45 protein-coding genes and 3 pseudogenes (1 of these 48 cut by a window edge) are annotated in these 48413 nt (G+C 56.6%); 25 read left to right on the top strand and 23 right to left on the bottom strand.

Going from position 1 to position 48413, the window contains the following annotated elements:
- The 3 genes in view from APH36_RS19615 to APH36_RS19625 are tightly spaced (at most 58 nt apart) and all read left to right on the top strand, a layout consistent with a single transcriptional unit that may run on beyond the window.
- Nucleotides 1-454: the end of a sugar kinase gene (locus APH36_RS19615; protein WP_060499918.1), read on the top strand. The gene continues 497 nt to the left of window position 1, outside the view; only the last 454 of its 951 coding nucleotides appear in the window; its start codon lies off the left edge, out of view; the stop codon is at nucleotides 452-454.
- A 58-nt stretch (nucleotides 455-512) separates the two neighbouring features.
- Nucleotides 513-1805 carry an MFS transporter gene (locus APH36_RS19620; protein WP_060499919.1) on the top strand — a complete coding sequence of 431 codons (1293 nt, stop codon included), beginning with the start codon at nucleotides 513-515 and terminating at the stop codon, nucleotides 1803-1805.
- A gap of 10 nt (nucleotides 1806-1815) precedes the next feature.
- Nucleotides 1816-2790, top strand: coding sequence for a D-glycerate dehydrogenase (locus APH36_RS19625; RefSeq protein ID WP_060499920.1), 975 nt, complete (start codon nucleotides 1816-1818; stop codon nucleotides 2788-2790).
- A gap of 49 nt (nucleotides 2791-2839) precedes the next feature.
- On the opposite strand, the gene APH36_RS19630 is transcribed toward APH36_RS19625, so the two are convergent.
- Nucleotides 2840-3805 (bottom strand): endonuclease, encoded by a 966-nt coding sequence (locus tag APH36_RS19630; protein WP_060499921.1) that lies wholly within the window; start codon nucleotides 3803-3805, stop codon nucleotides 2840-2842.
- A 203-nt stretch (nucleotides 3806-4008) separates the two neighbouring features.
- Nucleotides 4009-5193 (bottom strand): MFS transporter, encoded by a 1185-nt coding sequence (locus APH36_RS19635; protein ID WP_060499922.1) that lies wholly within the window; start codon nucleotides 5191-5193, stop codon nucleotides 4009-4011.
- A 254-nt stretch (nucleotides 5194-5447) separates the two neighbouring features.
- Here APH36_RS19635 and APH36_RS33065 point away from each other — a divergent pair.
- A pseudogene (locus APH36_RS33065) lies at nucleotides 5448-5564 on the top strand (alpha/beta hydrolase); the annotation flags it as partial.
- A 15-nt stretch (nucleotides 5565-5579) separates the two neighbouring features.
- Here the strand turns inward: APH36_RS33065 and APH36_RS19640 are convergent.
- Nucleotides 5580-6461, bottom strand: coding sequence for a LysR family transcriptional regulator (locus tag APH36_RS19640; protein WP_016714070.1), 882 nt, complete (start codon nucleotides 6459-6461; stop codon nucleotides 5580-5582).
- 170 nt (nucleotides 6462-6631) lie between these two features.
- Here APH36_RS19640 and APH36_RS19645 point away from each other — a divergent pair, with 170 nt between their 5' ends.
- Nucleotides 6632-8275, top strand: coding sequence for an acetolactate synthase large subunit (locus APH36_RS19645; protein ID WP_060499923.1), 1644 nt, complete (start codon nucleotides 6632-6634; stop codon nucleotides 8273-8275).
- Between the two features lie 87 nt (nucleotides 8276-8362).
- Here the strand turns inward: APH36_RS19645 and APH36_RS19650 are convergent, their stop codons facing one another.
- The gene (locus APH36_RS19650) at nucleotides 8363-10903 is read right to left on the bottom strand and encodes an HWE histidine kinase domain-containing protein (RefSeq protein ID WP_060499924.1); all 2541 of its coding nucleotides are present in this window, start codon (nucleotides 10901-10903) and stop codon (nucleotides 8363-8365) included.
- Nucleotides 10904-11164: 261 nt separating this feature from the next.
- Between APH36_RS19650 and APH36_RS19655 the strand changes: the two genes are divergently transcribed.
- Nucleotides 11165-11782: a dTMP kinase gene (locus tag APH36_RS19655; protein WP_060499925.1), complete on the top strand. Its 618-nt coding sequence runs from the start codon at nucleotides 11165-11167 to the stop codon at nucleotides 11780-11782.
- A gap of 66 nt (nucleotides 11783-11848) precedes the next feature.
- On the opposite strand, the gene APH36_RS19660 is transcribed toward APH36_RS19655, so the two are convergent.
- Complete coding sequence (locus APH36_RS19660) at nucleotides 11849-12289, bottom strand: Lrp/AsnC family transcriptional regulator (protein ID WP_016714074.1); 441 nt, start codon at nucleotides 12287-12289, stop codon at nucleotides 11849-11851.
- Between the two features lie 142 nt (nucleotides 12290-12431).
- Here APH36_RS19660 and APH36_RS19665 point away from each other — a divergent pair, with 142 nt between their 5' ends.
- On the top strand, nucleotides 12432-15479 hold the full coding sequence (locus APH36_RS19665) for an aminotransferase class III-fold pyridoxal phosphate-dependent enzyme (RefSeq protein ID WP_060499926.1): 3048 nt from the start codon (nucleotides 12432-12434) through the stop codon (nucleotides 15477-15479).
- A gap of 50 nt (nucleotides 15480-15529) precedes the next feature.
- Here APH36_RS19665 and APH36_RS19670 read toward each other — a convergent pair whose 3' ends face one another.
- The gene (locus tag APH36_RS19670; RefSeq protein ID WP_060499927.1) at nucleotides 15530-15970 is read right to left on the bottom strand and encodes an Lrp/AsnC family transcriptional regulator; all 441 of its coding nucleotides are present in this window, start codon (nucleotides 15968-15970) and stop codon (nucleotides 15530-15532) included.
- 282 nt (nucleotides 15971-16252) lie between these two features.
- Here APH36_RS19670 and APH36_RS19675 point away from each other — a divergent pair, with 282 nt between their 5' ends.
- From APH36_RS19675 to APH36_RS19705, 6 genes are all read left to right on the top strand, one after another.
- Nucleotides 16253-17041, top strand: a complete 789-nt coding sequence (locus APH36_RS19675; protein WP_060499928.1) for an ABC transporter substrate-binding protein — start codon at nucleotides 16253-16255, stop codon at nucleotides 17039-17041.
- Between the two features lie 65 nt (nucleotides 17042-17106).
- Entirely contained in the window at nucleotides 17107-17754 is a 648-nt protein-coding gene (locus tag APH36_RS19680) for an amino acid ABC transporter permease (RefSeq protein WP_060499942.1), read from the top strand.
- 10 nt (nucleotides 17755-17764) lie between these two features.
- Nucleotides 17765-18424 carry an amino acid ABC transporter permease gene (locus APH36_RS19685; protein ID WP_060499929.1) on the top strand — a complete coding sequence of 220 codons (660 nt, stop codon included), beginning with the start codon at nucleotides 17765-17767 and terminating at the stop codon, nucleotides 18422-18424.
- 11 nt (nucleotides 18425-18435) lie between these two features.
- Complete coding sequence (locus tag APH36_RS19690) at nucleotides 18436-19185, top strand: amino acid ABC transporter ATP-binding protein (protein ID WP_082426424.1); 750 nt, start codon at nucleotides 18436-18438, stop codon at nucleotides 19183-19185.
- A gap of 1815 nt (nucleotides 19186-21000) precedes the next feature.
- On the top strand, nucleotides 21001-22260 hold the full coding sequence (locus APH36_RS19700; RefSeq protein ID WP_041506453.1) for an integrase: 1260 nt from the start codon (nucleotides 21001-21003) through the stop codon (nucleotides 22258-22260).
- Nucleotides 22261-22290: 30 nt separating this feature from the next.
- On the top strand, nucleotides 22291-23514 hold the full coding sequence (locus tag APH36_RS19705) for a hypothetical protein (protein WP_060499931.1): 1224 nt from the start codon (nucleotides 22291-22293) through the stop codon (nucleotides 23512-23514).
- Nucleotides 23515-23995: 481 nt separating this feature from the next.
- On the opposite strand, the gene APH36_RS19715 is transcribed toward APH36_RS19705, so the two are convergent.
- On the bottom strand, nucleotides 23996-24568 hold the full coding sequence (locus tag APH36_RS19715) for a hypothetical protein (RefSeq protein WP_060499932.1): 573 nt from the start codon (nucleotides 24566-24568) through the stop codon (nucleotides 23996-23998).
- Nucleotides 24569-24825: 257 nt separating this feature from the next.
- On the opposite strand from APH36_RS19715, the gene APH36_RS19720 reads away from it, so the two are divergent.
- Nucleotides 24826-25431 (top strand): DUF262 domain-containing protein, encoded by a 606-nt coding sequence (locus APH36_RS19720; RefSeq protein WP_029887770.1) that lies wholly within the window; start codon nucleotides 24826-24828, stop codon nucleotides 25429-25431.
- A gap of 654 nt (nucleotides 25432-26085) precedes the next feature.
- Here APH36_RS19720 and APH36_RS19730 read toward each other — a convergent pair.
- The 3 genes from APH36_RS19730 to APH36_RS19740 form a co-directional block, all read right to left on the bottom strand.
- Nucleotides 26086-30444: a hypothetical protein gene (locus APH36_RS19730; RefSeq protein WP_060499934.1), complete on the bottom strand. Its 4359-nt coding sequence runs from the start codon at nucleotides 30442-30444 to the stop codon at nucleotides 26086-26088.
- Nucleotides 30445-30934: 490 nt separating this feature from the next.
- The gene (locus APH36_RS32740; protein ID WP_060499935.1) at nucleotides 30935-31153 is read right to left on the bottom strand and encodes a hypothetical protein; all 219 of its coding nucleotides are present in this window, start codon (nucleotides 31151-31153) and stop codon (nucleotides 30935-30937) included.
- Nucleotides 31154-31158: 5 nt separating this feature from the next.
- The gene (locus tag APH36_RS19740) at nucleotides 31159-31461 is read right to left on the bottom strand and encodes a hypothetical protein (RefSeq protein ID WP_041505971.1); all 303 of its coding nucleotides are present in this window, start codon (nucleotides 31459-31461) and stop codon (nucleotides 31159-31161) included.
- A gap of 82 nt (nucleotides 31462-31543) precedes the next feature.
- Here APH36_RS19740 and APH36_RS19745 point away from each other — a divergent pair, with 82 nt between their 5' ends.
- A complete protein-coding gene (locus tag APH36_RS19745) occupies nucleotides 31544-31945 on the top strand; it encodes a helix-turn-helix domain-containing protein (protein ID WP_082426422.1) in 402 nt (133 codons plus the stop codon).
- Between the two features lie 195 nt (nucleotides 31946-32140).
- Here APH36_RS19745 and APH36_RS32745 read toward each other — a convergent pair whose 3' ends face one another.
- Nucleotides 32141-32350, bottom strand: coding sequence for a hypothetical protein (locus APH36_RS32745; RefSeq protein ID WP_029887776.1), 210 nt, complete (start codon nucleotides 32348-32350; stop codon nucleotides 32141-32143).
- Between the two features lie 592 nt (nucleotides 32351-32942).
- Here APH36_RS32745 and APH36_RS19760 point away from each other — a divergent pair.
- Nucleotides 32943-33386, top strand: a complete 444-nt coding sequence (locus APH36_RS19760) for a 3'-5' exoribonuclease (RefSeq protein ID WP_041505969.1) — start codon at nucleotides 32943-32945, stop codon at nucleotides 33384-33386.
- A 296-nt stretch (nucleotides 33387-33682) separates the two neighbouring features.
- Nucleotides 33683-34630: a hypothetical protein gene (locus APH36_RS31735; RefSeq protein ID WP_144188280.1), complete on the top strand. Its 948-nt coding sequence runs from the start codon at nucleotides 33683-33685 to the stop codon at nucleotides 34628-34630.
- Between the two features lie 1423 nt (nucleotides 34631-36053).
- Here the strand turns inward: APH36_RS31735 and APH36_RS32125 are convergent.
- The 3 genes and pseudogenes from APH36_RS32125 to APH36_RS19770 all read right to left on the bottom strand — a co-directional run bounded on the left by APH36_RS32125 (nucleotide 36054) and on the right by APH36_RS19770 (nucleotide 37148).
- A pseudogene (locus tag APH36_RS32125) lies at nucleotides 36054-36265 on the bottom strand (hypothetical protein).
- Nucleotides 36266-36327: 62 nt separating this feature from the next.
- Nucleotides 36328-36558 carry a hypothetical protein gene (locus APH36_RS19765; protein ID WP_060499936.1) on the bottom strand — a complete coding sequence of 77 codons (231 nt, stop codon included), beginning with the start codon at nucleotides 36556-36558 and terminating at the stop codon, nucleotides 36328-36330.
- A gap of 221 nt (nucleotides 36559-36779) precedes the next feature.
- The gene (locus APH36_RS19770; RefSeq protein WP_041505967.1) at nucleotides 36780-37148 is read right to left on the bottom strand and encodes a histone-like nucleoid-structuring protein, MvaT/MvaU family; all 369 of its coding nucleotides are present in this window, start codon (nucleotides 37146-37148) and stop codon (nucleotides 36780-36782) included.
- 293 nt (nucleotides 37149-37441) lie between these two features.
- Between APH36_RS19770 and APH36_RS19775 the strand changes: the two genes are divergently transcribed.
- Nucleotides 37442-38134 carry a DUF421 domain-containing protein gene (locus APH36_RS19775; RefSeq protein ID WP_041505966.1) on the top strand — a complete coding sequence of 231 codons (693 nt, stop codon included), beginning with the start codon at nucleotides 37442-37444 and terminating at the stop codon, nucleotides 38132-38134.
- Nucleotides 38135-38192: 58 nt separating this feature from the next.
- Here the strand turns inward: APH36_RS19775 and APH36_RS32750 are convergent, their stop codons facing one another.
- Nucleotides 38193-38552, bottom strand: a complete 360-nt coding sequence (locus APH36_RS32750; protein ID WP_223809589.1) for a hypothetical protein — start codon at nucleotides 38550-38552, stop codon at nucleotides 38193-38195.
- Nucleotides 38553-38814: 262 nt separating this feature from the next.
- Here APH36_RS32750 and APH36_RS19785 point away from each other — a divergent pair, with 262 nt between their 5' ends.
- Nucleotides 38815-39609 carry an OBAP family protein gene (locus tag APH36_RS19785; protein ID WP_041505965.1) on the top strand — a complete coding sequence of 265 codons (795 nt, stop codon included), beginning with the start codon at nucleotides 38815-38817 and terminating at the stop codon, nucleotides 39607-39609.
- A 178-nt stretch (nucleotides 39610-39787) separates the two neighbouring features.
- Here the strand turns inward: APH36_RS19785 and APH36_RS19790 are convergent, their stop codons facing one another.
- Both APH36_RS19790 and APH36_RS19795 read right to left on the bottom strand, forming a co-directional pair.
- Nucleotides 39788-39934: a hypothetical protein gene (locus tag APH36_RS19790; RefSeq protein ID WP_177337117.1), complete on the bottom strand. Its 147-nt coding sequence runs from the start codon at nucleotides 39932-39934 to the stop codon at nucleotides 39788-39790.
- 143 nt (nucleotides 39935-40077) lie between these two features.
- A complete protein-coding gene (locus tag APH36_RS19795; RefSeq protein WP_029886728.1) occupies nucleotides 40078-40986 on the bottom strand; it encodes an alpha/beta fold hydrolase in 909 nt (302 codons plus the stop codon).
- A gap of 340 nt (nucleotides 40987-41326) precedes the next feature.
- Between APH36_RS19795 and APH36_RS19800 the strand changes: the two genes are divergently transcribed.
- Complete coding sequence (locus APH36_RS19800; RefSeq protein ID WP_029886729.1) at nucleotides 41327-41890, top strand: isochorismatase family protein; 564 nt, start codon at nucleotides 41327-41329, stop codon at nucleotides 41888-41890.
- 43 nt (nucleotides 41891-41933) lie between these two features.
- On the opposite strand, the gene APH36_RS31010 is transcribed toward APH36_RS19800, so the two are convergent.
- The 4 genes from APH36_RS31010 to APH36_RS19815 form a co-directional block, all read right to left on the bottom strand.
- A complete protein-coding gene (locus tag APH36_RS31010; RefSeq protein WP_080709236.1) occupies nucleotides 41934-42128 on the bottom strand; it encodes a LysR family transcriptional regulator in 195 nt (64 codons plus the stop codon).
- A 183-nt stretch (nucleotides 42129-42311) separates the two neighbouring features.
- Nucleotides 42312-42812, bottom strand: coding sequence for a ferritin-like domain-containing protein (locus APH36_RS19805; protein WP_009681418.1), 501 nt, complete (start codon nucleotides 42810-42812; stop codon nucleotides 42312-42314).
- A 24-nt stretch (nucleotides 42813-42836) separates the two neighbouring features.
- Nucleotides 42837-43067: a hypothetical protein gene (locus APH36_RS19810; protein WP_029886730.1), complete on the bottom strand. Its 231-nt coding sequence runs from the start codon at nucleotides 43065-43067 to the stop codon at nucleotides 42837-42839.
- 15 nt (nucleotides 43068-43082) lie between these two features.
- On the bottom strand, nucleotides 43083-43961 hold the full coding sequence (locus tag APH36_RS19815) for a manganese catalase family protein (RefSeq protein ID WP_029886731.1): 879 nt from the start codon (nucleotides 43959-43961) through the stop codon (nucleotides 43083-43085).
- Nucleotides 43962-44223: 262 nt separating this feature from the next.
- Between APH36_RS19815 and APH36_RS19820 the strand changes: the two genes are divergently transcribed.
- Both APH36_RS19820 and APH36_RS31015 read left to right on the top strand, forming a co-directional pair.
- Nucleotides 44224-44733 carry a ferritin-like domain-containing protein gene (locus tag APH36_RS19820; RefSeq protein ID WP_041505962.1) on the top strand — a complete coding sequence of 170 codons (510 nt, stop codon included), beginning with the start codon at nucleotides 44224-44226 and terminating at the stop codon, nucleotides 44731-44733.
- A gap of 61 nt (nucleotides 44734-44794) precedes the next feature.
- Nucleotides 44795-45016: a DUF2061 domain-containing protein gene (locus APH36_RS31015; protein ID WP_052484802.1), complete on the top strand. Its 222-nt coding sequence runs from the start codon at nucleotides 44795-44797 to the stop codon at nucleotides 45014-45016.
- On the opposite strand, the gene APH36_RS32755 is transcribed toward APH36_RS31015, so the two are convergent.
- Both APH36_RS32755 and APH36_RS32760 read right to left on the bottom strand, forming a co-directional pair.
- Nucleotides 45013-45300, bottom strand: coding sequence for a hypothetical protein (locus APH36_RS32755; RefSeq protein ID WP_029886733.1), 288 nt, complete (start codon nucleotides 45298-45300; stop codon nucleotides 45013-45015). The genes APH36_RS31015 and APH36_RS32755 overlap by 4 nt on opposite strands.
- A 103-nt stretch (nucleotides 45301-45403) precedes the next feature.
- Nucleotides 45404-45844, bottom strand: a pseudogene (locus APH36_RS32760) (DNA polymerase ligase N-terminal domain-containing protein); the annotation flags it as partial.
- 206 nt (nucleotides 45845-46050) lie between these two features.
- Here APH36_RS32760 and APH36_RS19830 point away from each other — a divergent pair.
- The 3 genes from APH36_RS19830 to APH36_RS19840 all read left to right on the top strand — a co-directional run.
- Nucleotides 46051-47253 carry a zinc-dependent alcohol dehydrogenase gene (locus tag APH36_RS19830; protein WP_009681423.1) on the top strand — a complete coding sequence of 401 codons (1203 nt, stop codon included), beginning with the start codon at nucleotides 46051-46053 and terminating at the stop codon, nucleotides 47251-47253.
- A gap of 13 nt (nucleotides 47254-47266) precedes the next feature.
- The gene (locus tag APH36_RS19835) at nucleotides 47267-47500 is read left to right on the top strand and encodes a PLD nuclease N-terminal domain-containing protein (protein WP_060499937.1); all 234 of its coding nucleotides are present in this window, start codon (nucleotides 47267-47269) and stop codon (nucleotides 47498-47500) included.
- 32 nt (nucleotides 47501-47532) lie between these two features.
- Nucleotides 47533-48413, top strand: an 881-nt coding sequence (locus tag APH36_RS19840) for an SDR family oxidoreductase (RefSeq protein WP_060499938.1), incomplete at its 3' end; no start/stop codon positions are given.

Raw genomic sequence — 48413 nt, forward strand, 5'->3', positions numbered from 1 at the left:
CCCCAACCTGCGCCCCTCGTTATGGCCTGATCAAAACACCATGGTGCGCGAAATCAATGCCCTGGCGGTCAAGGCCGACTGGGTTTTACCGGGCCTGGAAGAGGGCCGGTTGCTGACCGGCCGGCACACCCCGGCAGATATCGCCGCGTTCTACCTCGACCAAGGGGTTGAGTTGGTGGTGGTCAAGCTGGGCGACGCCGGTGCCTACTTGCGCAGTGCCAAAGGGGAAGGCCAGGTAGCAGCCGTGCCCGTCAGCCGTGTCGTGGACACCGTCGGCGCCGGTGATGCCTTTGCCGTCGGCGTGCTCAGCGCGCTGCTGGAGGGCCGCGCAGTGGCCGAGGCGGTGGCGCGCGGCAACTGGTGCGGCAGCCGTGCCGTGCAGTCACGAGGCGACATGGAAGGGCTGCCGCTGCGCCACGAGCTGGAGGCCTTCGACCTGCGCAGAAGCGCGTGACCTCTTAACCCCGAATCACCTGTTGCAACAAAAACAACAAGCTCAGGAGAAACAAACCATGCAAAGCCAAAGCCTGGCACCTCGCCGCTGGTGGTACATCATCCCGATTGTGTTCGTCACTTACAGCCTGGCGTATCTGGACCGCGCCAATTACGGTTTCGCTGCCGCGTCCGGCATGGCCGAAGACCTGCACATCACCCCGGTGCTGTCTTCGCTGCTGGGCGCACTGTTCTTCCTCGGTTACTTCTTCTTCCAGGTACCTGGCGCCATCTACGCCGAAAAGCGCAGTGTGAAGAAGCTGATTTTCGTCTGCCTGATCCTCTGGGGTGGCCTTGCCACACTCACGGGCATGGTCAGCAACGTCTACATGCTGATTGGCATCCGCTTCCTGCTCGGGGTGGTGGAGGCCGCCGTCATGCCGGCGATGCTGGTGTACCTGTGCCATTGGTTCACCCGTGCCGAGCGTTCGCGTGCCAATACCTTCCTGATGCTGGGCAACCCGGTGACCATTCTGTGGATGTCGGTGGTGTCGGGTTACCTCATCAAGCATTACGACTGGCGCTGGATGTTCATCATCGAAGGCCTGCCAGCCGTGATCTGGGCGTTCTTCTGGTGGCGCTTGGTCGACGACCGCCCGGCCCAGGTGAACTGGCTGAGCGAGCAGGAAAAAGACGCCCTGCAGCAGGTACTGGCTGCCGAGCAGCAGGGCATCAAGCCTGTGAAGAACTACCGCGAAGCGTTCCGTTCGCCGCAGGTAATCATCCTGGCGCTGCAGTACTTCTGCTGGAGCATCGGCGTCTATGGCTTTGTGCTGTGGCTGCCGTCGATCCTCAAGCAGGCGGCCAATGTCGATATCGTGCAGGCCGGCTGGCTGGCCTCGGTGCCGTACCTGGCGGCGGTACTGGCGATGGTGGGCGTGTCCTGGGCGTCGGACCGCCTGCAAAAGCGAAAGCGCTTTGTCTGGCCGCCGCTGTTGGTGGCCGCGGTGGCGTTCTATGGCTCGTACGCCTTGGGCAGTGAGCATTTCTGGCTGTCGTACGCGTTGCTGGTGCTGGCCGGCGCCTGCATGTATGCACCCTATGGCCCGTTCTTCGCAATCGTGCCCGAGATCCTGCCGGCGAACGTCGCAGGCGGGGCCATGGCGCTGATCAACAGCATGGGGGCGCTGGGTTCGTTCGGCGGCTCGTGGCTGGTGGGCTACCTCAATGGCGCCACCGGCGGGCCGGGCGCTTCTTACCTGTTCATGTGCGGCGCGTTGCTGACCGCCGTGGCGCTTACCGCCGCACTCAATACGTCACAGACATCCGGCCGGGCCAAGCGCAACAGCACGCGGCTGGCCATGAACCCTTAGGTAACCTGCAATGAAGAAGCGAATCGTCCTGTATAAACGCCTGTCTGACGACTTGATGACCCGCCTGCAAGATCGCGTCGAGGTCACCTGGGTGGATACCGCCCGGCCCGACGGCCTGGCCCGCCTGCGCGACGCGTTGCCGGGCGCGCATGGCTTGCTGGGTGCCAGCCTGCGCCTGGATGCCAGCCTGCTCGACCTGGCGCCGCAGCTGGAAGTGGTGTCCAGCGTATCGGTCGGCGTGGACAACTATGACATTGCCGAGCTCAGCCGGCGCGGCGTGATGCTGACCAACACGCCCGACGTGCTGACCGAGACCACTGCCGATACGGGGTTTGCCTTAATCCTGGCCACTGCCAGGCGGGTGGTGGAATTGGCGAACTGGGTACGTGAAGGCCACTGGCAAGCCAACCTGGGGCCGGCGCATTTTGGCTGTGACGTGCATGGCAAGACACTGGGCATCATCGGCATGGGCCGCATCGGCGAGGCCTTGGCCCGGCGAGCGGCTGCCGGCTTCGGGATGCGCGTGCTTTACCAAAGCCAGCGGCCCAAGCCCGAGGTGGAGGCGCGCTATGCCGCGCGCCAGTGCAGCCTGGATGAGTTGTTGCAGCAGGCGGACTTCGTGTGCCTGACCGTGCCGCTGAGTGCCAGCACCGAAGGCCTGATTGGCGCCCGGGAGCTGGCGCTGATGAAGCCTGAGGCGATCCTGGTGAACATCTCGCGAGGGCGTGTGGTGGATGAGCCTGCGCTGGTCGATGCGCTGCGGGCCAAGCGCATACGGGGTGCGGGGCTGGATGTATTCGTGCAGGAGCCGCTGTCCACAGATTCGCCGCTGCTGCAGCTGGATAACGTGGTAGCGACTCCCCACATCGGCTCGGCAACCCAGGAGACACGCCAGGCCATGGCGCGTTGCGCGGTAGACAACCTGCTCAGCGCGCTGGCCGGCGAACGGCCGGCGAACCTGGTGAATGAGGTGTGCAGGTCGTGAGAGCAAGGGGCCGCCATACGGCCCCGTTGCTGTGCAGCTGAGCGGGCGCTTATCGGCAATTACCGGCTTTGCGATAGCCCGCAGCCTGCGCCTCACCCTCGGTGGCGAAGGTCACCTGGTTCTTCGCGGCTACCTGGTTGTAGCCCGGGCAGCCAACAGACAGGTGATACACATGGCTGTTGCGGTTGCCAAGCACAGCCCCGACTGACTCGGCGCTGGCCAGGCTCGGTTTGGCCTGTGCCTTGGTCGCTTTAGCCGGCACCGCTTGCACCACACCACTGCCCGCCGGCTTGTAGTCGGCAGTCCATTTGCGTTCTCCACTCACGAACGGGTTGGCATGGCCCATGATCGCGGCAATCCGGCGGTCGCGTTCTTTTTCCCAGGCCGACACCGGGTGCTGCTTGTCCCACGCCATCAACAGCTGTTGCTGCTGGCGCGACATGCTTAGTTGGTAGCGGTCGAACATGTAGAACGTGGTACGCGCCACCAGACCTTTCACTTCATCACGCGGCTCTGCAGCGCGCTGGACGAAATCGACCTTGGTGGTGCACTGGCCGTATTCGCCGGCATTGCCGGCAACCATGCCGTAGTTGAAGTTGCTGCGGTCACCATTCACCTCGCCCACTGCCGGGTACAGGTTGAACAGGTCGGCTTCCATGGCACGAAACACCGGGTCGTTGTCCACGCAGTGCTCGCGGCCGCCGTTTTTCCAGCACTGACGCTGGTTGCCGAAGGTGTAGGCGGGCACGATGTGTTCCCACTCGGTACGCTCGGCGCGGTTCTGCTGCTTGCGGGTCTGGTAACCACACGAGGCTGCATCGATGCGCCCGCCGGACTTGCCCACCCAGGTCCACTTGCAACCGCAGTACAGGTCGCCCATGGCGCTGCTGGCCTGGTCCAGGTACACCTTCTCCTTGGCCACCACCTTGGCTTCGGTGAAGGTTGCCGGCGGGTTGGCCAAGGCGGGTAGGGTAAAGGAAAACAGTAAGGTTACGGCGTAAAGCAGTGATTTCATGAGAAAAACATATTTCAGGATGGGGCGCGCATTGTAATGGTTTCCCCGGGGCTGGCCAGCTCGCGGAGCCACACCAGGGGTCGGCCTGGGTCGTCGCTGGCCATAACGCTCCAGCATCTGCAACTCTGTGGCCAGCAACGAGCGCAGTGCCGGCGTATCACCCCGCCAGTCAGCGTTTCGCGCACCCGGTGGGCGCGGGTATTTCAATGGCCGCCTTTCATCCGTCGTGCCACCAGATAAATCCCCAACCCGACCAGTGCCGTCGCCGCGCCAATGAAGCCGGTACTTGTCCAGCCCATGCCTGCGGTAATCGCCATGCCACCCAGCCACGGCCCCAATGCATTGGCCAGGTTGAACGCCGCATGGTTCGATGCCGCTGCCAGGCTGGGTGCTTCATGGGCAATGTCCATCAGGCGGATCTGCAGCGGCGCTGCCAGGGCGATCATGGTACCCACCAGGCCGATTCCCAACAGCAGGCTCCACAGCGCCTGGGCGGCGAAGGTGAAGAACAGCAGTACGGCAATCGACCACACCAGCACCAGCCCCACCGCGCGGAACTGCAGGCGATCAAACAGATTGCCGCCCGCGATGTTGCCGACAATACCGCCCACGCCGAACGCCGCCAGGCCGAACGGAATCCACTGTGGTGACACCTGGGTTACTTGCAGCATGGTCGGTGCCAGGTAGCTGAATACACAGAACATGCCGGCAAAGCCGATCGAAGCGATGGCCAGCGCCATCCATACCTGTGGGAGGGCGAAGGCTTGCAGCTCCTTGCACGGGTCGCTGCGGACTTCGTCGTGGCGCTGGGGCACGAAGCGCCACACCAGGGCGATGGTGCACAGGGCAATCGCGCCGACCAGCACGAATGCCGAACGCCAGCCGAAGTACTGGCCCAGGAAGGTGGCCACCGGGTTGCCCAGCAACATGGCCAAGGTCAGGCCCATCATCACCCGGGCAACGGCACCCGCTCGATGGTCCTTCGCCACCATGCTCGAGGCCACCACTGCGGCAATGCCGAAGTAGGCGCCGTGGGGCAGGCCGCTGATGAAGCGGAAGGCGACCAGGCCGCTGAACGAGGGGGCAAAGGCCGTTGCCAGGTTGCCCAGCGCATACAGCAGCATCAACAGCAACAACATGTGCTTGCGCAGCAGTCTGGCACCCAGAATCGCCAGTGTCGGTGCGCCAACCATCACCCCCAGTGCATAGGCGCTGATGGCGTGGCCCACCTGCGGCTCGCTCAATTGCAGGTTGTTGGCGATGTCGGGCATCAGGCCCATGATGGCGAACTCGCCGGTGCCGATGGCGAAGCTGCCCAACGCCATGGCGGCTTCCATCTTGGCGACGGTGGTTGTGCTGGGGAGAGGGGGGGGGGCCTGGACTGACATCGGGATCCTTACTGAAACATGCTGAAACGTTCAAGGCGGGATCATAGTCAATCTACGGCCGTAACGTCGAGAAAGCCGGCCGGCTTCCTCGCGCGTCTGTTGGGTTCAGGCAGGTTCTGCGTACAGCCATTTTTTACCGGAGTGGACGGCAGGAGTACAAACGTACACCAATACTTGTGCCTGCTCTTTTAGACTGACGCTTGCGTGCGCCGACATCCGGCCCGCCTTTCATTTGGCTTGCATGGACAAGAACGATGTCGGATACACCACGTAACTCGTTACTGATCGATGGGCCGGTCGGCCAGATCGAACTGCTGATCGACCATCCGGCCGGACCACCCAAGGGGGGGTTGGTCAGTCATCCACAGCCCCGCAACAGGCTGGCCTCAACGTTCCAGGTAATGTGTCTGCGCGGCAAAATCGATGAACCGCTTGCTGGCCAGCGATAGGTATTCCCCCGACCGCCAGCACAGGCGGAAGCTCATCAGCTGCGCTGGCCGGAACGGCACCCCGACGATGCCGGGTGTGCGCTGCTGTACCGAGCGCAGCAGGGTCGCCACGCCCATGTTGTCCAGCGCGGCCTGCACCACCAGCGAGACAAAGTTGCTCTGCAGCGCCACCTGGTAAGTAATGCCATGTTCGGCGAAGAACGCGTCCAGCAGGTGACGTTGCACGAACGTTCGGTCGAACACCACCATGTCGGTATTGCGCAGGTCTTCCGCCGTGAGGAAGGCTTTGCCGGCATAGGCGTGGTCGGGGTGCATGCACGCCAGCATCTCGTCACTGCCCAGCAGGATCGACTCCTTGTCGGGCGGCACGCGCCTGGATTCCAGCAGTGCCAGGTCGATCTCACGCTGTTCCAGGCGGTGGCCAATGTCCTCGGCACTGCCTTCGAACACGGTCATGGCAATGCCGGGGTACAGCTTGCGAAAGGCATTCATCAAGCCGGGCACATAGTGCAGGCCGAACATCGGAGGAATACCCAGACGCACTTCGCCGCGTTTCAGGTCGGCCATGTCGCGCAGTTCTTGCCGGGCGACATCCATCTCACGCAGGGCCGATGCAATGCGCGGCAGAAACTGTTCGCCTTCGGCGGTGAGGATCACTTTGCGCGTGGTGCGGTTGAACAGGGTCACGCCCAGTTCTTCTTCCAGCCGGGTTACGGCCATGCTCAGTGCCGGCTGGGCGATGTGCAGGTGCTGCGCGGCTTTGGTGAAGCTGCCCTGGCGCACGATCTCGACGCAGCAGCGCAATGCCTTGAGGTTCATTGAGGCGTTCTACCATTCATAACAAGCTGTGATGCTAAGCATCATAACAATATATTTATTATTATTAACCAGAGGGCCTACGATGCGCGCCACTGAGACATCCTGCAACATCTCAGTCACGCAGTGGAATAACGCTGCAATCCCACAAAGATTTTGAGGTAGTACCCCAAATGGCCAAGGCCGCCGATGTCGTTGTGCAATGCCTGGAAAACGAAGGTGTCGAGTATGTGTTCGGCATTCCTGGTGAGGAAAACCTCGACCTGCTCGAATCCCTGCGCAAGTCGAAGATCAAGCTGGTACTGACCCGTCACGAGCAGTCTGCAGGCTTTATGGCCGCCACCTATGGCCGTCTGACCGGCAAGACCGGCGTCAGCCTGTCGACCCTCGGCCCTGGCGCCACCAACCTGGTTACTGCCAGTGCCTACGCCTACCTGGGCGGCATGCCGATGATGATGATCACCGGCCAGAAGCCGATCAAGAAGTCCAAGCAGGGCCGCTTCCAGATCATCGACGTGTGCGGCATGATGGACCCCATCACCAAGTACACCCACCAGTTCGCCTCGGCTGACAACATCCCGTCACGCATGCGCGAAGCCTTCCGCCTGGCCGAAGAAGAAAAGCCGGGTGCGGTACACCTGGAGCTGCCGGAAGACATCGCCGCCGAGCAGACCGATGCACTGCCGATCCCGCGCAGCCTGCACCGCCGCCCGCTGGCCGAGCATGTGGCCATCGAAGCCGCCGTCGAGAAGCTGCTCAACGCCCGTAACCCGATCCTGGTGATCGGTGCTGGCGCCAACCGCAAGATGACCGCCAAGGTTCTCAAGCAACTGATCGACAAGACCGGCATCCCGTTCATCACCACCCAGATGGGTAAAGGTGTGGTCGACGAGCGCCACCCACGCTTCCTGGGCAACGCCGCGCTGTCGTCCGGCGATTTTGTGCATCGTGCGGTTGAAGCCGCCGACCTGATCATCAACATCGGCCACGATGTGATCGAGAAGCCGCCATTCTTCATGGTGCGTGGTGGCACCGAAGTCATCCACATCAACTTCCGTTCCGCCGAAGTCGATGCCGTGTACTTCCCGCAGGTCGAAGTGATCGGCGATATCGCCAACGCCGTGTGGCAGATCAGCGAAGCGCTGAACGACACCTCGCACTGGGACTTCACTCGCCTGATGGCCATCCGTGAAGCCAACGAAGCGCAAATCGCCGAAGGCGCCGACGACGACCGCTTCCCGGTCTACCCGCAGCGCCTGGTTGCCGACATCCGTCGCGTGCTGCCGTCCGAAGGCATCGTTGCCCTGGACAACGGCATCTACAAGATCTGGTTCGCCCGCAACTACAAGGCGCACAAGCCAAACACCGTGCTGCTGGACAACGCCCTGGCGACCATGGGTGCCGGCCTGCCATCGGCCATGGCAGCACACCTGGTGCACCCGGACCGCCCGGTGATTTCGGTATGCGGCGACGGCGGCTTCATGATGAACAGCCAGGAACTGGAAACCGCCGTGCGTCTGGGCATGCACATCACCGTGGTGATCCTGCGTGACGACGGCTACGGCATGATCCGCTGGAAGCAGGCCAACATGGGCTTCACCGATTTCGGCCTGGACTATGGCAACCCGGACTTCGTCAAGTACGCCGAAGCCTACGGTGCCAATGGCCACCGCGTGGAAAGCGCCGAAGGCCTGCTGCCGCTGCTGGAGCACTGCATCAAGACCCCGGGCGTGCATGTGATCGACTGCCCGGTCGATTACAGCGAGAACGACCGCATCCTCAACAGCGAGCTGCGTGAGCGCGCGCTGGCGGTGTAATGCTTGACAGGTACGGCGCCACCTCAAGGCTGGCGCCGCACCCTGGAGCGGCTTGCGCTCCCGCCTTCCGTTCAGTAAACCCTTCTCTCAGCGATCAACCAGGGCCTGCAGACTGGTCAGGATGCTGTTCGCGTCATAGGGCTTGCGGGTTACGGGCACATCCTTCAGATGCTCGGGAATGCTGATGCCGTCACCATAGCCGGTAGCGAACAGAAACGGAATTTGCCGGCGCTGCAGTTCATCGGCGACGGAAATCGACGTCCCTGTTCCCAGGTTCACATCCAGTATCGCGGCGTCCGGTGTGCGGCTGCTAATCAAACGCATGGCCTCATCCTCGGAGCTGGCGGTCATCACGTCCTTGATCTGTGCATCGTTGAGAATCTGCTCAAGGCCAACCGCGATCACCAACTGGTCCTCAAGGATCAGCACGCACAAGCCCGTCCGGGCGGCAAAGGCATCGGCTGCACGGGTAACCGGCGCGGCCGTGCTCGCAGGCTCGGCCGCTTCGGCCACGGACAGGTGTTTTGCAGGAATTCTGAACAACCCTTGCACGCCTTCGGGGTGATATTCCACTGCGCTGGTGCCACCCAGATCAAACGGAATACTGCGTTCTATCAGCACCGAGCCAAAGCCATTGCGGCTGGGCGGGCGCACCGTTGGTCCGCCGCTTTCACGCCAGGTAATGCTGCAGCCGTTGCTGGCGTCGATGGCCCAGCTCACGGCAAGCTTGCCGCTCGCCCACGACAGCGCGCCGTATTTGGCAGCATTGGTTGCCAGTTCGTGCAGCACCAAGGCCATGACCGAATAGGCGCGGGCATCCAGGATAACGTTCGGGCCTTGCAGTTCAATCACTCCGGCGGCGGTGCGGTAGGGTGAAAGCTCTGCCTCCAGCAGCTTGGCCAGTCGCCCGCCACCGTCACCGCGTACCACCTGGTCGTGAGCGAGGGAGAGCGCATGGATGCGCCCCTTCAATGTCGCCACGTAGTCCTGCAGTGTCTGGCTCTCCGAGGTCGGGTGGGCAACCAGCGCGCCAATCAACGACAGGATGTTCTTGACCCTGTGGTTGAGCTCTTCATTGAGGATGCGCTGGCGCACTTCTGCCTTCGAACGCTCGCTGGCCAGCAACTCGCTGTTATGCAGCACCACCTCGACAATCGCGGTACGGATGGCGTCGCCAAACTGGCGGTCCTGCTCGGTCCAGGGTAGTGACTGCTGGTGAACGGTTTCTTTCCAGATCGCGAAGCTCTTGCGTGGTGTCAGGCGGTCGCCCAGTGCGCCGCTGTCATAGGTCTTGTTCGGGTCCCCGGCCCAGTCGAGTGTCTCGACCACTTCCTTGCGGAAGAAGATCAGGTAATCCCTCGGCTGCTGCGACATCGGTATGATCAGCACACCCGACACATCGGTAAAGTACGCGTGGGCCGCAGGCAGTACCATCGACAGGCGGTTGGACGCCCAGGTGCGGCCAGAGCTGACGATATCTGCCAGGCGCAGCAGGTCGGGCACCGCCGAGTTGGGCGGCGTCAGCCCGCCGGATGACCAGCGGCCTTGCAGCGACATGCCGATGCCGTCGCAGGGGATCAGCGACATAAGCTGGGGCAGGCGCGCACGGAAGAACCCATCGATGTCTGCAGCCTGGTTGGCGTCAAGCAGCATACTGTCCAGCGCTTTGTGAACGTGCACGGCGGCTTCAAGCTTTTGCCGGCTGCGCAGGGTCTCGATATGCAGCGAGAAGAATTCGCCGAACATTTCCGCCGCCACACGTTGCCCCATGGCCAGTGTGCGCGGTGCGTAGTGGTGGCAGGCGATCATCCCCCATAGCTCCCCATTGACGATGACCGAAATCGACATGGAGGCCCCCACGCCCATGTTGCACAGGTATTCGCAATGGATCGGCGAGACGCTGCGCAAGTGCGCATAGGAAAGGTCTAGCGGCTCGCCCGAGGGGTCGAGCACGGGGTCGATGGCGACCGTCTTGAACTGGGCATCCGAGATCACCCGGATGGGGTTGCGCAGGTAAAGTGCGCGGGCCTGCTGGGGGATGTCGGAGGCCGGGAAGTATTGGCCCATGAAGCTTTCAAGGTCGCTGCGCCTGGCCTCTGCAACCACTTTGCCGGCGCCGTCGGTACCCAATTGGTAGATCATCACCCGGTCGTAACCGAGCACGGCCCGGACATAGCGGGCAGCATCGCGGAACAGCTTGCTGGTCTGGTCGATTTCGCGCAGTTGGGCGATCAGCGTGCGGGCCAGTTCGATCGGCTCGGCAATGCTCGCACCAGCGGGTTCGAACTCGAGGATAGCCGTGCCTTTGAACAAGTGGGCGGCAATGTCGACAGCCTCGCCGCTGGGCAGCTTCACACCGAAGCTGAGCGCCGGTCGCGAGGCCTCCCGGGTGCGGGCCAGCGCGTTGCGCAGGGTGTGCGCCACCTCATCCCCGAGCACCGCATGCAGCTTCTGGCCGTTGATGTCGCTTGCTACGCCCAGCATTTGTGAAGCATTGGCCGAATGACGCAAAACGACGGTGGCTGAGGCATCACAGGCCAGCAGGCAGCCATGGGGCTGGATACTGCCGGGTATCTGAATAGGCTCGCGGTCGCAGTTGGTCAGGTTTACTTGGGGGTTGAATGTCATTGGCCGTGCCTGTGGGGGATGAAGAGGCTGCCAGCAGGGCCGCCAACGTCAGCCTAGCAGGCAGCCGGCCTTTGGCATAGCGAAGCGAATGGGCTGGAAAGCCCAGGGTTGATGCCTACGTAGGCAGTCGCCAGGAAAGGACGAGAAGGCGGCATGTGCCGCCTTTTACCTGTGGAGTACAGATGTGCTCTTGTCGATAGGCCTTGAAGGCAAGCGGCGATCAATGGTCTCATCCGCACCTGAGCCAACTGGTATTGAACGATGACCCGCCCGCTGTTTGTTTCCATCGATGGGCCTAAAGGCACCGGCAAGACCACGCTGCTGGAGGCCGTCACCCAAGCCCTGAGGGTGGACGGGAAAAAGGTGATTCGCCTTTGCGAAAAAAAGAGCGATCCCTACCGGGGCGAAACCATGGCGCTGGTCAACAAGCTTGCCAGAACCCCGTGCCGGGATCTGGAATTCAAGGTGTGCGAGCGCTTCGCTGAAAGCCGCGCCTGGATTTCTCGGCACGTACTGCCCAAGCAGCCAGCAGACAGCATCGTTCTGATTGATCGCTGGTACCCCTCTGACGCCGCGTTTCGCCGCACGGTGCCGTTTGACCAGATCTTGCGATTGAACCTCGACCTCAGCGTGCAAGTGCCAGATTTGCATGTCGGGGTTGTCACTGCCCCTGAAACCTCGTGGGCAAGGGCTGCGGCACGCACGCGTGGCCTGGGCAGTACGGTGATACACAACCTGGATGAACAGGTGGCCTGCACCGAGGCTTTCGAGCGGGCGCTGGTAAAGCACGGCTGGGTGTTGTGCCGTAATGAAGGGGCCATGGAAGACGCAACGCGGCAGGTGGTTGGCGAGATTGACCGCGTACTGCTAACGCGTTGAGCGCTCGTGCGACCGCAAGCTGGCTTGCCGGCGCAAAGGCCGGCCTGGACAATCATGCGTGGATGATCAGGCGCCCTGGCGGTCGATATCACGGCGCAGGACGACCGACGTGGTAATGTCATCCACCGATTCGTGACGTGCCACGTTGTCGCGTACCTGATTGAGGTCGTCGATTGTCCGGGTTTCTACCTCAACCACCAGATCAAGCTGCCCACTCACCGAGGAAACCCGCCGCACGCGTGCGTCCGTCGCCAACTGGTCGAGCAGCCCCATGGCAGGGGTGCGCTGCAAGGTCACCAGCAGTATCGCGCGTATGACATTGGCGTCTATTTCGCCGATATCTGCACGGTATCCACGAATGATTCCGCTGCGCTCAAGGTTGGCCACACGTTCGGTCGTGGCGCTTCTGGAAAGGCCTATGCGGCCGGCTAACGCCTTCAGCGCAATGCGCGCGTCCTTCGAAAGTACTTCAAGAATCTCACGATCTTTTGCGTCCAGTTCACGCATTGCACCACCTGATAAGCTCGCCGTCTTTATGCCGGTCGGTACCGGCATAATGCCTGTCGATCCCGACCGTATGCAGGGTGTCGGTTTCGGCAGTGCATGACAAGCTATTGAAAAACAATTTGCTCGCTCGGAACGTGATGATATGACAGACCTTTCCCACCCGGCACCTCGGTTTTCGGCAAGCGATGCAGAGGGCCTCGCAAAAGATTTCTTCAATGTCACCGCTACGGCAACCCCCCTGGACGGGGAGCGTGACCGCAATTACCGGTTGGATACGGGCGTCGATGCGGGCTGGATACTGAAAATCGTCAATGCCAGTGAGCCCCGGGTAGAAAGCGAGTTTCAAACCGCGCTGCTCGATCATCTGGCCGTGCATGGCGCGCACCTGGGTGTGCCTCACCTTCGGGCCAGTGTGGCGGGTGACTACCTGCCATCCGTGGCCAGCGCCACAGGTGAGCAGCATGCTGTGCGCCTGGTCAGCTGGTTGGCCGGCACGCCGCTTGCCGAGGCCAAGCGCTCTTTCGCGCTGATGAGCAACTTTGGCCGGGCACTCGGTGAACTTGACCGCGCCCTGCAGGGGTTCATGCACCCGGGTGCCGTCCGTGACCTGGACTGGGACTTGCGCCATGCCGCACGCTCCCGTACGCGTTTGCACCACATTAAAAGCCCCGAGCGCCGGGCCATTGTCGAGCGTTTCATCACCCGGTTCGAACACACTGTACAGCCCAGGCTGGCATCACTCAGGGCGCAGGTGATCCACAATGACGCCAACGACTGGAACATCCTGGTCGATGCCGAAACCACCCGCCATGTGACCGGCTTCATCGACTTTGGCGATGCCGTTCACACCGTGCTGATTGCCGAGGTCGCGATCGCCAGTGCGTACGCCATTCTCGACATGGACGACCCGATCGGCGCTGCCGCAGCGCTGGTGGCCGGATTCCATGAAAAGTACCCATTGCAAGCGCAAGAGCTTGACGTGCTGTTCAACCTGATTGCCATGCGCCTGGTCATCAGCGTTACTTTCTCCGCTTCCCGGCACGATCAGACAGAAGACAACCCCTACCTGGCGATCAGTGAAGCGCCAGCCTGGCGCCTGCTGGAACAGCTTGATTCGATGAATCCACGGCTGGCTACAGGCATCCTGCGCAAAGCCTGTGGTTTCGATGCCGTCGAGGGGGCGGGTGCAGTGCGCCGCTGGATCGCCGAAAACCACACATCATTTGCCGACCTGGTGCGCCCGTCAGCCGCCATCCTCAACAAGGTGATCGCGCCGTTTGGCGACGCCAGCCACGAAATGACCATCGCCTCAGCCGAGCAGCGGCCTGCCGATGCGACGCGCTGGTGGGATGCGTTCTCTACCGCGCACAACGTGCCGCTGGCCATTGGGCCATGGGGTGAGGTGCGTACCATTTATACGGACAGTGCCTTCGAGTCGCGCTTCATCAAGGGGCGGCGCCGTACCCTGCATGTGGGGGTCGATCTGGTGATGCCTGCCGGTACGCCGTTGTACGCTCCGGTCGCCGGTACCGTCAAAAGCGTTGAGGTTGAACCCGACCCGCTGGGCTATGGTGGGCTGGTGATGATCGAGCACAGCCCGCCAGGTTGCCCGCCATTTCTGACCCTGTGGGGGCACATGGCCCACGAGGCGCTCGACCGCTTGAAGGCCGGTGACAAGCTCGAAGCCGGCGACCTGGTGGGCTACATGGGCACCGATACTGAAAACGGCGGCTGGATTCCCCACCTGCACCTGCAGATGACCACCGATACGCAGCTGAGCGCGAATGAGGTCATTGGCGTTGGAGAGCCCGAATACCGCGAGGTGTGGGCTGACCTGTTCCCTGATGCCTCGACCTTGGCCGGCATCCCGCCAGAAACCTACAACCAGCAGGGAATGACCAAGGCCCAGATCATTGCCAAGCGTAAAGCGCTGCTGCTACCGAATTTGTCAATTTCGTACACTGACCCGATCAAGTTCGTCCGCGGCGATGGCGTATGGCTGATCGACAACTTCGGGCGGGCCTACCTGGACTGCTTCAACAACGTGTGCCACCTGGGCCATAGCCATCCCGACGTGGTCGACGCCTTGACCCGCCAGGCTGCACTGCTTAACACCAACACCCGATACCTGCACGACAACATCGTCGAGTACGCCGAGCGGCTGACCGGCACGTTGCCCGAGGGCCTTTGTGTGGCGTCATTCGGCTGCTCGGGCAGTGAAGCTAACAGCCTCATGCTGCGCATGGCACGCAACTACACCGGTAGCGACCAGGCGATCGTGCTGGACTGGGCTTACCATGGCACCACGCAAGAGCTCATCGACCTGAGCCCTTACAAGTACAAGCGCAAAGCCGGCAAGGGCAGGGCGGCGCACGTATACGAGGCGATGGTTCCAGACAGCTACTACGCGCCCGAGCACTGGCCATTGGAGGAACACGGCAAACGGTTTGCCGAGTCGGTGGCAGAGCAGCTGGACGCCATGCGCAAAGCCGGCAAGGGCCCGGGCTACTTCCTTGCCGAGTCGATCCCCAGCGTGGCGGGGCAGGTGTTTCTGCCCGAGCATTACCTCAAGGAGGTATACGCCATGGTTCGCGCCGAAGGTGGGCTGTGCCTGGCCGATGAGGTGCAGGTCGGGTTTGGCCGCGTCGGTAGCCACTGGTGGGCGTTCGAGACCCAAGGGGTAGTGCCAGATGCTGTCACCATGGGCAAACCGATTGGTAACGGCCACCCGATGTCGGCGGTGGTGACCACGCGTGAAGTTGCCGATGCTTTCAACAACGGCATGGAGTATTTCAATACGTTCGCCGGCAACCCCGTGTCGTGTGCGGTGGGCCTGGCGGTGCTCAATGCCATCGAGCGCGACCAGCTGAAAGAGAACGCCTTGAGCATCGGCAATTACCTGCTTGAGGGTTTCCGCAAGCTTCAGCAGCAATTCGATGTGATTGGTGATGTACGCGGGTTGGGCCTGTTCCTCGGCATTGTGTTGGTCACGGACCGCTCCTCGAAGGCTCCGGCCACGGCCTTGGCCAGAAAAGTTGCCGATGGCGCCAGAGAACGCGGCGTGTTGATCGGTACCGAAGGCCCGCATGACAACGTGCTGAAAATGCGTCCTTCCATGATTTTCAGCCGGGCCAATGCGGACTTCCTGCTTGATGTGCTGCAAGACAGCTTCACTGCGGCGCTGAAGTAACGCGTTTCAACCGGGCAGGGCGTGCCGATCGGCAAGTCCTGCCCGTGCGTTCAGGCTTTTTGGCGGTCGATATCGCGCCGCAGCACCACTGCAGTCGTGATGTCATCCACTGAATCGTGGCACGCCACGGCGTCGCGCACCCGGTTCAAGTCATCGATCGTTCGTGCCTCGACCTCTACAACCAGGTCGAGTTGGCCGCTGACTGAGGATACCCGTTTCACTTGGGCGTTCTGTGCCAGCAGGTCCAGCAGGCCAAGCGCCGGTGTGCGTTTCAGCGAGACCAGAATGATTGCCCGTATTACGTTGGCATCAATTTCGCCAATGTCCGCGCGATATCCCCGAATGATTCCGCTGCGCTCCAGGTGTAAAACCCGTTCGCTGGTCGCGCTTCTTGACAGGCCGATTCTTGCCGCAAGTGCCTTGAGTGCGACACGTGCTTCCTTGGAGAGTATTTCGAGGATTTCCCGATCTTTGACGTCTAATTCGCGCAATGCTGACACTCCTGTCTGATCGCCGGTAAAGGGCCGTCCGCCCCAATAAAGAGCAGGGAATAGTTAGCCATTTGCTCCTTTTTTGTGCATTGGAAGACACTACTCCAGTTTCTCCCAGGGTCGAAGTGGCGCCGGCATTATGTCGGTCGATTCCGGCAATGTGCCAGTCCGACACGCACTTTGCAGGGTGATTTCAAGGTTTCAGTGTGCAAAGCTTTCTGTGAAGGATGGGGCCTAAGAGCCCGGAACAATAAGAAATACAAACTTCCAAGGAGTGCCTCGATGCTGGCAAGAAAAACCAGAATGCTACTTGCTTCCACCGCGGTAGCGGCTGTCGCCTTGTGCTCTAAAGGTGTGGCATACGCCGACGACTTGCAGGCTGTTCAAGCGTCGAACGTGTTACGGGTGGCAATGAGCGGGCAGTATTCTCCCTTTAGTTTTGCTAATGAAAAGAATGAAATTGTCGGTTTCGACGCCTCCATCGGAGAAGCACTTGCCCAGCGCCTGGGCGTGAATATAAAAATCATCACCACACCGTTTGACGGCATTATTGCAGGGTTACTGGCCAAGAAGTATGACGCTGTCATCGCCTCGATGACCATTACCCCCGAGCGCCTTAGAGCCGTTGACTTCGTCGGACCGTATTACCATGCGGGCCGTACCATTGGTGTCAAGGAAAGCTCTCCGATTAAAGAACTTGATGACCTCAAGGATGTTACCGTCGGCGTCACGTTGGGTGATTCGCATGACAAATGGGCGCGTGCGCGCGGCAATCTCAAAGTGCGCACTTATAAAGGCCTGCCTGAAATGCTGGTCGACCTGGATGCCGGCCGTATCGATGCGGTGGTGATGGACAGCATCCCGGTCATGGTTGCGGTAAAGGAAACCGGGCAAAAAGTGCGGATCATCAGTTTGCCGGACGAGCAGGGTGGCCGCGAGGGTCTGGGCATCGCCATTCGCAGAAACAACCCTGAATTCAAGGCCCAGTTGCAGAAGGCTCTGGACGAGATTCTGGCAGATGGCACGTACAAGGAAATTTCAATGAAATGGGTGGGCAGCGACATTCGCTGAAGCGCACCAGGAATGGCCTGGCCGGCAGGCTGGGCCGGGTTGGCAGACTTTTTGTGAGTGGTTTCATGGACCTGTCATTAATCCATCGCACTTACCCGTTTTTTCTGGAAGCCGCTTGGGTCACCGTGCAGATCTCATTGCTTTCATTACTACTTGGCCTGGTTATCGCCATTGCGCTGGTGACCTGCAGGTTATCGCCGTTCATTATCCTGCGGTGGGCGGCAAGTCTGTACGTCAGCGTGTTTCGCGGCACACCCTGCCTGGTGCAGTTGTTCATCATCTATTTTGGCGGACCACAAATAGGCATAGAACTGGAGCCGTTCGCTGCTGCGGTAATCGGTTTGGGCATGAACATCGCGGCCTATATGTCAGAGTCCATTCGAGGTGCAATCGTCAACGTTGATCCAGGCCAGGAGGAGGGTGCACGGTCGATTGGATTCAGCCGTAGGCAAACATTGTTATTCATCATCGTTCCCCAGGCACTGAAACTCATGATCCGGCCGCTTGGCGTCAATGCCATTGGCCTGATCAAAGGCTCCGCCTTGGTGTCGGCCATTTCGGTGGTTGAACTGACATACACCGCACAGCGCTTCATCAGTTCAACGTACAAACCATTCGAAATATTCATGGTGTCGGCGTTGCTTTATATCGTCATGGTCTACGCGGTCAAGTATCTGGTGGAAGTGCTGGACAAGCGATACGCGACCAAGTGAGGGGTTGGCAGTGGAAGGATTAAACCTGAGTGTCATCGCACCTTATTACGACATGCTGGCGACCGGGCTGTGGTGGACGGTTGTCATGTTTCTCTGCAGCAGTGTCATCAGCCTGGTCGTGGGTGTGCTAATTGCGCTGATCGACTTGTATGCGCCTCACGTCATGGCGCTGCCTGTGCGTTTCATGACCTGGCTGTTGATGGGCACGCCATTGCTGTTGCAACTCTATTTGATCTACTACGGGCTGGTTCAGGTGGGTATCGATATTCCGGCGCTGGCTGCGGGAATCATCGGGCTCAGCCTGCATTTTGCCGTGTACAACGCCGACGTGATCAAGTCCGGTATCGAGGCGGTTGACCCGGGCCAGATAGAAGGCGCGCGTTCAATCGGCCTGAGCAAGGCCATGACCCAGCGCTACATTATTGTCCCGCAGGCGCTCAGAAAAACCATCGCGCCATTGGGAAACAACCTCATCGTGTTGCTGAAGGACACGTCGCTGGTATCGATCATCGGTATTGCCGAACTCGTCTACAGCGCCCAGCTGGCCGTCAGCGAAACGTACAGCCCGTTTGAGTTCTACATCGCCGTCGCGGTGATCTACTACATGGCCAACCTGGCGCTCGAAGCCGGGTTGCATCTTATTGAAGCAAAGGTCGAGATGTCACGATGAACAACAACGCTATGGTAGAAGTAAAGGGCGCTCGTAAAGCCTACGGTACCCTTGAGGTACTCAAGGGGATCGATCTGTCGGTATCGCGTGGGCAGATTTTCGCCATCATCGGCCCAAGCGGTTCGGGCAAAAGTACCTTGCTACGCTCGATCAATCATCTCGAAGTGCTTAATGGTGGTGAAATCTGGCTTGACGGCGCTCAGGTCAATCAACCCTTGAAAGGCCGCGCCTTTGAGCAGCATATCAACAAGGTGCGCCAGCAGATGGGCATGGTGTTTCAGCACTTCAATCTGTTTCCGCACCTCACGGTCTGTGAAAACATCGCGATAGGGCCTGTGAAGCTCAAAGGCTATTCGAAACGTGCGGCCAGGGAGCTGGCCCTGGAGTACCTGCAGAAAGTCGGGCTGGGCAACAAGATTGACGAGTTCCCGTCCCGGTTGTCCGGCGGGCAAAAACAGCGCGTGGCCATTGCCCGGGCCTTGGCCATGCAACCCAAAGTGATGTTGTTCGATGAAGCAACCTCGGCACTGGACCCTGAGCTTGTGGAAGAAGTGAACCTGGTAATGAAACAGCTGGCGGCCGAACACATGACCATGCTGATCGTCACGCATGAAATGCGCTTTGCCGGTGAAGTGGCCGATCAGATCGTGTTCATGGATGGCGGGGTTGTTGTAGAGCAAGGTGCACCCAGTGAGATGCTGAGAAATCCCGTTCAAGACCGCACCCGGGCTTTTCTGAAAAAGCACCTACATAACGACTGATGTTCAGGTGCTGACGTGCATTTCAGGCGGAGGTTGATGCTGATGCGATTGGTTGTGCTGGGAAAGAAATAGCCTGGCGCTGCTGAGGTCTTGGAAGGCGTCAAATCCTTGAAAATCGCCGATGTAGGAACGCACGCTGGGGTAGGTTCGAAAATACTCGGCGTCAGACCAGACCATGGATTTTGGTCCAACAACATAGCGCCGGCGAAGTGTTACAGAGCGGAAGTATAATATATTATTTAACATAATATGCATTATGGGGTTATTTGATATTTCAAGCGGCACCGTGGAGTGCCAGATGCTAAGCCAGCTCAAGCGCCTGGATTATCCTTGCCGGCGAATTCGTTGACCCAGGTTAAGGTTGGGTACCTGTGCCTTGATTAAAATCCGGGCTGTGACGCTCAGGAAATTTTGACCATGTCGATTGACGATGTGCGCCAGCAGATTTTCCATATTTATCAATTGGTTAAGTTCATGCTTTGCAAGCCCATCGCTCAGAATTGCGGGAGGTATTTTGATCATTGTGTGCCTAAATGATGAGAAGTGGCCAAGTCTAGACACAGCATGCGGATTTTCACTGGGCGTGCCGGTCTTCCATCAGAAAATGATCGGATCTTAAAAATGATCGACACCCTAACAAGGCCCCAGACCAGAAGTGCACACACCGCTTGCCACTGAGGTAACACACCTACCAGCGCCACCCTAAGCGCAATACCGTCCAGAAAATAGCGCGTACAGGGCGACAACGCCCATTCGGGTCAGGCGTTCGCGCAGGAGGAGCCGAATGAGGTCTAATTGAAGTCAGTCCGTATCAGTAAAAAATGATCATCATTTTTACACTTATTCGCGGCATACAGTGTTACGCCTGCTTGCTAGGTCTCCGAGACTGCTTACAGGAGACCAAATACGACCTCGTTTATCGCTCACTGATGAATGAGCCGAAAGGTATAGAGTTGGTGCGCGCCAGGATTGCTTTACAGGAGGTGCATCTCGGGGCAATCTCGCAGCTATTCTCCAGTTTCGGAGGTGCCTCCTGAGCAGTGAAGCCCTCGCCTTTGTCGGAGGTTTCAAGGCCAAATCCAATAATTACTCAACTAAATATTCATTTAGTTGAGTAAACATGAAAGTGCTTGTGGTTGCACTCCGACCTACTCCGCTAAGTGATCATCATTTTTAAATTATCACACGCGCATGTGCCATCCCCTGATGGGTTGCGGCTTCAGTCGTCGGTTGCTGATCATTTTTAACTTTAAAATGATCGCGACACTATCGAGTGTTGTGCTGCAAATTAGGTTGCTGAGGGGGGGCGAGTAAATGATCATTTTTAAACACTTCCGGAAAGCTGCGGCTGATCCGTGTAGGCCCTGCTCGCAGCCGGGAAGGCGGTTATGTTTTAAAAGTGATCATTTCAATTGTCGTTTAATGATCTAGGACGGAGGGGGGTATGTTTGAGAAAGTGGCTTGGGAGTGAAGCTTCGAAGAAGCTTCATTATATGAGCATGTGCTCGGCTTGATTTCAAGAGCCCTGCCAGCGGATCTGACGGATGGTGCCAGGGATGGGAGGCCCTAATTCCATCGCTAAATCGCGAGCTGTCCGTCAATATATCAATAATTATTTATCGACTCCGGTGCAAATATTCTCCCGTGTTTCGAGTGAAGGGGTTGTGAACTGCGTTGAGTTATGTTTACTTAAGCATCTGTATTGTTTTTTCATGAGGCTTTATATGGTTCGCTGTGGACAGTTGGCTGGAGCGTTAAAGAGGAGCGTAAGCCGTCCATTTCCGATAAGTGCCAGAACCGGAAATGGTCAGTGACATGAAGACAGCTCCATGTGCACTGTTGCCATTGTTCAGTACCCACCGGTGGTTTATCGAATCTTCCACTGAGACTGATGATGAGGTCGCACTCACGGTTCATCGGTATCTGAGCGAATTCCCTGCCCAAGCAGATGCCCAGGCAGGCTATGGCGCAGTACGAGGCTTTCTGCAGTCCTACACAAGCAATGAAGCAACATTCAACTCGTATCGTACTCATGCGGAGCGGCTTTTGTTATGGTCGCTGCTGATTTGTCAGCGTCCGCTGCTTGAGTTACGACGTTCGGACGCCGAGGCTTTCCTAGAGTTCTGTATGAATCCCCCGGAGGTCTGGGTTGGTCAAGTAGTAAGAAATCGCTACCTTCGCGGGCATGCGGTCGACGGCGGATCTTTGATCCCGAACCCTGCCTGGCGTCCCTTCGCTACAACCACCAAGGGTGGCTATTACAACCTGACAGCCGGCAGCATCGCCCAAGTGTTCTCGGTCTGTAGCAGCTTCTTTGAATACGCCATCGATGAAGGGATATGTGCTGTCGTAAATCCATTTCGAGCAATCAAGCAGAAATCCAAATTCAAGGGTCGCTCTGCTCAAGTAAAGACGACACGCGCGCTTACTCCCTTGCAATGGGAATACGTGCTCGAGGCCGCTGAAGTCATGGCGGATTCGGATCCAGTGCGGCATGAGCGCACTCTGTTCATCGCTTCCACCTTGTTTTCTATGTACCTCCGGGTTTCCGATGTCTGCGGGAGAGATAATTGGGAGCCTTCCATGGGGGATTTTCGCTTAGATCACGACGGAAATTGGTGGTTTCACGCGGTTGGCAAGGGTAATAAAATCGGAAAAATCGCAGTCCGGACGGACTATGTCGAATGCTACCTTAAACGGTACAGGCAGTTTTTGGGGTTAAACCCCCTACCCTTTCCTAACGAAACCACTCCACTGTTGATGACGCTTGACGGAAAAGCCGGCCTGTCGACTAGGATGGTTCGTATCATCATGCGCGCAGTCTTTGATACTGCGATTAGCCGTATGGTCGCAGAGGGGCGTCATGAAGGTGAGATCCAAAATCTGCGTGTGGCTTCTACGCATTGGTTGCGCCATACCGCAGCAACATTCGATGCGCCTTTCCGTGATCCCAAGGATTTGCAAGCCGATCTCCGACACAGCAGCCTTTCGACTACTCAGAATGTCTATTACAGCAGTCAGGATGATCAGCGCGCTTACTCCATAAAGAAGCTTGGTATGAAGGATCGCGGCTGATTCCTGTGATAACTTTCCAAGGAAGAGAAAATGAACAACATTCCATTCCCTTGTTTCTTCGGGATTGAAGAAATCCTGCAATTGGATGCCGAGAGCCTAGAATATGAGTCTCCATATGTTCTCTCTCAGCTTCAGGCCTGCGCAGCCGAAGCACGGCCTTTAGAAAGCTATGCTTGGGTTAAGAGTTTCCTACAGGCCAATGCGGTAGCTACCCGGTATACCGTTTATCGTGCAGCGGCTGAGAGGTTGTTGTTGTGGTGTTTGCTGGTCGTAGAGAAACCAGTAACGGAGCTTGATGAAATTGATATTCGTTGCTTTATGGATTTTTGTTTGTGCCCACCAGATCATTGGATTGCACAAAGCCCCGAAAAGCGTCTAATGCGCGCCTCGGCTAAACGAAGCTCTAGGGCCATGGTTGTGAATCCGGCTTGGAGACCCTTTAGGCCGAGCCTGAGCACGTCGCAGATTGAGGGCGACCAAGTAAAAATTACGGGCTCGTCGATACTTGCTGGAGTAATGACAGTGATCAACCAATTCTACTTGCACCTAGCCGGAGAAGACGTTCTTGATAAAAACCCAGCACATGAGCTTCACCGGTCAAGACAATATGCACCTTTGTACGCCGTACATGAAGGGAAAAGGTGCTTTAATGCATCTGAGTGGCGGGAGTTCGTTGCAGTGGCTGAGGCAATGGCTGAAGCGGATCCAGGTTTTGAGCGAAAGCTATTCATGATTATTACAGTTTATTATCTGCAATTGCAGCCAAGCGAGATTGAACAGTTCGGCAAGGTCATTCTTATGAAGTCTTTGTGCAGGAAAGATGATGGCACCTACAGGCTGGATGTTCCGCATTTTCCTGCATTGAAGCATGTTATGATACCATCAGAATATGTTGAGCGATGGGTTGCGCGGTTTCGAACTTATCTGGGAACGCATATGACACCCCTTGGCCTCGATCCGACACCACTAATTTCTACTCAGAGCGGCCGCGGTGGTATTAGCAGTAGGCATGCGAACCTCATTTTCAAATCCATTTGCAATCAGGTAGTGATGAATCTGGAAAATCTGGGCGTTGAGGTTCCGGATGACTCTCCTTTTCGAAATGCTTCTCTGCTGTGGCTGCGTGGGACTTCGTTGATGCGTTTGGCAGAATTTTTGCCATTTGATCACTTTCGCCTGATGGTTCGCGGATCCACGAGTGATAACGTATTCGCTCGGTATTATGCGTGGCACCCCAAATACCGAGCTCGCTGAGATATGGGTGTATTCTCCAAGCTCTGGACTTTATTTTTTCCTGATCGTAGGTCAGAAGCCGAGATAACACGTGAGCGTCAATTCATCGAGGCTGTTAACAGCCTCAAGACCCTCAGAACGACTGACCGCGGCGGTATGTCGATTGATCTCGAGGAGATTCGCGACCAGGTTTTAGAGAGTCGTGAGGCCTTGAAGTATCTCGTAGATCCAGCCAATAGAAAGGTTAAAGAGGTACCGCCCGGTGATTGACTCGATCTTGGTCACGAACTTTTGATCAAGATCCCCTGCCCTGCGTTGATCTGAGATGGCGTGCCCCGATGGGGACGGCTGTCGTAAACAGCGCCACCGGCTAGCGCCGGCGTCCCTGCCCGCTGGGATTCCATGCTCACGCCTCCGGCCGGAGGCCTGCGCGCTCCGCTTGCCATCGAGTACCTGAGCGCTAGGACAAGGCGTCCAGCGCTCATGATTGCACCTCGGATTGTCAGCCGCGGATTTTGTAGCCTTGGCGCTTCAGCGTTTCAAAGAGACAGTGGCGTTCGTAAATTTCAAGCGTTTGCCCGCTTGCCTCAAGCAGTTTCTCCATAATCCAGGCTGCGTCATCTTTCGAAAATGAATAGCTAGAGCATTCGAACTCCATTTCAACACCACCAGGTCTGACTGTCTGGATAGAGACTCCTGCATAGCCCTCGGGAAACGGCATGAGTGCGGTGCTAGCTTTACTGAAGGGGATCTCACCGGTTGCGTTCAAATGCCAGTCCAGGAACAGTCTGTATTCCCGCTTCAGTAGTGGCTCATCTTCTCTGACCACTGCCGTAGTCGGCTCTGCACTGGACTGCTCCACGATGGCGATCGCTTCGGCAAGGTAGAAAGCCAACTCATAGGCGACTGCTAAGCTGAATTCAAGGCCATGAGAGTTAAACTGGAGCCTTACACCGCCCTCGCCCACGCCCGTGATCGTACACTCCCAGTGATTATTAGAATCACTTTCGCGCCAGCAGCGAATTTGACGTTGAAATCTCTGAGTGGCTGGCGCGGTATTGATATTCAAACTCATTAAATCCTCAGTTTAGACAGTGGGTCTATCACCATAAACGGATGATTTTCTGAGAACTTGAGTTGTATTGAGAAATTTTTCGTGCCCTTTCAGAGGTGCCTATGCTGTATATGATTTTTTCGTAGCTGTACATATGTGCAGATATCACGCCCCTCCCCTGTTGTGTTATCTTCCCGTCATCGATTCAGGCCGCGGAAATGTTTGAAAAGAAATGCCCCGTGGTCTGCACATCCCTCTACTTCAGTTAAAGACATTAAATGGCCCTATCAAACGCAGTATTTCAGCGACTCAGCGGCGCCGATGAGTCGGGCAGTATTCAAATGCCCAAGAAGCAATTGGACGCATCGCTACAGATGTTTCAGATCGACATGCTCGCGTCCAACCTGGAGGCCTACTCAGTTGATCCCGCACGGGCTCGTGCCAAGTATCCGTGGGCGACTCGGTTTGCCATGGGACATCCCCTGGCTCCCTGGCAACGGCCTTCAGTTTGGACTGAGGAGCAGCAGGTTCGGTTTATCACTTCAATCTGGATGGGTTCAGATCTTGGGTCTTACCTGGTGAACGGTTGGTATGAGTTTGCTGATGGTGGCGCCTATGCGCTGAACAGCGAGGTTTTGCTAGATGGCCAGCAGAGGCTCACAGCCCTGGAAGGCTATCTGCTTGGCAGGTTTGGCGTGCCCGATGCGGATGGGTGTGTGCGGTATTGGGCGGAGGTCGGTGACAAGGAGCGTAAGCGTTTCTTGGCGATGCCTTTTGCTCAAGCCCGGGTGCATTCTGGTGATGAGGCTGCGTTACGTAAGGTTTACGATCTTCGAGCCTTCGGTGGAACTCCACATACTGAAGATCAGCGGGCATCTGCTTGATTAAATGATTAGCGTGCCCCCCCTGGGGTCGGCTGTCGTAAACCGCGCCACCGGCTTCCGCCGGCGTCGCGGCCCGCTGGGCTTCCATCCTCACGCCTCCGGCCGGAGGCCTGCGCGCTCCGCTTGCCTCCGCAGATGCCCTGACATGACAGTGTAAGGGCGCCCTCTTCCGGCTAGATCCAGTCTTCTTCAATGTATGTTTGCATGCTCGTCACCAGTGGATCCATGGGTACGGCTTCAAGCTAACCCACCATGCCTGCGGAATCAAACTTAGCTCAGTCCCTGTGGAGAGCTTGCCGATGGGTCTCGAGATGCCTCATCTCCTTCTCCCACTCATCAACGAATTTTTCCAGGTCATGCAGGTATGGGCCTGCGGCTAACCGTGTTGAGCCGACGCTCGCTTGGGCGAATCGCTCGCGCCATGGTGATGGAATGGTCAACTCATCTACGATCCTACGGCCTGAGGTGTGAGCAGACGTAGTGACCTGGTCGAGAAGATGCTTGCAGGAAAGAGCGACATCATCCAAATCTTGCTCAACTGCGTGCATTTCCTGGAGGAGAACTATCGCTTTGGGATCGCCAGACTGGAATGCGGAGAGAGCCCAAAGCAACCGCCGTAGTTGACGCTCGCCTTCTACGACATCGGCCAAGGTTTCACCCCTCCTCGCTCAGGCCGGCTTCCACCTGATTGGCCTTGATGGCTTTGGCTGCTGCCTGTCCTCCCCGCTTGGTAAGGTCGATGCCGATGACCTTTATGTCCTCAGCGCCAGGATATCTAGAGGCGATACTCAACCAGTGTTCCTGCAAGGCTGCTACCAAGCCGTCAAACCCGACTCGATCACCCTTTGGGGTTTCCCATTTGGTTTGATCATCTCGGCTGACAAGCAAAAAGATTCCGCAGCTCGACCTGTCATCGCGAAGGTAATCCCCGCATAACTGATTCTCAAGGCGCTCGAAATGTTGCGGCCCGCTCCAGTTCTGCGAGAGCTTCAGTTCGACCGGTACGGGAGCATCGAACTGGGTGTTCAGGAACCTGTAGTCAGGTCGCTTGTCGTCCGCGAGCTGCTCCTCCTGGACTACGCTGTAGCGGCCTGCAGCGCGCTCTCTACACCAGTCACCAATGTATTTGCGAACCGAGGTTTCTTGACTTGAAGGCAACAGAAGCTCTGCCCAGCTTGAGTCACTCTCTTCCAGCACGTGCTTCAAATCCAGTAAGCGATCGATAGCGAGATTCCAAAGCTCTCGGTGAGTGGTAGGACTGCTTTCCAACGAGTTATGGAAATCGATGACTTTCTCTGGTGGCCAAGGCGGCGTTTGAGAGTCTGCCGTGGCTTTCTGCTGCGCGTAGAAAGCACTCCAGGGGCGAAGGCTCTCTGAAGGATGCGCTTGAGCAATTTCCTCTAAAGCTAGAAATGCTTCCTTACCAGGCGTTTCTCGAATGAAGGCAAGTAATCCATCACGTGCATTCTGGGCGTCGTCCCTCAGGCCTGGCGAGTAGACGCCTGTTCCTGCACGCTGGATGTCATCCGCGATACGTACGTACTCGTTAACGAGCAGATACAGCGCTTTGGCGTGCCCTACTGTCTTGTAGTTTTGCCGGCAACGGTGTGCATTGTGGCCACCAACAATGCCAATTAGGCAGAGCATCGCAAATTGAGCTTTGGCGTCATCTGAAGGCAGCGAGTCGAGACGAGCCGCCAGTGCCGGGATACCTTCAGCGGGTTTCGATCCAATCCACAGTGCAAACCAAGACGGCGCGATATCCAGATCGCTCTCTGCGATAGCACGCTCGCTGGCGAGCTCAGCCAGTGCCTGATCACTGATGGGGAACTCCACTACGACGCTCATGACGAGTTGAATGGATTCCAGGGTTTTCACAGGTTGAGCCAGCCGAGTCAAGAGCGGGGCTGATAGTGCTTCATACAGCCATTCACCACCGTAGCGCAGCCTGCGTAGGACATGGTTGCCATGGTTGCCACCTGAATCCGAGCATGGCTGACTCAGCTCGTAACAGATCTCTCGTTCTACGATTTCTAGAACAGATTGCGGCCAGTGTTTGAACAACGTAGGGAGCCACTCTGGGAAGCCATTCAATTCAAGGAGTGCATAACGAACGGCATACTCAGCATCCCTGCAAGACATTTGGAGGAAACTGGACGACTCTTCCTTGGCTTCTATAGCAAGCCCCGTCAACCCAAAAATCACCTGGTATGGAGTCGTATTCGCCGGCGCGCCTTCAGATGGAAGCCGTGGGCAATAGCCCCTCCAGAAATTAATCGCCCCTACACGAAACGCTTGAGCGACCGGCATTCCGAACTCGAGAGCGAGTGACTGCCAGTTGCCGCTGCTCCATGTGCTTGAGGATGACGTACCATCACGCATCTCCTCGAGTAGATAGGCTTGACAGCGAGTCATCACACCCGGCTCGGGACTGTTGATGTGCGCGACATCGGCGGCAAGACCCTCACGCCACTCGCGACGTCGATTCGCTTCTTCATACTCGCGCTGAGCCGCTTCTTCTTTCCACTGGGCTTGCTGTATCTCCCATGCCTCGACCTGACGCGCCGGAGGATTCAACATGAGTTCCAGCTTGTCGCTGAGCTCGGAGTCACATTCAGTGGCCTTTCGAAGCTGAATCTCCCACTCAGCCGGCCTGCCATGCTGCTTGTAGATTTCAACGCCCATACTCATCGCCATGTGACGATCTTGAAAATCGGCGAGGCTAACAATCTGGGCGCAGGCGAGGCTGAAATTCTCCCTGTTCAACGTCCAAAATGGCCGGAATCCGATCAGTTGCCATACGTTGATTACGGCTTCGTTGCGATGCACACGCCCCTTTCGGGCAATCTCAACGTCATACCAGAAGAGTTTGTAGTCGAGTTCAGGCCAAGTGGGCACGGCTGCTCTGAGGTTCTCGCCTAGCTCACGAATGTCCCTCTCATCGTAGACATGAGCTAGAGCGAGCTTGCTCAAGATTGCTAGGGCGGCTTCATCGAGCGCGAACGGATCGCGCTCATGGATCAGCCGGAGCACACATTGACCAGCAATTTCGGCAAGCCAGATGTACCTTTTCGAGATGGCGATGAAACCGTGATCTTTGGTAGGCGGCTTGGCCAGAAGTGCTCCAAGTCCAAAGATAAGGGTAGGGAGATACTCCAGCGGCAAATCTACTGCCAAGTTCGAAAGGTTAATCGCCAGGCTGTCCCTACCGCTATAGCGTTCCTTCTTCGCGGCTCGCTCGATCGCTGCAAGTAGCCAGCGAATTGATTCTTCGTCCGGCGGCAAGGCTTCTACATGTACAAGCTCAGCCAACCACTCTCGATTGACCTCCTCGTCACAGGCCAACAACCCTTGGCGTAGGTCATCGACGTCCTGGGGCGTGCCCAAATCGATGACGGCACGTATTGCTGCCAAACGTGTGTGCTTGTGTTGTGCAGTGAGAGCGAATTGCTTAGCTTCTGCGAGCGCTCCCACCACCTCCCCTTGCCAAACCATGCGTAGCAGGAACCAGGTAATATCGTCGTTTGTGCTGTAGAGCGCCAGCAGGTCTTTTATATCTCCGGTGAGGTCATGGTGAGCGAATCGCTGTACAGCAGAATAGTCAGTCATCGACCAGCTATGGGCCGGCTGCGCCAAGTGCTCGCAAGTTTTACGCAACACGTTCCGGCGAGTCGTTAATGGGAGCTGGCCTGGATCACCACCCTCGAAGAATACCTCTGGAGCAACCTCCTCCAACCGTGCACAAATGCGATCATCCAAAAGCGCCAGCCAAGGCAGGACTGGACGCAGCGAGGGATTAATTACCTGCAGTCCGTATTGAGTGCGGAAGAAAAGATTCTCGATCTTGACACGAGAGGCCGAACCGCGGATCAGCTCGTGAAGCCACTCAGCCGTTAGGTATTCTCGGACTGTGCGATGGTGAAAACGAACCGTTCCATATATGCCAGGCTCGAAAATCGGCCGGCTTAGCAGTGTCCCTGCGTCTGCGTCATTCCAATCCTTGAGGACAGAACGAACCGGGATGCCCTTTTTATTGGCATCGCCATCCGGTACGCGGACAGCAGACATCTGACCCAGTGTTGTCGCGGCGGCTATGAGGCAGACACCTTCGCGGAGTCTCTCTGGGGCGATAGGTTTGATCTCAGCGCGATTTTGGTCATGCTCTTCTAGGCGACGGTCGATGCTGCTTCTCATCAGCTCAAGGCGAGAACCTATACGGAGATGAGCGTGCCAATAGCCGACGAGCTCCAGGAAATCCAGTGGGCGCGTCGTCAACGACCACGCATCCCTCCGGTCAAGTTCAGCGCGGAAGCTTTCACCATCTGTGACACCGGTGGCCGCGAGGAACCGGTCGACCTGCTCTCCATGAATATCATCCAGCGTCACTACAAGGAACGACCCACCTGACTCTGTCTCTGTTGGAACCGTGTGCGCTTCATCTTCAGGTACGTCAGCAGTACTAGCAGGCGCTTGCTTAGCTATGGGCGCAAAGGCAAACGTCGACTCACAGATCGCTAGATCTGTCCTGGCGCGCCACGCTGTGCTGCGCCCGGTAATGAGTAGGTGCGCCTTGGCGCCAAGGCGTTGCGTCAAGCGGCCGATTTTGCGGATCGCTTTCTCAAAGTCTCTAGGATCTTTTAACCGAGCCTCGTCTACTGAATCCATGAACAGCCAGCCTTCCGCACCGGAGTCTAACCAGCTTTCGAATTCCTCGAAGCTGCCTTCTTCGATTGCGTCTTCCATATCCGGGTAGACGTTTTCGATCCGCAGGAAAAAGGCCGTTTTTCCCAGGCTACGGAGCTGGCGGGTGACGTTCCGGATTTCAGCGGTTTTGCCCGATCCCGCCTCAGAGAGCAGTATGACTCGTTGATGTTGAAGCAAGTCTGCCCAGCGAAGTTCTCCGCTCCTGCTAAGCCGACTGCTCAGATCTACATCGTCTGAAGCGTCTGAATCGAATGGGATCTTGGAAAAAGTACGGTCAAGGTCGATGAAGGCGTCCAGGGGCCGCGTCATAGCTAGTCTCAAGCAGGTCAGTTGCAGACCCGACTTGGGCTGCAGAGGCTCTGTTATCCTACCTGAAACGTAGCTGTGATCGGTGGGTTCTACCTACAAACGCAGCGCGAACTCTTTGAGCGCCAGCCTGCACGACGCAACTCCATGTGTCGTGCGCGCCTTGAGCCTTGCTACCGCCTCTGCCAAAGACTGCAGCGGTCATGTTCTGACAGCGGCTTATAGTCTGGTCAGCGGCCGTCCAGTCCGATCAGTCGTGGCCTAACATCACTTATCAGTACTTGCTGAAACGAGCTGAGAGCGTCGCAGCCTCCATGTCGACCCAAGCTTCCGGGTTTGAGGTTGACTGCACCATCATCCATGTCTCCGATTTATGTGTTCCACCCAGCCCACCGAGAAGCGCCAGCATCCTTAGGGATGATTGTTCTGCTAAAGGAGACACAGCTAAGGCATCAATGCCTCATTACGTCTTGCCGCGGTAATACACCGCCCCTTAATGATTTCGTGGGGCCGTCCCTCCGAGCGCACCCAGCTGATAGTCTGTCACCGCTTGGAACTGTTGCTCGGCAATCATCCGTAAGCGCTCCAACTCCACACCAGTGACGCCCCCGGATTGAGCCTTATGGTACCGCTTCAAAGCCTCGACGGCCTCGGTGCACATCGGATCGTCCGGCATCAACACTTTGCTGAGATCCTTCCGCTTCATTGTCATTTCGCTCACGCAGGGATAGGCAGACTGGAGTCGATGACCACGACTTGACGCTTATCGGCGGCAGGATCATCGGCTTCCCCAGGTAACCAGCTCAGCGACTCGTAGCCCATGATTTGCCCTTCGCGCACAACATCCTGGTAACACGCGATAGCGTCCTCTAACGCTGAACAGTCAGATCGCGGAATCAAAACTGGTAGGTCGGGATCATACTTGCGGAGCTCTTCAATCAAATCGCCTACGTTCACATTTTGTCCTCGAGTAGCGGCCCTTAAGCGAGCAGTGGCGGCGTCATTCAAAGGTATACGCATGAGAGCGCTCTTTTCCAGCCGTGGTAGGCTGGAAGCTGAAAACGTAGCCACCTATCGAAATATCCAAAGCCGAGACTGAAGCATGACGCTCAAAGCCTCCTTCGCCAGCGTACTACGCGCACTGCGCAGCAAGCGTAATATCACCCAGCGGGACTTTGCTGACACGCCAAGCCGCACCTACCTGTCAAAGCTTGAGCTGGGTAAATCAAGCATCACGCTCGACAAGCTCGATCAGGTGAGCCGACGCCTGGAGCTTAGTCCAATTACCCTCCTCACCCTGACACTCAGCGAGGATACCGGTAAGCCTCCTTCTGAGCTGATCTCCAAGCTGCAGTTAGAGATCGAAGATTTGCAGCGGAAGGATGGCTTGCCCGGCCTTCGAGTGATCCCAGAGATTGGTCACCAAATGCGTCACGTGCCCCGTAGAGCCAGGAGCGGTCATGAGTCGAACTGCATGCAAGCAGAGCTCGCCTTCGCGGATTGATCGTCCGTATAGCCATAAGGCATGCGGAAAAAGCGCTCCGCCTTTAAGTCAAGGTGTAACGCTTAAGGCTCGCCCCTGCGGGGACAGCTGTCGTGAACCGCACCCTGGCTTCGCCAGGTTCCGGCCCTATCGGGCTTCCATCTTCTCGCCTCTGGCCCATCGTGGGCCTGCGCGCTCCGCTTGCCATTTCGCAAATCAGTGCTGTGTCTGACCCAGACTGCCGGCCTTGAGCAATTGATAGTCGATGACGGTCTGGTACAGGTGGTCAGCCTCCAAGCGGAGGCGAGCCACCTCATCAGCTGGTCGTCCTTCATCAACGGCCTTCTGGTGGGCTCGGATGGCTTCGAGGGCTTGCTGTAAGAGGGGCTCTCCGGCCTCTGCCATTCCCAGGATCGTCCTCTTCATTTTCAGCGTCCATCCTGCCGGATGGCACGGGGTATATCCAGGTACTCCATCTCGGCCTTCCAGGTCATAACGAATCTCTCAAGGTCGCGGAAACAGTGCCCGGCAGCCAGGTGCGCAAAGTCAACGCTTGCTGCCACGCGATTTCCAGGCCGCGCATTTGGCAATTAATCAGCACGTCTCGCCCCCCCCCCCCTCCGTTACCAACATCAGCTTACATGCCCATGTCATCATCGAGGCGATCTCCCCTCAGCTCTCTCGTGAGCTTCGTTACCGGCAGTCGGGCCAAAAGTCCATCAGCCAGTTCACTGGCGTGACGTGAGTACAGAGTCACCGTCCCTGATACCGCCTGACGAAGGGGGACGAACGCGCCTACTCTGGTCTGGGCAATATTCAAGATATTCAGTACATGAGTGCTCAACGTAGCCGTGGACAAATGATCCACAGCCGTTCGCTGCGGAAACTCGAGGGCACCCCACAGCTCAACGACAATCTGAAGCAGTTGCTCAGGGCCGAAGTGGTTCAGGGCAATTTCCCATAGCAGGCCTTCCTGTGCGAGGGTTAGGCGATTTCTAGGCATGACGGAGATTCAAATGTGAGGCTCTTTCTGGACTGCGAATTCACTCAGCTCACCGCACAGGCGAAGCTGATCTCTCTGGCTCTTGTTGGCCAGGATGGCACGGAATTCTACGTGGAAGTGATGGACGCTTGGCGAGAAGAGGACTGCAGCGAGTTCGTGAAAGAGATCGTGCTGCCACAGCTCTGGGGTGGTGAGTATGCCGTGCCGATCATTGAGGCTAGGGCAGCGCTGCTCACCTTCTTAGCATCCTTCGAGGTTGAACTCGAGATCGTTACCGATGCCCCCGAGTACGATTGGGAGCTGTTTTGCGAGCTCGCTTACGACGCTGGTCGCTGGCCTCAAAATGTCCGAAATCGTCCGACAGATGCGACCACATTGGCTCCGACAAACGATGGGGCAAAGCTACCTCACCACGCTCTTCTCGATGCCAGGATCATTGCCGGAATGTTCACATCATGATGAGCCGCTGGATAGTCAGGTGCTCCTTGCGCATTTACACCCTGTGAAAACTCGTTTGCATTCGACGTAACCAGCCGCTTGCACTCCAACTGACCAGTCGCAAGTATGACTGTGGGCGAAAGCAGCCAGCCACGATTGGCAGCTAACGACCCATAGCGGCCCTTCATCGAAGTCATGATTTGGCCAATAGCGGTCAATCGAAATGGTCATCTACAGCTTCCGCTTATGAGGACTCGGCCACGATCCACATCGAAAACCTTTCCCCGGCTTGCGCTTTGGCCCTATATTGATGTGGATTGCTGCATAAAATTGACACTCAAGGTATTTTAATGATTTTAAATACTCCAACATCCGAGGATTTTTTTAAAACAGGCAAGGAGCTGCTGTCGTTTGCCTGGGATATTGTTGCGAAGCTTCTAGTCAGCTTGAATGAGGCGGAACAATATGGAATTGATCCTTCTGAGGTTTCCGAAGAATACTGGAGCCTTTCTCAAAGACACCTAACAACGGCGCTTACGATTACTCAACAAGGCGTTGAGTTAGCAATAAAAGGTCGGATATGCGCCATTTCTCCGTACATACTAATCTCTGACTCACCATCAAAATGGCCATCACCATACAGTGGCTCGCTAGATTTCAGCATTTTCCGAACAATTGATGCGCAAGACTTAATTAAGGTGCACGATACTTTTTCAGATACGCCATTTGAAGGAGAATTTGTGGATGCCTTCAATAACCTGAGAGAAAAACGCAACACGATAATGCATTCTGTAAGTAAGTCATTGGAGGTCACATTCAATGATGTCCTGAGCACGCTATTGTTTATGCATAAAACCCTATTCCCTAATGACTCCTGGGCACGGCTAAGATTTGATGCATTAAAAAATTCGCCATCTACAGAGCTGGGCAGCAGCGAATTTATTACAAACGAAGCCTGTTTGGAGCTGTTTTACGTTATTGAGTCACTGCAGCCAGCACAAGTTAAAGAATACTTCAAGATCGACAAGAAAAAAAGGGCGTATTATTGCCCCCACTGCCACGATGAAGCAAGCCGTGACTATGGGGATTATGAGCCAAAGCTTGCCCGACTTACTACGCCTCAGGCCACCTGCAATATTCTTTATTGTCCGGTATGTGATGATGAGTACGAAGTAGAAAGAACTGACTGCACAAAAGAGTATGTTGGAGATTGCCCTGGAAACGTCATGAGCAGTTATGGATCGTGTATGACGTGTGGGCATTAGCCGATGGCGGCAGTCATTTTTCGACACCTGGCTCAGCCAGAAGCAAGACTTGCGCTGAAGATAGGCCGATATCCGCCTATCGCCATCGTCAGCTTTGGTGCGATATCAGCCTCTGCCGACAGGTAGGAGTCGGCCAGAAGCGGAGACTCTAAGGTGTCTTTACGCTTGCAGACGGCTCAAGCGCCGACCCGCTGAAACTGGCATAGTTAAGAGTGCTCGTAGGCCCTCTTATAGGATCCTGGGCCCTGCCTACAATGTGGCAGGGCCAGATCTCCGCAATTATAGAAGCTCATGCAGCCCTCAGAAAATTGGACTACTTGCCCAAAATGCGCATTCCAACTATGGAACAATTTTGTTGGCGAGAGATTTATATAGTTCCACAAAAGCAGAAAAGTGTGAGTGCTGTGCCTGAATCGAGTGCTGACCGAAGTGACGGGCTACTGGGGTTTCTAAAAGATCACCTGCTCCGTAGCCCTGCTTCAAGCGTCCATTGGCTGGTTGAAGAAAGTATAAGGCAGTATTTTTAAAATCTGCACGGCATTTTTCGGATGAATGTGCCACCCGATTTCTTATAGATGAGGCATGCCCCTAAAGCACTGATTTTGATTTTACATCACCGAACCCGTGCGAATTGAAAAGGAAATCAGCTTGATTAGTGACCCAGCTTGGGTCAGTCACCTTTAAGTAATCCTTTCTAGGATTGAACTTGGCGTTATTTGATAGTACTTGATATGCATGTTCGAGGTTCAGAGCCCTCCCATGTTTCGGTGTGGGCTGATAGCCTGCTCCAGTCTTCGCACCTGCAACGTAGCGAACCAGTACCATCTCAAGGAACTCCTCCCAAGAGGCGACCACCCCCATAAAGGCAAGCTCCACTATTTGTCGAATATACTTAGGATGTATTCCTGCCGCACCTGCGGGGTTGTTCCACCCTTGAACTGCCTGATCTTAGTAACTAGGTCTTCTGCCGCTTGAATCTCTTTAAAAAAGTAGTTTTGACGTGATCTACCTCAGGTGGGCGTCCGGCCATTGATTTTAATCCAAGATGTCAATGAGCCATTCACGTTATCCGGGCTTCAAAACATTGTCTAGGGTTCGCCTTTAAAATAATGCAAGAAGGGGCTATGGAGTTATGAATATGCCCACGACATGAAGCTGTCGTAGCGGGGGGAGAAACCATCTCACCAACGACTGCTACTGGCCGTTAGCTGCCGCCCACGAAGGGCAGCTTTGGGTCGTTAGCAGTCAATCGTGAATTACTGCTTGCGCCTCTTAGCCATGTGGGCGATTGGTCGTAACGATTGCAAGTGGCTGGCCACGTCCAATGCAAACGGCTGGTAAGCATCGATAAAAATCACTGGTCACGTACATGGCAAATTTCCACCCCTTGCATGCAGGGTATCGGCCTGATGCGGGCCATCTGTTAATGACCTTTCTCTGTGGGCCCGCCTAGGGCGTGCAACTGGTAGTCGGTGACCGCCCGGAAGCGATGCTCGGCCATCAGCTTAAGCCGCTCCAGCTCCGCGCTCCAACTACCCCTTCAGCCTGGGCTTGGTGGTACAGCTTGAGTGCTTCCACAGCCTCGGTGTACAGCGGGTGGTCAGGCATGAGTACCTTGCTCAGATCTCTTTTCACGATCTATCCCTTTCGCCATAGCGATCCCACACGACGCGATGCCATCAAGGAGTGTGTTTAGCCTACCACTGCTGATCAGCCTGGACGGAGTGGGCGTACATCAATGCTTCGTCGGCGAGTTCCAACATATCAGCCAAGGTTCCTGAGTCTACGGCATGCGTATCACGTAGCGCATATGCGTGATGCACAAGCTCCCGGTGATGTTTCTTCGGCGAGTGGAGCAGTGCCTGGGTGTCGTTGAGCAGCTGCCGCCACTCTTGGATCGACATTACGGGCAGATTGGTGCCTGTCATGGCAGTATTCTCTATTGCTGTATGGGCATACAGTATTCGGGAAATGCCTGGCTGCATAGGTACTGCGGACGAAATGCGTCGCCGATGGTCACAGATCAGTCGCTGGTACGAGGTACGTTTTCGCTGTGGGTGGCGATAGCTCGCCCTGATGAATTACCTGACAGCATCACCAAAGAAAAAGCCCCCGTAAGGGGGCTTTAGCAATCCATCGGTGGAGCGTGTTACTGGGCGAGCCAGCCTTCCACCACATCAGAGCCGTACTCGGCTTTCCATTCCTTGAGCAGCTTGTGATTGCCGCCCTTGGTCTCGATGATTTCGCCGTTGTGCGGATTCTTGTACTGCTTTACCTGGCGGGCACGACGTGGGGCTTTCTCTGCAACAGCAGGAGCGGCGGCGCGACGGCTAGCCTGGGGATCCAGGATGTTGATGATGTCACGCAGGCTGTACCCGTATTTGCTCAAAAGATCGCGCAGTTTGGTCTCAAATTCGATCTCCGATTGCAGCTCGGCGGAGCCTTTCATCGCTTCCAGTTCGGCCAGTTGTGCGGCCAATGTTTGCTCGAGCTTACGGAATTCTGCAAGACGGGACATAAGTGCTTCCTCAAATACCGGATGAAATTAGTCGGTTACTGTAAACCATTTTCAGCTCGCCCTACTTAAATTTTGAGTATGCACTGCCATTCTTGTTCAATTTCTAAGCAGTGGCGTTCAAGTACACGCGCCTGAATCAGCAATGCGAATAGTAGAGCCTGCCGGCGCCATGAAATAACTGCGTACCTCCCGGGGAGCATAAATGCTTGCCTCGCCGACACCGCCGCATGAACCAAGATCGATAATTTCGGGTCAGTCTGTAACGGGAGATTGCAACTGGTGGGGTGCAGCGAATGGTTTCATTTGATCTACAAAGGATGCTCATTGGCGAGTTTCCGCTGACCTTCCTCTTTGAGGTCGCTCTTCGCGTTTCAGCGGCGTTTCTAGCCGTGTTCTTCTTTCTCAAATTCAGTGGTCGACGCGGAATCAGGCAGCTGTCCCGTTTCGAGCTCGTGGTGATCCTCACCTTGGGCTCAGCCGCAGGCGATGTTACCTTTTACGAAGATGTACCCCTCCTCCCGGTCGCATTGGTTTTCCTCACGCTTTTGCTGCTCTATCGTGGAACCGTCTACATGATGAGACGCAGCAGAACATGCGAGGCCTGGATCGATGGATTACCCATCACCGTCGTAAAGGACGGCATGTACGAGATCCATTCCCTGCGAAATTTGAACATCTCGTCGAACGAGCTCTTCATGGAGCTGCGCCAACAAGGCGTGGAGCATCTCGGCCAGGTTCGACTGGGCCTATTGGAAACTGATGGCGATCTTAGTTTGTATTTCTATGGGCCAGATGACACCCGGCCAGGGTTATCAGTGCTGCCAGTCGAACATCGTCCAGAGTACCTAGCGCCGCCGAACGCTGGCCTACATTGCTGCGTCAGCTGCGGCTTCCCAGTCTTCCATGAGCCTCAGGATTCAGTCGTCTGTGAACGCTGCGGACATAACGTCTGGTCACCTGCACTGGATACCTTACGCAACCGCTAGACCACATTTTCGCCCTTGCTCTCCCACACGACGCCGTCCCACCCGGGCGGGTTTTAGCCTACCAATGCTGATCAGCTTGGACGGAGTGGGCGTACATCAGTGCTTCGTCCACGAGCTCCAACATATCGGCCAGGGTTCCTGAGTCCACGGCATGCATATCACGTAATGCATATGCTTGGTGCAGAAGCTCTCTGTGATGTTTCTTAGGTGCAAGGAGCAGGGCCTCGGTGTCGTTGAGCAGCTGCCGCCACTCTTGGATCGACATTACCGGCAGATTGGTGCCTGTCATGGCGGTATTCTCTATTGCTGTATAGGCATACAGTATTCGGAAAATGCCTGGCTGCATAGGCAGTGCGGACGAAATGCGCCTGCGATGGGAGTCAAGGTTGGCCGAAATTGAGCAGGGCTTGCCCAGCATCCCACAAGGCCTGGTTTAGGCTTACACAGTTTGGGTTTACGCAAGCGGTACGCGAGAGCCCTCGCCCGATACTATTCACGTCCTTTTCACATGCTATGTGGGAACGTTAGCTATCCCTACGTGTGATAGAAGCTCCCTTGCCCGTCTAGCAGCGGGCTTTCTTTTGCCCGCAATTCTTCATCGACTCGGGCCATTCGTCCGTTTGGCTGTCTGCTTCATCGATCAAGGCTGTCCACTAAGGACACCAGCCAGAGCCTTTCTCATGCGACAGCTATTTCAAACGATAACCCTTCCCCTCGCCTGCACTCTTCTGTGGGCTTGCTCTGCTCACGAAACTAAGTCTCCTGTAGAAACTCCAGGTCGGCCAGAGTCGGCGAAAACCCAGTTGCTGGAAGCCGGCGCCGCGACGCTGCAGTCCAAGCCGCCCATTGAGGCCATCAATGCCTACCTGGATGGCTTTCACTTCTACAACGGGCATCCGGACGTGCAGATGGAAGCGCATCACTACTGCTCCATCGTCAACGAGGATGTCATTCAGTGTGTGATATTCGACGGCAATACCAAGAGCTCGAATATCATGGGCGTCGAGTACATCATCGACGAGAAGCTTTTTGCCAGGTTGCCACCCAAAGAGAAGGCGATGTGGCACAGCCATGGTTACGAGGTCTCCTCTGGGCAGCTGATCGCTCCAGGCATTCCTTCTCCTGCTGAGCATGCTCTGATGGAGCGCCTGGCGCATACCTATGGGAAGACATGGCACACCTGGCACACCGATCAAGACAAAGCGCTACCTGTAGGTGTGCCGCAGTTGATGATGGGTTTTACCGCAGATGGCCAGACTGACCCGGCGATGGTCGAACAGCGCAATCGGCGCCTGGGTGTGGATGCTGCAAAAAACAAAGCTGAGCGGGCTGACATTCGTATTCCTGATGCTGATCCTCAGGCGGATGGCTGGCAGCACGGTAATGTCATTCAAATCACCGATCCAACCGGTGCCCATGTACATCGCTCTTCAACAGCTACACCATCCACTACAAATAGCCGATCCAGCCAATAGCCGCCTGCATCAGCTCTGCGTGGATGGGGCCTCGGGCGTGTCCCCCTTGCGGGGGAACGGCTGTCGTGTACCGCGCCCTGGCGCAGCCAGGGTCACGGCCCTACCGGGCTTCCATCCTCACGCCTACGCCCCTCCATGGGCTTCGCGCTCCGCTTGCGGGGTCAAGTCGGAACAATTTTCATCGTGCGATATCCTGCTTGTAGCGTTCCGCGTATACCTGCATGACCATGAAAACGACGTTCGGGATCATCATGATGGTGATCATCCCCCAAAATCCGACTATCCTCCAGCCATGTAAGGCAGCGCCCAAAGCGATACCCAGCATTGAGAGCAGTACCTGCAACCCCCCGACCTTCCTTTGTCCCTTCATTCGAGTTCCTTGAGATGACTCGTACATCATTTTTTTCGGTTACAGCCTACATATCGACCCAAGCGCAACAGCTAATCGCGGGTTAGGCCAAATGGGATTCACTTGCTGAGAAATGTCAGAGCGGTGCGGGCAAACTTTTCCGGCTGGTCAAGCATTACGAAGTGAAAACTGCCGTCAATGCGCTTTAACCGGATGTCGCGTGCTGAGGTATAGGCCTGATGGAACATCGCATCCACGCTGGATGAAGGCACGCCATACATTGGGTCATATGCGTACACGACCTCCACCGGCACGGTGATGCGGCTGAGTTCAGGTCGCAAATCGGTGACCATCAATTCATAGACAGCATCGGCCACCGTTCTGCGATCCGAGCGGATACTGTCAGCGACCAAACCTGGCCTAAACGCTTCATTTTTAACAAGCCGAGCGATGGATGCAGTTTGCATGGCTTCGTTTTGCTCAGCAGATGCAGCCATTAGCGAATCACGCATCACAGCAGCAGGCGCTGTAGCAGTTTCGGTGGTGGCCGAAGGGTCGACTAACAAGCTGTAAAAGGGAAGCGCATCAACGATCAGCAATCGGCCCACCTGATCGGGATGGCGAGCTCCAAGCATCAAAGCTGCCTCTCCTCCCAGAGAGTGGCCGATGATCACCGGTGCTTGGATCCGCTGAGAGTGGATGTAGTCAGCGATCTCTTCGACCGCAGGAGCAATGACTTTCCCCTTGGTTTCGGATACGGCAGGCGACCCGGCGAAACCTGCCAGCTCAACCAGGTGAAGGCGATAGCTTTGCCTTAATTTGGGGACTAGGTCATCCCATACCTTTCGAGACGATGCCAGGCCTGGGATCAATACGACGTCCTTGCCGGAACCTTCAACCTGCACAGAAATTCGCTGCAGGCTGGAATGCTCTGCTGGCTGGGACGATAGGCCTGCTGATGCCATTACCGGCCCTGTCATCAACGAAAGCGTGGTTCCAACCATCGCCATGATTCTTCCAACGCGCATCAGACCCGCCCTTCTACGCAAAGCACTGCAAATTTTGCAGAACAATCACCTTTGAAAATAGTCGGCGTCATAGTCTCTCCTTGACCGTTGGCAAACGGACAGTATAAGGGCTTCAAAGCGCGGTGAAACCAGTAATCCGAGGTTCAGCTTGAGCCAAGGGGTGAAAAAAGTAGGCGTCCGCCCAACGCACCTTGCGTGAGCTGGGTCGGAATCCACTGACAGGTAGCAGCCCGTCCTTAGTGGCCTCGTTGCAGCACCGGCACCCTAGCGCGCCTGCGCTGCTTGTTGACGGGAATACGTTGCAGCACACTAAGCCTCCATCGTAAGGAGACGACCTCGCATGAAGGATACGCCTAGCATCCCCCTGATTATCCTCGATGTTCAGGATGCTATCGATCAACCTGTTTGGAATGGTAAAAGCCACCCTGGCTATTTGTCAGTTATCCAACGCCTTCTTCGGCACTGGCGATCCAGTGGCTGGCCTGTCCTTCATGTGAAGCATGATGAAGAAAATCCCACCTCCAGCTATTACGTTCATGGCCCTTGGAATGGGATCAAGAAAGAAGTGGCACCGGTAGAGGGCGAGATTGTCATTATCAAGCATGAGAACTGCGCATTCATAGGAACCCAATTGGATGCCATTCTCAAAAATATGCAAGTAAAACGCATTGTTTTGACGGGCGTTGTGGTTCACAACAGCATGGATGCCACTATCCGGGCCGGGAAAGCGCTTGGGTACGAAATTATTCTTCCTGCGGATGCCACGACTGCTGTACCCGTAACCGGGCCGCAAGGAACGTGTTGGGACGCCTTAACCGTTTATGAGCTGGCCTTGGCCATACTGGGCACTGAATATGCCCAAGTCATGTCATCAGAGGATGTGCTCGCTCAGCTCCGCCTATGAAGCAGCGTCAGGCCTCCACTGATGCGGTAGCAAGCGCCCGACTTCACTGGCCCGCTGCGTCGGCAGCCGCATCAGAACGTCCTTTGAACAAGTTGTCCCCCAGACGGGACTCCAGTTGACGCACTGAGTAACTAACCGCTGACTGTGTAACACGAAGCTTGGCCGCCGCACGGGTAAAATGTCTTTCCTGCGCCACTGCTAGAAATACGACGAGGTCGCTGAATTTGTCGCGGGCCATTGAAGCCGGCTAATGCAGATCCCAAAATTGTGGACTCTCTGCGATGTTCGTCAACTTCAAGGCACCGTCGTCGCTAGACTGCACAGAAGCGTAGCGCCTGACACAGTGTTGTCGAGAATGCACCAATTGGGTGGATGGATAGCGCTGTACAAGCCCGGCGCATCCTGCACCGGGCATCAGCCATCATTTTTCGAGTGTTGCCGCCTGGTTGCCACCTTCTTCAGCAATTGCAGAAAGCTTATCGTCCGCTGCTTTTTCCTCGGCCAAGGTATCGCCCAGCAACGACACTGCTTCCTTCATTCCCAGGTGCTTGGCCATGGCGATCAGCGTTCCGTAGCTGGCGATCTCGTAGTGCTCCACCTTCTGGCAAGCCCCGATCAACGCTGCATCGAGCACCGCGCCTTTTTCGATTTCATCGAGTAGCTCCTTGCTCTCCTCGACCAGCCCTTCCATCGCAACGCACTTCATCCGCTTGAGCTTCAAGCCTGCCGACTCCACCAGTTGGTCGATGCGCTCGATCTGACCCTGGGTTTCGGCCAGGTGGGACGTGAAGGCGTCGGCCAACAATGGATTGGTGGCGGCCCTGGCCAACCGAGGCAGCGCCTTGGTGATCTGCTTTTCTGCGCTATACACGTCAGACAGTTCGTGGATAAACAGGTCTTCAACAGTTTTCCGTGCAGCCATTGGTTATCTCCTAGACGGTAGTGATCAGTGCAGGGTGTTACTCAGAAAAGTTTCTGGCCGCTCGACTTCCGGCGCATCGCCGGGAAGGTCGTTCGGTAGAAGCGAGCCGACTCCGAAGGTCATTACGGCCATGCGTACACGGAGAGCTCGACAGGCCAAGCGGGACTCAGCTTCAAATTCGGCCAACGCTTGACTCATGAGGTGCTCAACGCCAACCAGGCGATGTGGCGAGGCTTTCTTGCGCAGAGTGTTCATGAAGCCTCCGGCAGCTCAGTCTTTGCCATTGATCAAGCCGGAGCCAAGATCCGCTCCGGTGACCGGGTTGGTGGTTGGATCGGACATCGTCCGAAGCTTCATCGCCTCGACCGTTTCAGCCTCGGCAGGAGTCAGCGTCACCGAAGCGGTGCCATCTCCCCCATCAACAGCTGCGGATGGATTTTCCACGTACTCCCACTCGCTGCCCTCGTTCCAAGGGCCGCGCACATTGGGCTCACCGGACATGTTGAAATACTTGTTGGTGAACTCCGGCATGCCGGGGAGCTTGCCTTGGGGGAAGTTCGGCTGAATGGCGTGAAGCGCCTTCTCAAAGGAAAGCTGATGGGCGATCTCTCGCGTCATGAGGAAGCCCAGCGCCTCTTTCACGCCTGGGTCATCAGTCACGTTCATCAGACGCTCGTAGACGATCTTGGCCCGCGCTTCAGCGGCGATGTTCGAACGAAAATCTGCTGTTGGCTCGCCTATGGTATCGACATAGGCAGCGCTCCAAGGGACGCCAGCCGAATTGGTGAGCGGAGCGCCGGCACCGTACAAGATGCTGGTGATATGGGAGTCGTTGCCCGCACCATTGATCGCTCGATACAATTCACCCTCCTCTTCTACGCCCTCTGCAAGGCGACCTTTGGCCCCTTTGTTGAGCATGACGATGATGGAGCCGACGATCTCCAGGTGACTGAGCTCCTCGGTCGCGATGTCCATGAGCAGGTCTTTACGCCCCGGATCGTCTTCCGCCAACGCTTGAGTGAAATAACGGCTAGCAGCCGCCAGTTCACCTTGAGCACCACCGAATTGTTCGAGCAACAGGTTCGCCAGACCTGGATTGGGCTGCGCTACTCGCACGGTATATTGCAAGCGCTTGTTATGGATAAACATGGCTATCTCCTCGCGGCTAGTCGAACGCCCATAATTATTTGTGAATGTCGTCTATGGCTGGGAGTGAGCTCCGTCTTACATCGTGCTAACCAACGCTCAACATTCAGGACGGGCGGCCACGCAGAAATAGTTCAAAGTGATTTTCCATGCAAATAAAAATAAATAGACTCCAATAGTTAGTGCGCAACACCATTCATCGTCTGAAACGAATAGTTCCTAAAGGACGGTTTCCCAATAATTCCCTCACAAAGGATATTTGACCATGGCGACTCCAACCGAGAACTTACTGGATTGGCTGCGTGATGCTCACGCAATGGAACAGCAAGCTGAGACAATGCTGAAGGGGCAAGCAGAGCGACTTGAGCACTATCCCAAACTTCGCGAGCGAATTGTTCAGCACATTGCAGAAACCGAAGGACAGCAGCGTCGGCTAGTGGAGTGCATCGAGCGCCTTGGCGGAAGCACATCGAAACTGAAAGACATGGCCGGCAAACTCATGGCGTTTGGCCAAGCTGTTGACGGCATGGCGATGAGCGACGAAGTGGTCAAGGGCGCCATGGCTGGCTACGTGTTCGAGAATGTAGAGATCGCTTCCTACACGGTGCTCGTAGAAGCGGCTACATTCGCGGGCGACGAGCTGACGGCAGATGCGTGCCGTTCGATCCTGAAAGAAGAGATCGCCATGGCGAAATGGCTGGGTGAGCATTTGCCAGAAATCACACAAGCCTTCCTTTCTCGTTCTGCAAATCCGGATGTTGAAGCGAAACGCTGATTTCGAAAAGGCCGTATCGCGTTGATACGGCTCATTACTTTCCGTTGGGCCTCCAATCGATATGAAAGACTTTTCCGATATCAACTGCTGCCATTCCCGCCTTAAAGGGCCGCTATGGAAGACGTTGAGCTTTAGCGTCTTACACTTCTCGATAGCCTTTACCGTCGCCTACCTACTCACCGGCTCTGTATTGACGGGCGGACTGATTGCGATCATTGAGCCGGCTCGTAATACCGTTGCCTTTTATTTCCACGAAAAGGTGTGGCAACGTCTTCAGAGCTAATAATTAACAACTTTACTGCGCGGATCACTGGCAATCCTTCTGGCCCGTCCTACACCCCAGGCCAGTGCACGGGTCATCGATTCTCCTGGCCTAGCATCAAATGCTTCTTCGTGGAGTGGCATCCCAGTGGCCGCATAGACGCCGATAAAAACCTGGGTAGCCCCGGTTCGCGACAATCTCGTCTGTACGTCAATAACCGTTCCGTTGTCCAGTGTCTCATCATGGCTACGATGGGGAAGCACAGGGTCAGCCCACTTCCAGAAAACATCACCACGTATTCGCATGTCAGCCATCCTATGACTTTAGTATCATTTAGACATCACCTGACCTTAGCGGAGCAGCCCATCAACGCGAGCGCCAATTTCCGACAACGACGCTTTTCGGACAGCCGGTAACGGTCGCCCAACTCTTCAACGTGCCATCGAGCTCCGAGCGGAAGTCGTAATGCAGCCGTGTGGCGTCATGCTTCTGGACGCAGAATTGTAAGGCCTGAATCTTCCTGCTCGACTGCTTACGATTTCCAGACGGCTCCGGTGACGCGTCGAAATCTCGCATCCGGTTGTATTTCTCAAGGCTGGAGACATGGTTAGTGGATGGCGCATCGGGCTCGATGACGGCCTTGCCCAAAATCACCTCAACGAGCGTGGCCAGGGTTTTACGCTGAGCCTTGGCTTCAGCACTGAGGATCTGTACGGCCATGGTTTCACGCAGATCTGGGAGTGCTTCGCCAGCCTCCAATGCCTCCGCTTCTGTAAGCACTTGTACCTGCGAAAGCGCCTCAGGATGTGAGGCAGCGAACACCATGTATGCCAACATCGTGTCGTCCATCGCCACGCCCCTCGTTTAATCGGCCTGGCTCTTGTGGCACGGGCTCAGATCGTTCTGATACCGGTGTGGTCAGGAATGTTCAGCTTGAAATGTGGGCGTCGCGAATGAGTTTTAAGTACCACCGGACTTGTTCGGCTGAACTTTGCCATCTGTCATGGCTTCCCCTGCATACCTATCACGGAAAAACGCCTGCAGGAGCTGACCTTATGAGAGCACTGACCTACCACGGAGCACACGACGTCAGGGTCGATAACGTCCCCGATCCCATCATTGAGCAGGAAGACGACATTATCCTCAGGGTCACCGCCACAGCCATTTGCGGCTCTGACCTGCACCTTTATCGAGGCAAAATTCCAGAAACCGAAGCGGGTGATATCTTCGGCCATGAGTTCATGGGCATCGTCGAAGATACTGGCAGTGCCGTCACCAATCTGCAGATCGGCGACCGCGTAGTGATTCCCTTCGTGATCGCGTGCGGCAGCTGTTTCTTCTGCCAGCACGACCTGTTCGCTGCCTGTGAAACCACCAACACAGGTCGTGGTGCGATCATCAACAAGAAGGGAATTCCCCCAGGCGCCGCGCTGTTTGGATATAGCCATCTCTATGGCGGTATCCCTGGCGGCCAGGCGGATTACGTGAGGGTGCCCAAGGGCAACGTCGGCCCGTTCAAAGTGCCCACCGCGCTGGCCGACGACAAGGTGCTATTCCTCTCGGACATCCTGCCGACCGCTTGGCAGGCGGTCATCAATGCCGAAATAGGCCAAGGGTCATCGGTGGCGATCTACGGCGCCGGGCCGGTGGGCTTGCTGAGCGCCGCCTGTGCGCGAATGCTCGGCGCTCAGACCATCTTCATGGTCGACGACAACGATTATCGCCTGGCCTACGCACGAGAGGCCTACGGGGTCATACCGATCAACTTCGAGCAAGACGACGATCCCGCCGACAGCATCATCCGCCAGACGCCAGGCATGCGCGGCGTCGATGCGGTGATCGATGCGGTCGGTTTCGAGGCGAAAGGCAGCACTGCCGAAACGGTGATGACGGCGCTGAAGATCGAAGGCAGCAGTGGCAAGGCGCTGCGCCAGAGCATTGCTGCAGTGCGTCGCGGCGGAGTTGTCAGTGTGCCGGGGGTATACGCCGGCTTCATCCACGCCTTCATGTTCGGCGATGCCTTCGACAAGGGGCTCACCTTCAAGATGGGCCAGACCCATGTGCAGAAATACTTGCCTGAACTTCTTGAACACATCGAAGCAGGTCGCCTGCAACCAGAGCTGATCGTCACCCACCGCCTGGCCCTCGAAGAAGCGGCCATGGGCTACAAGATGTTCGATCAGAAGCAGGACAACTGCCGCAAGGTCATCCTCGTGCCAGGCGCGGCAGCGGGCACCTTGGGCCCTGACTTCGTGTAAAGGAGGCAAGCACATGAACGGTATCGCCAGCTACTCCTGGATTGCCGTCGCGGCAATCCTCTTGCTCATCGATCTGTGGGCCATCGTCAGCGTGTTCCGGAGCGACAAGTCAGATGCAGTCAAAGCGGCCTGGGCCCTGCTGATCGTCGCCCTACCGCTGGTTGGCCTGGGTATCCGGGGCGTTGCTGGCCCACGCGGTATCAAGCGAGGTACTGGGCCCACTTCCGACGAGCACAGCAAAGGCTGACATTTCCGAGCTCCACTTACAGGGGTTTCAACATGATCGATCAAGCGACAGGCATGAAACCAGGCGAACGCTATCGCGTGGAAAACGTGGAGCGCGCTCATCAGTTCCCCGGCTTCTTTCAAGACGGGAAGTATTATCTCGGCCCTGAGCTTCTCACCGCCGTGGGATGGCTTGAAGGCACACAATTCATCTACGACAGCCTGGATGCCGAAGGTGAGCCCGTGTTTGCTAACCGGGAGGCGGGAATCATCGAAGGGCTGACTTTAACCCTGGTAGATGGCACCGCTCTGGGACTTTGCCGAGTCGAGGCCAGCGAAACCCTTGCTAACTTTGACGCCAGTACGTCGGGCACAAATGATGGAGCACTTGGCGATAGTTACCCGATCAAGGGCCCGCTTCGCGGCAAAGTCGTGGTGATCACTGGGGCTTCAAGCGGTATAGGTCGCGCCGCTGCGCACGCCTTTGCGTGCAAAGGTGCTCGCCTGGTACTCGCAGCACGCGACGAAGAGGCGTTATTCGACGTCCTGGATGAATGCACCGATTGCGGTACCGACGCCATAGCGATTATGACGGACGTCACCCGCAACGATCATGTTCAAGCGCTCGCCGAGCAGGCTGCAGAATTTGGCCATGGACGGATCGATATCTGGATCAACAATGCCGGGGTCGGCGCGGTCGGCAATTTCGAAGAAACGCCATTGGAGGCGCACGAGCAGGTCATCCAGACTGACCTGATCGGTTACCTGCGAGGTGCCTACGTCGCCCTTCCCTTCTTAAAGGCACAGGGCAGCGGTATTCTGATCAACACGCTGTCGCTGGGCAGCTGGGTGGCCCAGCCCTACGCCGCCGCTTATTCGGCGAGCAAATTCGGCTTGCGTGGACTGACCGAGGCATTGCGAGGCGAGCTGACTGG

Source organism: Pseudomonas sp. NBRC 111133 (genome assembly GCF_001320605.1).
GTDB classification, from domain to species: domain Bacteria; phylum Pseudomonadota; class Gammaproteobacteria; order Pseudomonadales; family Pseudomonadaceae; genus Aquipseudomonas; species Aquipseudomonas monteilii.

Coding starts and splice junctions, on each gene's coding strand:
- APH36_RS19790 (WP_177337117.1), bottom strand. CDS start 39,934: ATGCTGGGTATCGCTTTGGGCGCTGCCTTACATGGCTGGAGGATAGTC.
- APH36_RS19795 (WP_029886728.1), bottom strand. CDS start 40,986: ATGCGCGTTGGAAGAATCATGGCGATGGTTGGAACCACGCTTTCGTTG.
- APH36_RS19620 (WP_060499919.1), top strand. CDS start 513: ATGCAAAGCCAAAGCCTGGCACCTCGCCGCTGGTGGTACATCATCCCG.
- APH36_RS19775 (WP_041505966.1), top strand. CDS start 37,442: ATGGTTTCATTTGATCTACAAAGGATGCTCATTGGCGAGTTTCCGCTG.
- APH36_RS32745 (WP_029887776.1), bottom strand. CDS start 32,350: ATGAAGAGGACGATCCTGGGAATGGCAGAGGCCGGAGAGCCCCTCTTA.
- APH36_RS19830 (WP_009681423.1), top strand. CDS start 46,051: ATGAGAGCACTGACCTACCACGGAGCACACGACGTCAGGGTCGATAAC.
- APH36_RS19665 (WP_060499926.1), top strand. CDS start 12,432: ATGACAGACCTTTCCCACCCGGCACCTCGGTTTTCGGCAAGCGATGCA.
- APH36_RS19700 (WP_041506453.1), top strand. CDS start 21,001: ATGAAGACAGCTCCATGTGCACTGTTGCCATTGTTCAGTACCCACCGG.
- APH36_RS32750 (WP_223809589.1), bottom strand. CDS start 38,552: ATGCTGGGCAAGCCCTGCTCAATTTCGGCCAACCTTGACTCCCATCGC.
- APH36_RS19630 (WP_060499921.1), bottom strand. CDS start 3,805: ATGAAATCACTGCTTTACGCCGTAACCTTACTGTTTTCCTTTACCCTA.
- APH36_RS19745 (WP_082426422.1), top strand. CDS start 31,544: ATGACGCTCAAAGCCTCCTTCGCCAGCGTACTACGCGCACTGCGCAGC.
- APH36_RS19765 (WP_060499936.1), bottom strand. CDS start 36,558: ATGACAGGCACCAATCTGCCCGTAATGTCGATCCAAGAGTGGCGGCAG.
- APH36_RS19640 (WP_016714070.1), bottom strand. CDS start 6,461: ATGAACCTCAAGGCATTGCGCTGCTGCGTCGAGATCGTGCGCCAGGGC.
- APH36_RS19650 (WP_060499924.1), bottom strand. CDS start 10,903: ATGACATTCAACCCCCAAGTAAACCTGACCAACTGCGACCGCGAGCCT.
- APH36_RS19675 (WP_060499928.1), top strand. CDS start 16,253: ATGCTGGCAAGAAAAACCAGAATGCTACTTGCTTCCACCGCGGTAGCG.
- APH36_RS19645 (WP_060499923.1), top strand. CDS start 6,632: ATGGCCAAGGCCGCCGATGTCGTTGTGCAATGCCTGGAAAACGAAGGT.
- APH36_RS19680 (WP_060499942.1), top strand. CDS start 17,107: ATGGACCTGTCATTAATCCATCGCACTTACCCGTTTTTTCTGGAAGCC.
- APH36_RS19720 (WP_029887770.1), top strand. CDS start 24,826: ATGGCCCTATCAAACGCAGTATTTCAGCGACTCAGCGGCGCCGATGAG.
- APH36_RS19810 (WP_029886730.1), bottom strand. CDS start 43,067: ATGAACACTCTGCGCAAGAAAGCCTCGCCACATCGCCTGGTTGGCGTT.
- APH36_RS19740 (WP_041505971.1), bottom strand. CDS start 31,461: ATGCGTATACCTTTGAATGACGCCGCCACTGCTCGCTTAAGGGCCGCT.
- APH36_RS19625 (WP_060499920.1), top strand. CDS start 1,816: ATGAAGAAGCGAATCGTCCTGTATAAACGCCTGTCTGACGACTTGATG.
- APH36_RS19655 (WP_060499925.1), top strand. CDS start 11,165: ATGACCCGCCCGCTGTTTGTTTCCATCGATGGGCCTAAAGGCACCGGC.
- APH36_RS32755 (WP_029886733.1), bottom strand. CDS start 45,300: ATGCGAATACGTGGTGATGTTTTCTGGAAGTGGGCTGACCCTGTGCTT.
- APH36_RS19770 (WP_041505967.1), bottom strand. CDS start 37,148: ATGTCCCGTCTTGCAGAATTCCGTAAGCTCGAGCAAACATTGGCCGCA.
- APH36_RS19690 (WP_082426424.1), top strand. CDS start 18,436: ATGGTAGAAGTAAAGGGCGCTCGTAAAGCCTACGGTACCCTTGAGGTA.
- APH36_RS19835 (WP_060499937.1), top strand. CDS start 47,267: ATGAACGGTATCGCCAGCTACTCCTGGATTGCCGTCGCGGCAATCCTC.
- APH36_RS19800 (WP_029886729.1), top strand. CDS start 41,327: ATGAAGGATACGCCTAGCATCCCCCTGATTATCCTCGATGTTCAGGAT.
- APH36_RS31015 (WP_052484802.1), top strand. CDS start 44,795: ATGAAAGACTTTTCCGATATCAACTGCTGCCATTCCCGCCTTAAAGGG.
- APH36_RS19660 (WP_016714074.1), bottom strand. CDS start 12,289: ATGCGTGAACTGGACGCAAAAGATCGTGAGATTCTTGAAGTACTTTCG.
- APH36_RS31010 (WP_080709236.1), bottom strand. CDS start 42,128: ATGGCCCGCGACAAATTCAGCGACCTCGTCGTATTTCTAGCAGTGGCG.
- APH36_RS19805 (WP_009681418.1), bottom strand. CDS start 42,812: ATGGCTGCACGGAAAACTGTTGAAGACCTGTTTATCCACGAACTGTCT.
- APH36_RS32740 (WP_060499935.1), bottom strand. CDS start 31,153: ATGACAATGAAGCGGAAGGATCTCAGCAAAGTGTTGATGCCGGACGAT.
- APH36_RS19635 (WP_060499922.1), bottom strand. CDS start 5,193: ATGTCAGTCCAGGCCCCCCCCCCTCTCCCCAGCACAACCACCGTCGCC.
- APH36_RS19715 (WP_060499932.1), bottom strand. CDS start 24,568: ATGAGTTTGAATATCAATACCGCGCCAGCCACTCAGAGATTTCAACGT.
- APH36_RS19820 (WP_041505962.1), top strand. CDS start 44,224: ATGGCGACTCCAACCGAGAACTTACTGGATTGGCTGCGTGATGCTCAC.
- APH36_RS19730 (WP_060499934.1), bottom strand. CDS start 30,444: ATGACGCGGCCCCTGGACGCCTTCATCGACCTTGACCGTACTTTTTCC.
- APH36_RS19815 (WP_029886731.1), bottom strand. CDS start 43,961: ATGTTTATCCATAACAAGCGCTTGCAATATACCGTGCGAGTAGCGCAG.
- APH36_RS19785 (WP_041505965.1), top strand. CDS start 38,815: ATGCGACAGCTATTTCAAACGATAACCCTTCCCCTCGCCTGCACTCTT.
- APH36_RS19705 (WP_060499931.1), top strand. CDS start 22,291: ATGAACAACATTCCATTCCCTTGTTTCTTCGGGATTGAAGAAATCCTG.